Consider the following 56415-nt stretch of genomic DNA (forward strand, 5'->3'; position numbering starts at 1 on the left):
GAAAGGCGATCAAGATTGTTCGCCAGCAACTTGGTTCGTTCGTTGTGTATCAAACTCATATCGCCCCCATCCCGATCAATTCTTATCCCGAAGCTTAAGGGACCGCCACCCGCATCAAACAAAAAGCGCCGGTTTCCCGGCGCTTTTCAATCTCAGTGCTGAGAAAGCAGATCAGGCCGCAAGCGCCTTCGGCTTGATGAGGCCGCGCGCGACCAGCAGTTCAGCAATCTGGATCGTGTTGAGAGCAGCGCCCTTGCGCAGATTGTCCGAGACCACCCACATGGCAAGACCGTTTTCGACGGTGATATCCTCGCGGATGCGGCTGATATAGGTCGCGTCTTCGCCAGCGGATTCATAAGGCGTGATGTAGCCGCCATTCTCGTGCTTGTCGACAACCTGGCAGCCCGGGGCTTCGCGCAGGATTTCGCGCGCTTCTTCCGGCGTGATCGGGTTTTCGAACTCGATATTGACCGCCTCGGAGTGGCCGATGAAGACCGGAACGCGGACAGCGGTTGCCGTCAGCTTGATCTTCGGATCGAGCATCTTCTTGGTTTCGGCCACCATCTTCCATTCTTCCTTGGTGTAGCCGTCTTCCATGAAGACATCGATATGCGGGATCACGTTGAACGCGATGCGCTTGGTGAACTTCTTGGCCGTGACCGGATCGGCTACGAAAACAGCGCGTGACTGTTCAAAAAGCTCATCCATGCCTTCCTTGCCCGCACCCGAAACCGACTGATAGGTCGACACGACAACGCGCCTGATCTTGGCGACATCGTGCAGCGGCTTCAAGGCCACGACGAGCTGGGCGGTCGAGCAGTTCGGATTGGCAATGATGTTCTTCTTGCGGAAGCCTTCGATTGCGTCCGGGTTCACTTCCGGCACGATCAGCGGCACTTCGGCGTCATAACGCCAGGCCGAGGAATTATCGATGACGACACAGCCCTGCTTGCCGATCTTCGGCGACCATTCCTTGGAAATCTCGCCGCCGGCAGACATCAGGCAGATGTCCGTATCGGAGAAATCATACGTGTCGAGCGCCTTGACCTTCAGCGTCCGGTCACCATAGGACACTTCCGTACCCTGGCTGCGGCGCGATGCAAGCGCGACAACTTCGTCAGCCGGAAAGCCGCGTTCCTCGAGGATATTGAGCATTTCGCGCCCGACATTTCCGGTGGCGCCGACAACTGCAACCTTGAAACCCATTTTTCGTCTCCTGTCCCTCTCCGCTTCCAGATTCGGAACCCCGCAGGCCACGCGGGACTTCCGCCCCCGGGCCAGACCCGGGGAGAGGGCGAGCAGGCCAAGGGAATCAGACCGTTTTCGTGGTCGTTTTGGTAATGGCCGTGAGTGTTTTGGAAATCGAAGGCATGCGCGCTGCCCCGGCAAGAATGCCGGCAGTTCCAAGCGAAACTGACGCTACGTTGACGCGATCCACGCGGGTTCTCCTTCGTTCGCCACTGCTTTTACGCGGTTTATCGATGGAGTCAATTCTCCATCCCCGCAAGGAGCGCATTTTTTGGCGCTTTATTGCTTCCCTTCAGTATTTCAAGCCGTCAGTTCTGTCTCATACTAAAGACTACTGCACGAATCCCCTTTTTCGGTTCATCATGCAAGTGTGAGGAGAGCGCCCGGACAGTTGAGAGGAATTGTTCCCGGCGCACCAGGCGAACTTCATTTACCCGGTGAAGAAGTATCGCCCTACATTTGCCCGCAGGGCTCTGTTTGGGAGGACAGATTAATGGCAGTCTCGTCAAGTGCCGAGGTCGGCACGCAGAAAATGACGAGCGAAGAACGCAAGGTAATTTTTGCGTCATCGCTTGGTACCGTCTTCGAATGGTACGATTTCTATCTCTATGGAACGCTTGCAGCCTTCATCGGCGCGGCATTCTTCAACGAATATCCGGAAGCAACCCGAAACATCTTCGTTCTGCTCGCCTTCGCGGCAGGCTTCCTCGTGCGCCCCTTCGGCGCCCTTGTTTTCGGACGCATCGGCGATCTCGTCGGGCGTAAATACACATTCCTTGTGACCATCGTCATCATGGGCGCGTCCACGTTTCTCGTGGGTATCCTGCCCGGCTCGGCCACGCTCGGCATTTTCGCACCGATCATCCTGATCGTCCTTCGCATGCTGCAGGGTCTCGCACTCGGCGGTGAATATGGCGGTGCGGCAACCTATGTTGCGGAACATGCTCCGAACAATCGCCGTGGTTTCTTCACGTCATGGATCCAGACCACGGCAACGCTTGGCCTGTTCCTGTCGCTGCTGGTCATTCTGGGCATCCAGACCATGATGAGCAAGGAAGCCTTCGCCGCCTGGGGCTGGCGCATTCCGTTCCTCGTCTCGATCCTCCTGCTTGGCATTTCCGTCTGGATTCGCATGCAGATGAGCGAGTCGCCCGCATTCAAGCGCATGAAGGAAGAAGGCAAGACTTCGAAGGCACCGCTTTCTGAAGCTTTCGGCCAGTGGAAGAATGCAAAGATCGCGCTCATCGCCCTTTTCGGCCTCACCGCCGGTCAGGCCGTCGTCTGGTATTGCGGTCAGTTCTACGCCCTGTTCTTCCTTCAGAACGTTCTGAAGGTCGAAAACCAGTCGGCCAATATCATGGTCGCCATCGCACTCCTGATCGGCACCGGCGGTTTCGTCTTCTTTGGCTGGCTGTCCGACAAGATCGGTCGCAAGCCAATCATTATGGCGGGCCTGCTTCTGGCCGCCGTAACCTACTTCCCGCTGTTCAAGGCGCTGACCCATGCCGCAAACCCGGCTCTGGCCCAGGCCGAACAGACGATCAAGGCGACCGTTACGGCTGCTCCCGGCGATTGCAACTTCCAGTTCAACGCCACCGGCACGTCGAAGTTCACCACGTCTTGCGATGTCGCGACAAGCTTCCTCGCCAAGAGTTCGGTGCCTTATGAGATCGTGCAGACGGCAGCGGCCGGAACGCCTGCAACCATCACGCTCGGTGACAGCACGATCACGTCTTACGACGCCGTTCAGGCTGGCGCCGATGCTGCGGCCAAGCAGTCGGCTCTGTCTCACGACGTGAACCTTGCCTTGCAGAAGGCTGGCTTCCCGCTCGTTCGCGATCCCGCGAAGGTGCCGGACAGCAAGCTCGACGCATTTGTCGCCGCCAATCCGGAACTTCAGCTGAATGCCGAAGCGATCCGCGGCGGCGAGAAGGCCATGGTTCCGGCTGCCGATCTGGTGAAGCAGAAGCTTCTGACCCAGACTGAGGCGGACGGACTGGGTGTCAGCACGCCACAGGCCGTCTTCACGATCCCGGGCGCCGGCGCATTCAAGATGGTTGCCGACCCCGCAGAGGTCAATTGGGTTCTGACAATCGCTATCCTGACCGTCCTCGTCATCTATGTGACGATGGTGTATGGCCCGATTGCCGCGATCCTCGTCGAGATGTTCCCGACCCGCATCCGCTACACCGGCATGTCGTTGCCATATCATATCGGCAATGGCTGGTTCGGCGGTCTGCTTCCGGCTGGCGTGTTCGCACTCAGCGCGGCCAAGGGCGATATCTACTACGGCCTCTGGTATCCGATCATCATCGCCTCCATCACCTTTGTGATCGGCATGATCTTCGTCAAGGAAACCAAGGGCGTCGACCTGCACAAGCTCGACTGACCATCGTCAACCGCACAAATTGAAACGCCGCCCTCCCGGGGCGGCGTTTTCATGTTCGTATGGTGCCACTATCGGCGGTATTGCGCCTCGATTTCGATCAGCTTCTGCTTGCGCCACAGACCGCCACCGTAGCCCGTCAGCGATCCGTCCGCGCCGATCACGCGATGGCAGGGGATAATGATGGCAATCTGGTTCGCCCCGTTGGCCCGCGCCACCGCGCGCACCGCAAGCGGCTTTTCCATGGCCTGCGCAAGTTCGCTGTAGCTACGCGTGTCCCCTGCCCGGATATTCTGAAGTTCGCGCCAGACATGCTGCGTGAAAGCACTGCCATGCAGAACCAGCGGCAGGTCGAACGTCGGGGAATTGCCCTCGAAAAAGGCATTCAGCTGTCGCTCGACAAGATCATGCGTGTCGAAACGGCCAATCCCCAGATCGCCGCGGCAGGTGGCATATAGTTTCTTGAGCTCAGCGGGCAGCGCCTTGCGATCGACGAATTCGAGAAGATGCAGGTTTCGCGCGTCACAGATGGCTATCATCGTGCCGAGCGGCGTCCTGATCCAATCGGCCCGCAGCAAGCCATCGCCGCGCAATTTTCCGGGCGGCAGTCCGAGAATACGCGCAAAGGCGCCGCGGAAAGCTTCGGGAGATTCAAATCCCGCGTCGATCTGCGCATCGATCACACGCCCGCCATCGGCAAGCGCCTGGAACCCGTGCCGCAGGCGCTCCTGCCGCGCCATTTCGAGAAACGTCATTCCGAAATGGCGGCGGAAACTGCGACGGACGGTCGAAGGATCAAGCCCCAGCCGGGCCACATCCTCTTCGCTCCAGCGTCGCTCCGGTTCGGCTTCAAGCGCGTCGAGAAGCTTCCTGACGGCCGGTTCCGCTTCGGCGGCGGGCTGTAACGGATGGCATCTTTTGCATGGCCTGAATCCATCGGCCATGCATTCGGCAACCGATGCGAAGAAACGGCAGTTTTCCTGTTTCGGTTTGCGCGCCGGACAGGTCAGGCGGCAGAAAATTCCGGTCGAGATAACGCCGACATAGACCCTGCCCTCAAAAGCGGCATCGCGGGCGACAAGTGCATCGTAAAGTTTGTTTTGATCAGGGAGCGTGAACAACATGCCGCTATTCTTATGCAGCGAAGCACGAATTTACAGCCTCAAATCGGGCACTTATTCAAAAAAGAAAAGCCCGCCATGCAGAATGCATGACGGGCCATATATCAAGCGATCCTGTCGCGCTTATGCAGCGGAAAGCTTAGAGAACTTGTCGAGGATTGCGTCGCCCATTTCGACGGTGCCGACCTTGGACTTGCCTTCCGACCAGATGTCGGCAGTGCGCAGGCCATCATTGAGAACCTGTGCAATCGCTGCTTCCAGACGATCCGCTTCGTCGACGAGATTGAACGAATAACGCAGGCACATGGCAAGCGAAGCAATCATCGCAATCGGATTGGCAACGCCCTTGCCGGCGATATCCGGTGCCGAACCGTGAACCGGCTCGTAAAGCGCCTTGCGCTTGCCGGTTTTGGAATCGACCGCACCGAGCGAAGCCGACGGCAGCATGCCCAGCGAGCCGGTCAGCATCGCGGCCACGTCCGACAGCATATCGCCGAACAGGTTGTCCGTAACGATGACGTCGAACTGCTTCGGCCAGCGCACAAGCTGCATGCCGCCAGCATCGGCCAGCATATGCTCCAGTTCCACGTCGGCGTGTTTTTCCTTGTGGCGCGCGGTGACGACCTGATTCCACAGAACGCCGGACTTCATCACGTTGCGCTTTTCCATCGACGTGACCTTGTTGCGGCGCGTGCGCGCCAGCTCGAAGGCGACATCGGCGATGCGTTCGATTTCGTAGGTGTCGTAGACCTGCGTATCGATGCCGCGCTTCTGGCCGTTGCCGAGGTCGATGATTTCCTTAGGCTCGCCGAAATAGACGCCGCCGGTCAACTCGCGCAGGATAAGGATATCGAGACCTTCGATAACTTCCGGCTTCAGCGAGGAAGAATGGGCCAGTGCCGGATAGCAGATGGCCGGGCGAAGATTTGCATAAAGCTGCATCTCCTTGCGCAGACGCAGAAGACCGGCTTCAGGGCGCACTTCATAAGGCACGCTGTCCCACTTCGGACCGCCAACGGCACCGAAAAGCACGGCATCGGCGGCCAGCGCCTTCTCCATATCCGCATCGGAAATCGCCTGGCCATGCGCATCATAGGCGGAACCGCCAACCAGACCTTCTTCCGTCTCGAAACCGAGATTGAGGCCTGAGTTGAGGAAAGCGATGATCTTGCGGACTTCCGCCATCGCCTCTGGGCCGATGCCGTCGCCGGGCAGGAGAAGGAGTTTTCTGGATGCCATAATGCCAAGCCTCTGTTTTATTTCGCATATTCCACAAAACGGAGATCCGCTTTTTTCAAGAATATCGCGTTCAAATTCACGACAACAACAAACAGCAGGAGGCCGTCCGCCATCATCTTTATCAAGTTCCGCGAGGGTTATAGAGCCCCGTTGTCCGACAAGCAATAATGCGCGTGGCTGAAACTAATGAAAAAGATAGGGGCTTGTGTGGAAATTATATAACAGCGGGAAAAGCAGACATGTTCCGCGCGCCAAGCCTCCGGCCAGCACCAGAAAGGCCCGCTATCACTCCGTCAAACTGCGCGCTTCTGACGGGAGCATGATGGGAATGCCGCCCCGGACCGGATATGCAAGCTTTGCCTTGTGCGAGATCAGTTCGCCATGTTCCGCGTCATATTCAAGCGCCCCTTTGGTTATAGGGCATACGAGAAGTTCCAGCAGGCGCACGTCGATATTGCCGGTTTCCGTCTTGTCGTCCATGATCCTATTCCTGAAATCTACTGTAAACGCGATCCGAAATCGTCGTCCTTCACTCGGGCCAGCACCATTTCGGTGATGGCGATCAACGTCGCTGCACGCGTCTTCAAATCCGGGGCTTCCAGAAGCGCCTGTTTTTCAGCCGGGCCGAAAGGCGACATGATGGAGAGCGCATTGACGAGGGTCTCGTTGTTTGCCCGCGCGATGCTATCCCAATCGGCTTCCAGATTGTGCGCCTCGAGATAATCCCGGAACGCACCCAGCAAGGCTTCACGGTCGATCTCCGATGACTCCCGCGACTGCTCCAGGTCGGCAAGGAACGGCATGATCCGGCACTGCCGATAAGGCTGGCGGCAATTGATCTCCTCGCGCACGCGAAAACGGCAGATGCCCTGCAAGGTGATCAGCAAGCGGCCATCGCCGGTTTCGGCAAAAGTGGTGATACGGCCAAGACAACCGACACTGCTCAACTGCGGGCGAAGGCTTTCGTCCAGTTCGTCGGTCGGCTCATCATCCTCGCCGTCGATTTTCGGCTGGATCATGCCGATGATGCGCTTGCCGGCCAGCGCATTCTCGACCATCGCCAGATAGCGCGGTTCGAAAATGTTGAGCGGAAGCTGGCCACCGGGCAGAAGCAGCGCCCCTTTCAACGGGAAAACCGGCACAGTCTCAGGAATATCCGCGCCCGTCCTGTAACGGGCATTGCCCACTTGCATTACAACCTCCCTTTAGGGCTCACGCGACATGCGCCCTAACAGTTGGAATCCGCATGGCGGGCAAAGCGCAATTTGTCCGCCATGCTCCCGACCGCTCGCGGTCAGGAAAACAGAAGCGACGACAGCTTGCGCCGTGCGCCGAGCGTCGCGGGATCGGCATTGCCCCACGCCTCGAAGAACTGGAGCAACTGCTTGCGCGCACCGTCATCGTTCCACTCGCGGCTGGCCTTCATGATGAAAAGCAGCTCATTGGCCGCATCTTCACGCCGCCCCTGCGCGTTACGCACCTGCGCAAGATCGAACCGGGCCTGATAATCATTGGGATCAGCCTGAATTCGCTTTTCGAGTTCAATCGGATCACCGATGAGCTTGACCTGGTCGGCCAGTGCAAGACGTGCTTCCAGCGCCCGGACGGCAGGCGCGTTCTGCTTGTCTGCAGGAATCTGGGCCAGAATTTCCCGCGCCTTTTCCGCGTCGCCGGATTCCAGAAGGCAGGTCGCAAGACCGACAACTGCGTCGACATTATCCGGGACGGCATGAAGGATCGACGAGAATATCTCAGACGCCTGAACGAAATCGCCAGCTTCAACCAGTTCGTTCGCCGCCGCGATTGCCTCGGCAATCGCAGTTTCAGCGTCACTCGGCCCGCCAACCTTGGCGATGAACTCCTTCACCTTCGATTCAGGCACAGCCCCCATGAAACCGTCAACCGGCTGGCCGTTGACGAAAGCGATGACCGCCGGAATGGATTGAATGCCAAGCTGGCCGGCAATCGCCGGATGGTCGTCGATATTCATCTTGACCAGCTTGACGGCGCCGCCAGCCTCGCGGACCGCCTTTTCAATGATCGGGGTCAACTGCTTGCAGGGACCGCACCATGGCGCCCAGAAATCCACCAGCACCGGCTGCTTGCGGGATTCTGCGATTACATCCGCCTGAAAGCCTGCCGTCGTGGTGTCCTTGACGAGATCCGCTCCTCCAGCAGCGGCCTGCGGCGCGCCGAAAGAGACATTCGCCGTCATCTGGCCACCCGCGCCAGCATAAGGATTGTTTTGGCTGCTCATAAGAAATTCCTTCGTATTTTCCGGTCGATGCAACGCTCCGCATGCAAGCCCGCGTCGTTCATTCAGTTCGTATCTTCGAAAGCCAATTTCAAGACGGTCGATTCAGCAGTTGCGCTGTAACTTAGCGCTTCTGTTTCCCACTTCAATCGCCAATCGCCGCGTGGGAAAGCTGCCGTTCCGACCACCAGTCTATACCTAAGCATCAGCCTTGGCACGCTCGGAAACGGCCAGAATGCGCGGTTCGTGTCCCGTGGACTTGAGGAAAGCAACCAGATCATCGCGCTTGATGGAAGTCGTGGCTTCGTTGGTCAGCGGATGCCCGTTGATGACATCATGCTTCATGAGATCGGCATCAAGGATTACCTGCACATTGTGTGCGGTATCGTTGACCGCGCCGAACACGGTGACCGAACCGGGAATCACACCCAGATATTCCATCAGCTTTTCCGGCTTGCCAAACGAAACACGGCTTGCCGCACCGATCAGTTGATGGATCGATTTCAGATCGACCACCGCGTCCTCCTCGACCGTCACGAGAAAGAAATTGTCCTTCTTGTCTTTCAGGAAGAGATTCTTCGTGTGACCGCCCGGAATTTCACCGCGCAGGCTTTGGGAATCGGCAACCGTGAACAAAGGAGGATGTTCAACAGTCTTTACTTCGATACCGAGTTTATCAAGATAGTCGTGTAGCTCGCTCGGCGACAAAGGCATGGTCCCACCCCATTCTGTTCGGCATTGAATATGTTGCACATGTCGCCGCGCTCCTCACGCTTCGGCGACACACCACAGCTTATAGACCATGGATAGAGGCTTAGAAACCACGCAAAACAAATTGGATTGCTTGTCAGAAGCACAGCGGTTTGACTCGCACCAATCCTACAGAGTTCAGCCCCCCGAGCAGGCGCTTACCTCCTGTCTGGGGAAGAAATCACAGCGGAATCCAGGCCCTACACCTCAAAATAACGACATGAATACAGATAGTTAGCCAACGGCTCACAGCCAATTTCGTCGAAAAGACATTTTCATGTAATTTCCCTGTTGCAATCTCGGAAGCGTTAGTTCATATACCGCCTGCCTGACGGAAACGACTGGCGCGAGCGGGTGTAGCTCAGGGGTAGAGCACAACCTTGCCAAGGTTGGGGTCGAGGGTTCGAATCCCTTCGCCCGCTCCAGTTTTCCGATCAGATAGGCAACAAAGTCCCGGCTTCGTCCGGGATTTTTGCTTTTTCAGGCGTGTTTCCATACGATTTCTGCAAGGTCATCTGTTCAGCCAGCGCCAAGCGCCAGCTGAATCCTCGACCTGTGAATAAAGCGAACGTCACGTGACCACGTTTTCTTCGTATGTCCGTTTAACCCCCGGCACACAGAGACAAGCTGGTACGATCAACACGGCAATAAGCATCATCGCTATGAAAGTCGTGTGCAGCGCGTGTTGAAGCGCCAGTCGAAGTTCCTGCTGATCTATGAGCATGTCGGCGCCATTCAGGAGATCCCGCAGTTGGTCTGACGTAATAGCCTGGCCATGATTGGCGTTGGCAAGACCGTATGTCAGCACCGCGCCCAGAATGGCCGCTCCGAGCGTGCTGCCAAGATTGCGCGAAAAGACATTCGATGCAGTGGCACTGCCGCGTTCGGACCAGTTCACGCTGTCCTGCGTCAGGATCAGCGCCCCGATGTTGAGCAGGCCCATTCCGAAACCCATGATCAGCGAACCGGCGCCCGCCATCGTGGCCGAGCTGGACGGGTCAAGCATGACGAGCAACGAGGTTCCGATCGGAATACAAATGCTTCCGACAATCATGATCGGGCGCAATCCGAACCGCGTAAACTGCCGCGAAGCAATCGTCGCCCCGCAAGGCCAGCCCAGCAGCAGCATGGTCAGGGCAAAGCCCGCGACCACCGGAGAACGGTCGAGAACCGTCTGCACATACATCGGCAGAAACGTCGTCAGTCCCATGATCGACATGCTGGCAAGGAAAACCGCCAGATTGGAAAATGCTATCGGGCGCTTCAGCCACAAGCCGGGCGCGACCATGGGTTCCTTTGCGCGCCGTTCCTGCCAGATGAAGGCAACCAACGACAAGCCGAAGAGAACCAATGCCAGAATCGCTTCCGGCGAGACGGCGCTTTCCATGAGGGTAAGCGCAATCATCAGGGATGAAATCGAGACGGCAAAAAGCGCTGCGCCAAGCACATCGACCGATACGGGTTTGGAGCGTTTTTCTTCATGCAGGAAGAGGAGAAAGCCCGACGCCGCCAGCATACCGACCGGCACGTTTATCCAGAACACCCACGCCCAGCTGAGATTGTGAATGATCAGGCTGCCCAGGAGCGGGCCGACAACGGCTGACAGCGCCCACACGCTGGCGAGGTATCCCTGAACCTTGCTGCGCTGTGCGCCCGGAAAAAGGTCGGCGACAACAGTCATGGATGCGGGCTGGATCGCCCCTGCCCCAATGCCCTGCAATAGCCGGAAGACAATCATGGAAGGCATCGACCATGCAAAGCCCGCCAGTATCGACGCGATCAGGAACAGGGCAATGCCGAAAATGAGCACTGGCTTGCGACCGTATATATCGGCCAGTTTTCCAAACACGACGGTCGTCGCGGTCTGGGTCAAGAGGAACGATGAGAAAACCCAGGAATAGAGATTGAGCTGACCCAATTGCGCAGCGATCTGCGGCATTGCGGTCGATACGATTGTAGCCTCGACTGCAATCATGGCCATGCTTGCCATGATCGCGGCAACAACGAGCCCGCGATGAGAATGTTTTTCTGTCATGGATTGCCTTCAGACCGGAACGGTCGTCGTTGAGTGGAAGCCTCCTCGCTCCCAACCCTGTTTCTTAGACCTGCCCGATCACCACCGCAATAGGTTGCCCGCCCCGGTCGGTACACATTATTGCTACCACGTTTCCACCTATCAGCGGTCAGGCGTGCCAGAACAGCTATCGAGCCGTTTGTCCATCACGATGCGGCTTGTTTTAACAGGCAACCTGTCCGACAACGCTTCACACTTTTGAGACTCTTGGAGAATGACCATGACAAACAGCACGACGCCCTATTTCCTTGAAGACACGGACGAGAGCGAGATTTCCTCCGATGTCGCAGGCATCGGCAACTTGCTGGTAACCACGCATATTCCCATCCGGGCAGATGGCACAATGGAAACCGGCGATATAACCGCTCAGAGCGAATGCACGCTCAACAGTCTCAGGATCTCACTGGAAAAGGCAGGCAGCAGCCTGGCAAACGTCATTCATTTGACGATCTACCTGACCGATATCAACGAACGTCCTGCCTTTAACGAGGTTTACCTGCGCTTCTTCAAGAAACCTTTTCCGGTTCGCTGCGCTGTCGGCGTGGCGGGACTGGCCACGCCGGAGATGCGGGTCGAAGTCACGGCTATGGCGGTACGCAATCAGTAGCCGCCGACACACGGCGTAACTCGCCTTATCGGGGCCGCGGGACATGAACGGCCCCGAATTCGCGCTCCCTCAGCGGAATCCTGCACGATAAGCATATAATCATACGCTAATTTCATAATTCGTTTCCGCGAGCGGCCTAGCCGACGCTTGCGTGTTTATGCAATGCTCGTGCGTCAGACCAGTGGAGGGGTCGATAAGATGAGAAAAATCATAACAATAATGGGTATCGCAGGCGCTATTCTGGCAACGGGGTTCGCGGCTCATGCGGGAGAGACGCTGGATCGCGTCATGGAAAAGAAGGCCATGGTTGTCGCAACCAATGCAGGCTGGCCTCCGCAAAGCTTTCTGGACGATTCCAACCAGCTCGTGGGATTCGACGTTGACGTTGCCAATGAGATCGGCAAGCGTCTGGGCGTCGCCGTATCCTTCGAGACACCGGACTGGGCAACCTTGACCGGCGGACGCTGGCAGGGACGCTATGACGTAGGCGTCGGATCGGTCACGCCGACCAAGGCGCGCGCCAATGTCATCGATTTTGCCGGTATTTATTATTACAGCCCATATGTCTATGTCGTGCACAAGGACAGCGAAGCGAAATCGGTCGCTGACCTCAAAGGCAAGGTTATCGGCGTCGAGACAGCCACCACGTCGGAAGATTATGCGCGTCACCAGCTGGAGATCGACGCCCCCGGCCTTCCCCCCATCGAATACAAGCTCGAACCCGGTGAAATTCGCACCTTCGCGGATTCCATGCTGCCGTTCGACGACCTGAGACTGGGAGATGGCGTTCGTATCGATGCGATCGTCGCACCGGAGCAGACGGCCCAGAACGCCATCAAGAACGGCTATCCCGTAAAAATCCTCGAAGGCGACTATGCCTTCCGTGAGCCGCTCGTCGTTATCGCCGAAAAGAACGATCCCGAATGGACCGCCAAGATTGGCGAAATCATCAAGCAGATGAAGACCGACGGCACTCTCGGGACACTCACCGCAAAGTGGTACGGCAAGGACTACAGCGCCGACTGACCTGTCCCTTGCTTCGATATTGAAATGAGCCATCCATGCGGTGGCTCATCCGATACCCCTATTTTGGTGTTACGATGACATATCCCGTCACTTACTACAGCCGTACCAAGGCAGACGACTTCGCACGTCCGACGCTGGAGCGTGAGATAACAGCAGATGTCGCGGTGATTGGCGGCGGACTTGCCGGATTGTCGGCGGCCTTGCAGATGGCGCGCGCCGGCAAGAAAGTAGCTGTTCTGGAAGCCGAAAGCATTGGCTTTGGCGCATCAGGGCGCAATGGCGGATTTGTCAGCCCCGGTTTTGCGACCGGCGGCGATGCGATTGCCGCCCGTGCCGGGAGCAATGTCGCCAGAACGCTTCACGAAATGTCGATCGAAGGCGTCGAGTTCGTTCGCCAGAACATTGCCTCGCTGAATATCGAGGAAGCCCAGCTATCACCCGGCATCATGAGCGTTCGTCGCCATGACGATGGCGACAGCCTGAAACACTACGCCGACGAACTCTACCGCGACTACGGCTACAAGCTCGATTTCCATACAACAGCCGAAACCCGCAACATTTTGAATTCCAGGCGCTATTTCCAGTCTGTCACTGATCCCAATGCCTTTCATATCCATCCCTTGAATTATCTGCGGGCGCTTGGGCGCGAGATAGAGCGGCTTGGCGGACGGATATTCGAGCACAGCCGTGTCGTTCAATTGCTCGACCACGGTGATGGCAAGCTTGTAAAGACGGCTCAGGGACGGGTCAAAGCAGGCGCCGTACTGATAACCACCGGCGGCTACACAGACGGTCTCGTCGGGCAGATCAAGCGGGCCTACCTGCCCATCGCAACCTATGTGATGGTAAGCGAGGAAGCGCCCGAACTGATTGCGTCGGCAATTCGCACCACATCCGCCATCGGTGATAACCGGCGGGCGGGCGACTATTACCGTGTGATCGACGGTGGCCGCAGACTGTTGTGGGGCGGACGCATCACGACAAGAGCAGCGGATACCCCCGGCGTCGTGCGGGAACTGCGCAGCGAAATGGAGGGGACCTACCCTCAGCTCGCTTCGCTGAAGACGGAACTCGCATGGTCGGGCCTTATGTCCTATGCGAGACATCTCATGCCACAGATCGGCAAGCTGGACCGCGCCACATGGTATTGCACGGCATTTGGCGGCCACGGGCTCAATACGACCGCCATCGGCGGCAAGGTCGTCGCCGAAGCCATCTGCGGACAAAGTGACCGGTACAAGCTTTTCGAGAAATTCGGGCTGGTCTGGGCCGGAGGAGCTGCGGGTCTCGCAGCTGCCCAGCTGACCTATTGGAAATTGCAGATGCAGGATTGGCTTGCCGAGCGAAAAGCAGGCTGACAGGGGAGAGAATATGCTCGGGAGGTTTTTTCTGACACGGCCAGAGGCCGCTAAACGGACTGTTCAGGTAGCGTTTTTTGTTATCCTGACAGCGCTCTTCTGTTTCATGAATGTCCGGTTCTCGGGCATAACAAGCTGGCTGGGGATCGACCCCAAAGTCGCGAAGGCGGGTTTCACCAAGGCGACGTTGCTTTCCTCCGTTCTGCTCAGTCTCATAATCTTCGCCAATTGGAGCTTTCTGAGACTTTTTCCGCGTTGGGCACAGATCATCGCCATTTGGACGGAACTGTTCCTGCTGCTGATGATCTTCTTTTATTCATTCAATCTCTCGTTTGAATTCATCGCCAGAAAGATCGGATTTCTCATCAGTCAGGGCGTCGTCACGACGCTTTATATTTCCACCGCCTCCATCTTCTTCGCAACCGTTCTGGCGCTCATCGGCGCCGTGGCCAAACTCTCCAAGAACGGTCTGGTCTACGGTCTGGCGACGTTCTACACATCGCTCTTCCGCGGCCTGCCATTGCTGATGCAGATTTACATTATTTACCTGGGCTTGCCGCAGGTGGGTTATGTCATCGGGCCGATTCCCGCCGGTATTCTGGCGCTGTCCCTGTGCTATGGCGCTTACATGACGGAAATCTTTCGTGCCGGCATCGAAAGCATCCCGCGCGGACAGCAGGAAGGTGCCGCGGCCTTGGGCCTCGGACCATCACAAACAATGTGGCTGGTCATTCTTCCTCAGGCGATGCGCATCATCATTCCGCCAACGGGCAACCAGTTCATCGCCATGCTGAAAGACTCGTCGCTGGTCTCCGTCATCGGCGTATGGGAACTCATGTATCTTGCCCGCACACAAGGCCAGACCGAGTTCCGGCACATCGAAATGCTCATAACCGCATCGATGATCTACTGGGCCCTGTCCGTCGTTCTGGAATATGGCCAGGCGAAACTCGAAGCTCGCTTCAAACGTTCTCTCGTGCGTTGAACGCGTCATCGTAGAGGCGTCGGGCCTGAAGCAACATCAAACGAAAATCGGCGCGGAATTACCGCGCCGATCCATTTTTAGAACCTTTTTTTGACTATCGCCGCCATCTGAGCGACATGCATGACAGGCCTGCATCGATCCGCCCGATTTCGCCTGTCTTGAGGGCAACAACCTTATATCCCTCCTTATCAAGCTTATCGATCGTGCGGGGATAGTCCGCGCCGACGAAAACGACATCGTTGACCCGAAGCGCATTGGCGGCTGCCTCTTCACCTTCCGGCGTCACAATTTCACGCATGCCTCGAAAGAAGCCGGAGCCCGCCAGCCTGTGCGTCGCAAGCACCGTCTCCTCGTCCAGCAGCGAACAGTCGGTCTTGAAGTGCAGTACACCCTTGGGCGTCTCTACAATTTCGGCGGCGTGTCCGAGCGCTGCCAGTGCAGCCCGAAGCCCTTCGGCGCCACTCTTGTCGGTACGCGCCGACAGGCCGATCATCACCACCTTGGGCGTCACCAGCACATCACCGCCATCGGCAAAACCGGGCGAAGGGAGCGACACGACATTCTCAAAGAGCGAACGCAGAACCGGTTCGATTTCAGCCGTCTCACCCATGCGCGATGGTGCGCCAGGACGCAGCAGAACTGCGCCTTCGTGGAACACCAGCGCCGGATCTTCTACAAATATCGAATCCGGAAAATCCTCCATCGGCGGCAGAACCGTCACCTCGACACCAGCGTTTCGCAACGCCTGCACATAGGCTTCGTGTTCTTCCCTGACACCTTCGTAAGTCGGATTACCCCTGTCATCGGCGCGCAAACCATTGACGACGGATCGTCCCGGCGTGCGGACGATAGCTGCATTGAATTGATAAACGGCGGTCATGGAAATCACTCGGGTTTGAGATAGGCTTCAGCAAGCTCGGTCCAGAAGGCCGCGCCGATGGGGATCAGATCATCGTTGAAATCGTAAGACGGGTGGTGGAGCTGGAAATCGTTCTCGCCCTTGCCGCCCCCCACAAAGAAGTAGGTTCCGGGTCGCTCACGGAGCATATAGGCAAAATCCTCGCTGCCCATGAAAGGACGCTCCAGATCGATCACGTTCGTCGCGCCAAACGACTTCACCGCCAGGGAGCGTGCGAAATCAGTTTCCGCGGTATGGTTGATCGTCGCATCATAACTGCGCAGATACTCCACTTCAGCAGTTAGTCCGAAGCTCTCTGCCTGATGCGCTGCAACACGTTTGATGCGTTGCTCGATCTGATCGCGGATGGTGGGCGAAAAAGTGCGAATACCGACGACGATTTCTGCCGTCGACGGAATGATATTGCTGGCCGAACCACCATGGAATGCGGCAACCGTCACAACTGCCGGATCGAGCGCTGGCACGTTACGCGACTTGATGGTCTGCAGGGCCATCACAATCGAAGCCCCCGCTGTTATGGGATCGGCAGTTTTTTCCGGTTCCGAACCGTGACCGCCGTAGCCGTTCACCCTGATAAACGCCTCATCGACCGCAGCCATGATCGGCCCATCGCGGAAGGCAAACTTGCCGAGGGGAATGCCGGGATCGTTGTGAAGGGCAAAAACAGCATCACAAGGAAAACGGTCGAACAATCCTTCGTCTATCATGATCTTGGCGCCGCCGAAATTCTCTTCCGCCGGCTGGAAAATCAGATGAATGGTTCCGTCGAAATTGCGCCGCTCAGCCAGAGCCTTGGCAGCACCGAGCAACATGGTCGTATGGCCATCATGTCCACAGGCATGCATCAGACCCGGGGACTTGCTGGAATAGGGCAGATTTGTCTGCTCATGAATGGGAAGCGCGTCGATATCGGCACGAATGCCGACCGACTTCCGGCCCGATCCATTCGTCAAAGTCCCGATGACCCCGGTTTTCGCAAGTCCTCGCGTGACCTTGTATCCCAGAGCCTCGAGCTGCCGCGCAATGATATCGGAAGTCCGTTTCTCCTCGAGTCCCAGTTCGGGGTGGGCATGAAGGTCGTGCCGCAAGGCTGTCAGCTCTGGAAGGTTGTTGCGAATAGCAGTTGAAAAATCGCGCATTCAAGCACCTCTTGTCGGAATTCGGTTCTCGAGACGCCGGAAGACCAGGACCAGACCCGCGGTCAATATCATGTAGATCAAGGCCAGCAGCAGAAGCGGCTCATAAGTGAGATAGGTTTCCTGGCGCACCCGCGAAACGACGCCGTAGACATCGACGACGGTTATGGTTGCTACCAGCGGCGTCGCTTTCAATTGAAGGACCGTTTCGCCGTTCAGTGTCGGCAGGGCGCGATGGATCGCGCGCGGCAGCCAGATGCGGCGAAACACTTTCCAGGGCGACATGCCGAATGCACGACCGGCCTGCAGCTCACCGGACGGCACACCGGCAAACGCACCGCGCATGACCTCCCCCTCATAGGCCGCGAAAGAGATCGTCAGCGCGGCAAGTCCATACGGCCATGCCTCGCGCAGATAAGGCCAGATAAAGGAGCCGCGAATGCCGGGAATGGAGGGGAACAGCGAACCAAGGCCGTAATAGAGCAGCCAAAGCTGCAGCAGCAATGGTGTTCCCCGGATGACGGTGCAGAACGCCTTCGCTGGCCAGCTCAACCACCATGGGCCAGTCACCTGAAGCAATCCCAGCGGCAGAGCCAGCATAAACCCCAGAATTGCAGACCCGAACAGCATGAACAGAGTTACCACGATGCCGGAACCCAGACGGGGCAGGTATTGCGGCAGCCAGTCCCAGCGGCCAAACACCACCGCCGAGGTGAACAGTGCGATAGCGATGACAATCAGCACAAGGCGGTGCGGTTCGAGCCAGTTTCTGGCGGATGTCCGGTTTTCCAATACTGCTGAAGATGTGCTCATCTCAGTCAATCCGTGCGAAACCACGGCGCGCGCGCCGCTCGACAATGCCGATGAAGACGTTCGAAATCAGGGTAAGCCCGAGGTACAGCACGCCAGCCGCCATGAAGAACAGCAGATAATGCTTGGTCGTGCCCGCTGCCTGTCTCGTCACCAGCGTCAGTTCGCTAAAGCCGACAACCGCCAGAAGTGCTGTATCCTTGGTTGAGATAAGCCACAGATTGGCAAGGCCAGGTATGGCGAAGGGCAGCATGGCCGGTATCGTGATGCGTCTGAGCATCTTGGACGGGGGCATGCCGAATGCGCGGGCCGCCTCGATCTGGCCGGGCGCGATCGCTTTGATCGCACCGCGCAGGACTTCCGTCGAATATGCGCCCTGCACGACACCGATGACGAAAATGCCGGCCGCAAGCCCGCTGATATCGACTTTGCCATGGCCAAACAGAGCAAGCAGCTGGTTCAACAGGTCGGTGCCCGCGTAGTACAGGATAAGGATCAGGACCAGTTCCGGCACGGCGCGGACCACTGTCGTATACACTTCCAGAAGGTCGCGAATGATCGGGCCGCCATAGAGCTTGCCCAGCGCACCGAACATGCCGATCAGCAGACCGAGCGAATAACCGCCAACGGCAATTTGCAGCGTGTGCCAGAAACCCTGCAGAAGCACCCCTCCCCAACCCGGCGGATTGAGAGCAAGCAGGCTCCAGTTGATCAGTGGTGCATCCATGGGCAGTTCCGTTCATGCTGAAATCAGGGAGGCCAGCCGAAGAGATACCGGCTGGCCAGGAAACTCACTGGCCGTAAATGTCGAAATCGAAATATTTTTTGGTGAAGGTATCGTAGGTTCCATTCGCGCGGATGGTCTTGATCGCGGCGTTCAGCTTGTCCTTGAGTTCCGTATCGCCCTTGCGCAATCCGATGCCCACGCCCGGCCCCAGAACTTCAACATCCTTAGCGACGGTTCCCTTTTCCTCGCAGCATGCCTTGCCGTTATCCGTCGCAAGGAACGTCCGCAGAGCCAGCGAGTCCGCCTGCACGGCATCGATGCGCCCGGCGGTGAGGTCGTTGTTGGCTTCGTCCTGCGTCTGATACTCCTTGATCGTGGCACCGGCGGGCGCGAAATGCTTCACCGCGTAAGCCTGATGGATGGTAGAAACCTGCACGCCAATCGTCTTGTCCTTCAACCCCTCCGGCGTCGCGTCGAATTTGAGATCCTTGGTGCCGATGACAATCGTCGGTGTATTATAATATTTGTCCGAGAAATCGATCGTCTTGAGACGTTCAGGCGTCATCGACATTGAGCCGACGATCATGTCGATCTTGCCGGTGGTGAGTGCGGGAATGATGCCATCCCAGGCGACCGGCGTGACCACGCAATCAAGCTTGGCCTCTTTGCAGACTGCATCCGCAAAATCGATTTCCCAGCCGTGCCATTTTCCCGTGGCGTCCGGTTCCGTGAAAGGGGGATAAGGTTCGGCTGCGATACCGAGCTTCACCTGTTCGGCACTTGCCGCCCCCACGCCCGCAAGGGCAAATGCTACACCGACGCACAGACTAGCTAAAAGACACTTCATTGGTACTCCTCCCATTCCCATTTCAGTGTGTTGAACTGATAAATTTCTTCAATCGCTCGGATTTGGGCGCCCCGAAGACCTCTTCGGGAGGTCCCTCTTCCTCAATCCTGCCATCGTGCAGAAAAACGATGTGATTGGCGACCTTGCGGGCGAACTTCATCTCGTGCGTAACCAGGATCATCGTGCGCTTTTCCTTGGCCAGATCACCGATAACAGTGAGAACCTCGCCGACCAGTTCAGGGTCCAGCGCGGATGTCGGCTCGTCGAAAAGCATCACCAATGGCTCTATCGCCAGCGCCCGCGCAATCGCGGCACGCTGCTGCTGGCCACCGGACATGAAAGCCGGATAGACGTCTCGCTTCTCGTAAAGTCCGACGCGCCTTAAAAGCGCTTCGGCCCGCTCTGTCGCTTCGGCCTTGGGCACGCCCAGCACATGCACAGGCGCTTCGATCACATTCTCCAGAACGGTCATGTGCTGCCATAGATTGAAGCTCTGGAAGACCATTCCAAGCCGCGTGCGAATACGCTCGATCTGCCTTCGGTCCGCGGGTATCTGGCCGCCATTGCCGGTGTTTCGCATGGCGATGGTTTCACCGTGGATGGTGACCGCCCCCGATGTCGGCAATTCCAGCATGTTGATGCAGCGAAGAAATGTCGATTTGCCGGAGCCCGATCCGCCAATAATGGCGATAACATCGCCCTCGCGCGCCCTGAGTGAAACGCCTTTAAGCACCTCGAGATCACCGAAACGCTTGTGAAGGTCGACGACGGAGATCGCCTCTTCGCCTTGACTCATGCGGCACAAACCTCCCTTGGCCCGACACCTTTACGGTTTGTCGCAAGCCACCTGGATATTGCTTTATTATCAGCCACTTCGGAGTTCTTTCGACTTCTCGACAAGCGGCCAACCGTTCCCTTGACGTTGACTATACACTTGAATAAGTATTGCGCAAGTGCATAGTCAGACATCGAGGGAGGAGAGGATGACCGCATCGTTTCGACGTGCGCCGGACTTCGATCGTCGCACGGACATGATAGAGGCAACGCTCGACTGCATTGCCGATCTCGGAATACAGGCGACAACGGTTCGTGCAGTTGCGGCGCGTGCAGGCGTGAGCAATGGCCTGATCCGCCATCATTTCGCATCGAAGGCCAATCTCATCGCCGCCGCCTACCAGCGCATGATCGAAATGATGACCCTGCCCGCATTGAGCGTTCTGGAATCGGACGGCGGCACGCCTCACGACCGGCTGACGCGGTTCATCGCAGCCAGCCTTGGCGGAGCCGTGGCCGATCCCCGGATGCTTTCGCTCTGGGCGACTTTCGTGAGCCAGGTTCATCTTGATCCGGATCTGGAGCACGAACATCGCGAAGGGTATCTGGCTTTCCGGCGGGCCACGGAAACCTTGATTGCCGAGGTGTTATCGGCAGAAGGCCGGGAACCGGCCCCGCAATCGTGCCGAAACCTTGCCATCGCGGTCAACGCCCTGATTGACGGCCTTTGGATCGAAGGCTGTCTCAGCGCGGATGAAATCGACGAAACCACGCAAATTGGCATCGGACTAAGCTCAATCGGCGCTCTTCTCGGCATCGAGCTTCCTGACGCGCCACCACTTCCGAGAGAATGACATGCATTACGCCTCCATCACCGATAGACTCTCAGGGCTGGGTTCGGACAAATGGCGGGTCCATGCACGAGGCAGGGAACTGCGCGCGCTTGGCCATCCCGTCATAGAATTTACGATCGGCGAACCTGACGTTGCCCCAGATGCCTCGCTGCTCGAAGCCTGCAATAATGCCATGCGCGCCGGACGCACACGCTATTCCAGCGGTCGCGGCGAACCGGCGGTGCTGGCGGCCCTGGCGGCAAAATATTCAAAGCGCACCGGCCGTGCCATCACGACCAGTAATGTCCTCTATTTTCCCGGAACCCAAACAGCGCTTTATGCCGTTCTGACAGGATTGGTCGAGAGCGGCGACAAGGTTCTCGTCCCCGACCCCTATTACGCGACCTATGAAGGCGTCGTGCGGGCGCCGGGAGCCGATATCGTCCCGGTGCCACTGCGGGCCGAAGATGGCTTTCATCTTCGAGCGGAAATACTGGAAGCGGCAATCACGCCCGGCTGCCGGGCATTGCTTCTCAACAACCCGCACAATCCGACCGGAGCGGTTCTCACAAAACCCGAAATTGCTGCGATCAGCGAAGTCTGCCGCAAGCACGATCTCTGGATCGTGTGCGATGAGGTCTATGAAGAGCTTACTTTCGGCGCCGCATTTGCGTCGCCGCTCGACCTTCCTGAAATGGCTGACCGCACCATCGTGGTCTCCTCCATATCGAAGTCACACGCGGCCCCCGGCTTTCGTGCAGGCTGGGCAGTCGGTTCCGAGGAGTTTTGCCAGAGATTGCTGCCTTTCTCTGAATCCATGCTCTTCGGTGGACAGCCGTTCATTGCCGACATGGCAGCCTATGCGCTGACACATGATCTGCCTACAGCCTCAATCATGCGCGCGCAGTACCAGGCGCGGTCCGAGCTGATCGTAGAGCGTTTGCAAGGCGTTGCGGGGATCAAGCCCCTGATGCCGGAAGCGGGCATGTTCGTGCTGCTGGATATTGGCGGCACTGGCCTCGATGGCGAGGAATTCGCCAGCCGGCTGCTTGAGGAACACTATGTCTCGATGATGCCTGGCACGTCTTTCGGTCAGGTCGCGAAGAATCTGGTCCGCATGAGCGTCACCGTTCCTGAAGTCAGCATAATCGAGGCATGTGACCGCATTGCCCGTTTTGCCCGCAGCCTCAACTACAGAGCGGAAAGTCTGGTTTCATGAGCAGCGAAATAACGGTCGGACAAGCGCTGATCCGCCTTCTGGAAGCTTACGATGTCGATACAGTATTTGGCATTCCGGGCGTGCACACAGCCGAACTTTATCGTGGCCTTGCCGGATCGAGCATCCGGCATGTTACCCCGCGCGACGAACAGGATGCGGGCTTCATGGCAGATGGCTATGCGCGAGTTTCGGGCAAGCCGGGTGTCTGCCTGCTGATTACCGGTCCGGGCCTCACCAATGCGATAACCCCGATGGCCCAGGCCCGAGCCGATTCCATACCGATGCTCGTCATCTCGGGCGTCAACGCGCGCCACACGCTTGGACAATATAAGGGGCACCTGCATGAGCTTCCCGACCAGTCCGCGACCATGCGAACAATCGCCCTGTCGTCAGAGCGACTGGAACAGCCCGGCGATCTTGCAGAAGTGGTTGGCCGTGCCTTCGCCCGGATGAAATCCGGACGTCCGGGCCCTGTCCATATTGAAATCCCGACGGACCTTATGGAAGCTCCGTTTGAAGGAAACTTGCGCAAGTCCCCGGCAACTGCGACCGCTACGGCTGTGGGTTCCAATGTCGGAAAAATCAAAGCCGCCGCAACACTTTGCGCCGAAGCCCGCCGTCCTTTGATCCTCGCAGGCGGAGGCGCCAACCGGACGGGTGATGCGGTTTCCACCCTTTCGCAGATGCTCGACGCCCCGGTGGTGACCACAACGAACGCCCGTGGTTTGCTTGGCCGTCATCCGCTCGTAGTGCAGGCAAGCCCCAGCCTGCCGCCTATCCGCCAGCTGATCGCCGATGCCGATCTCGTCATTGCGATAGGAACCCAGTTCGGTCCGACCGATTACGATATGTATGTGGATGGAGGTTTCGAGCCTCCTGCCAGAATGATCCGCATCGACATCGACCCGGATGCGGAGGCAACCGGCGCCCCGGCTAGCCTGATGATCGTGGGCGATGCCGCCCCAATAACGGCAGAGCTCATCTCTGCTCTGCAGCTTCTTCCTCAGGCACCACGTGAGGACGGAAAGGAGCGCGCAACGGCGGCCAAGGCTGCGGCATACGACTTCCTTTCACCCAAGATGCAGGCTTTGACCGGAGTTCTGGACACCATTCGGGATGCGCTGCCCGGCAGTATCATAGTCGGGGATTCCACGCAGCTCGCCTATGCTGGCAACCTTTTCTTCGAGGCCGATGGCGCACGAAGCTGGTTCAATGCTTCGACCGGGTACGGCGCGCTCGGATTTGGTCCTCCGGCCGCAGTGGGCGCCAGTCTTGCGCAGGCCGACACACCGGTGGTCTGCCTGGTGGGAGACGGCGGTTTCCAGTTCTGCCTCGGCACCCTCGGTACTGCCGCAGACGAAAAAGCGCCGGTGATCTTCGTCGTCTGGAACAATCACGGTTATCAGGAAATCGAAGATTACATGCTTTCTCGGGGTATCGAGCCCGTGGGCGTGCGCCCGACACCTCCCGATTTTCTCAAGCTCGCGCAGGCCTATGGCATCCCGGGGGAACATATCCGTCTGACTAATCAACACAATCAGGATGCGCTTCATCCAGGCGCCCTCGACCTTGCGCAACTCGCCGGTGCGCTTCACCGCGCCCAGGCGGTCGAGGGGCCCGCACTTATAGAAATAACGACGCCATAGGCCGGGACGGTCTGGCAAAGCGACTGGGAGGAACGCTATGCATTTCGGACTGACTGAAGAACAGGAAATGATCGTCTCGACAGTTCGAAGCTTTGTCGAGAACGAGATTTATCCGCATGAAACGACCGTCGAGCGGCTTGGTTACGTGCCGGAGGAAATCGGTGACGAAATCAAGCGGAAGACCATCGAACTTGGCTTCTATGCCAGCAATTTCCCGGAATCGGCGGGTGGCCCCGGACTTTCCCATCTGGAGTTCGCGCTGGTGGAGCGCGAGCTGGGACGCGGGTCGATGGCGCTCACCCATTTTTTCGGACGCCCGCAAAATATCCTGATGGCCTGCAAGGGTGAGCAGATCGAGCGCTATCTCCTGCCAGCGGTGCGCGGCGAAAGGATGGATGCACTTGCCATGACAGAACCTGACGCCGGCTCCGACATTCGGGGCATGAAAGCCAATGCGCGCCGCGATGGTGACGACTGGGTACTGAACGGCACCAAGCATTTCATTTCCGGCGCCGAGCACGCCGACTTCGTCATTGTCTTCATGGCGACGGGCGAGGAACAGTCCTCCGCCGGAACGAAGAAGAAAATCACGACCTTTCTGGTGGATCGTGGAACACCGGGCTTCACCATCCGCGAGGGTTACAAATCCGTCAGCCATCGCGGCTACAAGAACATGATCCTTGAATTCGACGACTGCCGTCTTCCCGATGCGCAGGTGCTCGGAGAGGTGGATGGTGGCTTTGCGGTCATGAATGAGTGGCTTTACGCTACCCGCATAACAGTTGCGACAATGGCGGTGGGGCGCGCGCGCCGCGTATTCGACATGATGGTCGACTACGCCGCCCAGCGTAAGCAATTTGGCCAGCCCATCGGTCGCTTTCAGGGCGTCGGCTTCCAGCTTGCCGATTCCGTCACCGAAATCGATGCCGCCGACTGGCTGACGCTGGCAGCGGCCTGGCGTCTCGATCAGGGATTGCCCGCAAACCGCGAGATCGCCTCGGCGAAAGTCTACGCATCGGAAATGCTGGCTCGCGTCACCGATCGGGCCATTCAGGTGCATGGAGGCATGGGCCTGATGGACGACCTCCCGCTGGAACGCTTCTGGCGTGATGCGCGTGTCGAGCGGATATGGGACGGCACAAGCGAAATCCAGCGCCATATCATCGCCCGCGACCTCCTTCGCCCGCTCGGAGCCTGACCGTGAGCAAAAAGAACCTGTCTCGTGTCTTGCGTCCCCGTTCCATAGCCATCTTTGGCGGAGGATGGTCTACGGCTGTGCTCAGGCAATGCCGCAAAATGGGCTTTGAGGGAGAACTCTGGCCTGTCCACCCCACCCGCGATACTATCGACGATATTCCCTGCTATCGATCTGTCGCCGACCTTCCCGGCGCACCGGATGTAAGCTTCATCGGCGTCAACCGCGACGGAACAATCGAAATTGTTCGCCAGCTCTCGGCGCGAGGAAGTGGCGGCGCGGTGTGCTTTGCATCTGGCTTCAACGAAGTATCCGACGGCGCCGAACGCAATCAGGCCCTGCTGGCGGCGGCAGGCGAAATGCCGATCCTCGGCCCCAACTGCTACGGCTTCATCAACTACCTTGATGGAGCCTTGCTGTGGCCCGATCAGCATGGCGGCAAGAGGGTGGAAAGCGGCGCCGCCATCGTCGTGCAATCGTCCAATATAGCTATCAATCTTACGATGCAGCGTCGGGGTCTTCCCATAGCCTATGTGCTGACAGCCGGAAATCAGGCACAGACCGGTCTTTCCGAATTGGCGGAAGCCGCGCTCGAAGACCCGCGGGTTACCGTTCTAGGTTTGCATATAGAAGGCTTCGACAATATTTCACGGTTGGAACGTGTTTTCGCCAGAGCACGTGAGATGAGAAAACCGGTTGTCGCCATCAAGGTCGGAACTTCCGCCGCGGCACAGGCGATGACCCTCTCACACACGGCATCGCTAGCTGGAGCCGACACGCTTGCCGACGCTTTCTTTGCGCGATGTGGCGTCCTGCGTGTTGGAACGCTCGACGAATTTGTCGAAACGCTGAAGCTGCTTCATGTGCTTGGCCCCTCACCGGACAACAGCCTCGGCTCTATGAGCTGTTCGGGCGGCGAAGCTTCACTCGTCGGCGATCTTGCAAGCGCCGCTGGTCTCGATCTCAGACCGTTGGCGCCGGACGAGGCAAACAGGCTTCGCGCCACCCTGCCCGAGATGGTTACCATCTCGAACCCCCTCGACTATCACACCTTTACATGGGGAAACGGGCCGTCGCTGACTGAGACCTATCGCGCTATGCTCGATGGCAATTTCGGTCTGACCATACTGGTGCTCGACTTCCCCCGTGGGGACCGTTGTGTTGACAATGGTTGCGAAACATCGCTCGAAGCGGCGATAGCGGCGCACGAAGCTGGAGGCGGTCGCTTTGCGCTGGTTGCCAGTTTGCCGGAGAATATGACGGAAGCCCACGCCGAACGTCTGATAGCAGCTGGAATAGCCCCGATGATGGGGCTTGCAACTGCGCTTGCGGCAGCAGCCAATGCTGCCTGGATTGGCGAAATCTGGTCGAAACCGCAATCTCCAATGCTGGCTGACCAAGCGCCGGCGTCGCCATCTGCAGCCACCGCATTGGACGAGTGGTCATCGAAATCCGCCTTGCGCGAAATCGGCCTCATCACCCCGACGGGCGGCGTAGTATCGACTATCGACGATGCTGTCGCCCTTGCCGAAAAGCTGGGTTACCCCGTCGTCCTCAAGGGGGTGGGTGAGAACTTGCTTCACAAAACGGAAATGGCGGCGGTGTGCCTCAATCTGGCGAATGCCGAAGCAGTACGCGCTGCCGCCCTTTCGCTTGCCCCTTTGAAATGCGATTTTCTGGTCGAGAAAATGGTTCAGGGTGGTGTGGCTGAACTGATTATCGGCATCGCGCGCGACCCGCAATTCGGGCTTTATCTGACCATTGGCGCAGGTGGCGTGATGGTTGAGCTTTGGAACGATACACGGTCGCTGCTCTTACCTGCGAGCCGCGATGAAATCCGCGAGGCGCTTCTTACCCTGCGCTCCGCCCCCCTTCTCACCGGCTTTCGCGGCAGGCCAAAAGCCAATATCGAAGCCGCCGTCGAGGCCGCGTGGCTGGTTGGCAACTATGCGCTCGAACAGGCAGGGAAACTTGAGGAACTCGACATCAACCCGCTCATTGTCACAGCGGACAATGCAATCGCCGTCGATGCCCTGATACGCAACAGGAGAGCTTGATGACTGACGAGGTAAAGGCCGTTCGCAACGGTCAGATATTGGAGATCACGCTCGACCGGCCAAAGGCCAATGCCATCGACCAGCCAACCAGCCGAAAGCTGGGCGATGCCTTCGCCATGTTTCGCGACGACCCGGATCTGCGCGTTGCTATTTTCACAGGTGGGGGCGAGAAGTTTTTTTCCGCCGGCTGGGATCTGAACGAAGCGGCTTCGACCGGCGGAGATGGCTATATCGCCGACTATGGTCAGGGCGGAATCTATGGCTTTTCCGAATTGCCCGGATTGGAGAAGCCCATCATCTGCGCGGTCAACGGTTATGCCATCGGCGCGGGTTTCGAAATTCTCCTTACTGCCGATTTCATCATTGCCGCCGACCACGCGCAATTCTGGCTGCCGGAAACTTCGCTCGGGGTTCTGCCGGATATCGGCTCATTCGTTCTGCCCAAGCTCCTGCCCAAGGTTATAGCGAACGAAGTTCTTTATGGAGGGCGGCGCTTTAGCGCGCAGGACTGCCTCCGCTGGGGTTTGGTCAATGACGTGGTGCCGCAGGCGGAGCTGATGAGCGCAGCCCGTGCGCTCGCTGCCCGTATCCTGCGCTCCGCACCGCTTTCTGTTGCCGCAGCCAAACAGACAGCGCGTATGGCCGAACATATGGGTCTGGCCGAAAGTTACGCCGCCATGCGGGCCGGTAATTTCCCGCTGTTCAAATTGCTGATCGAAAGCGAAGACGCACTGGAAGGACCGCGCGCAGCGGTCGAAAAGCGCGATCCCGTATGGAAAGGCAGATGAAATGAGCGCACATGCCGAAGACGCCATAACAACCCGCCGGGACGGGGCTATTCTGGAAGTTACGCTGGATCGGCCCAAGGCCAACGCCATCGACTTGCCGACATCGCGCGCGATGGGTCAAACTTTTGCAGCCTTCCGCGATGACCCGGAATTGCGTATCGCCATCCTCAAGACCGCTGGCGACCGTTTCTTTTCTGCCGGTTGGGATTTGAAAGCCGCGGCAGAAGGCGCGCCTATCGATGGTGACTACGGAATTGGCGGTTTCGGCGGCATCCAGGAACTGCGAGACCTGAACAAACCTGTCATCGCCTGTGTCAGCGGCATGGCCGCGGGCGGCGGCTTCGAACTGGCGCTGTCCTGTGACCTGATCTATGCCTCGGAGCATTCAACCTTTTCGCTTCCCGAAATTCGCTCCGGAACCATTGCAGACGCGGCAAGTATCCGGCTTCCGAAACGCATTCCATACCACATAGCCATGGAACTTTTGCTGACTGGCCGCTGGATCGACGCTCACGAAGCTCATCGCTGGGGTTTCGTCAACGAGGTCCTGCCTCAGGAGAAGCTCGAAGAACGTGTCTGGGAAATTGCCCGTCTGCTCGCCTCCGGTCCTCCACTCGTTTACGCCGCGATCAAGGAGACAGTCCGGCGCGCGGAAAGCGAGGACTTCCAAACCATGATGAACCTCATCATGCGGCGCAAGTTGGCGACGGTCGACATTCTGTATGGATCGGAGGATAATTTGGAAGGCGCCAGAGCTTTCGCCGAAAAGCGCGATCCTGTCTGGAAGGGAAAATAGCGACTGTTGTATCAAGGAGCAGACGCGCTGCCGGTGGCAGATACCATCCGCCAGACCGGCTTTTTATCGCAGGCTGCCGATCAGAAAGTCCGGCAGCTTTTTTCTGCGTTCAATATGTCCCGCAATTATTGATTGCGGAGTTTCTCCAGCTTCTCCGAAACCAGGTCCTCAGCGACCAGTTTGGCGAATTCATCACCATCCTGCGGTTCGGAATGCTTGAACACGTACCAGCCGCCGGTGGGTTCCTTCCTCTGGTAGATCATCTGGCCATCGATCATGTGCTCGAAACACGTCCTGTCGCTGGATGTGCCGTTTGGAGCATGCCAGTCGGCCTCAAGGCACATCCGTCCGGTGTCGGCCACGGTCCAATGTCCCAGTGCCCAGGAAGCACGGGCACCCGAGCCTGCCCATCCCTTGAATATCCGCTCCTTGTCCTGCATGTAAGCGGCGCCATCGCACCATTTCCAGCTCTTGTCGCGGTAGAGTTCATGAAGTTCCACTGCGGTCATTGGCCGTGCATTCTCCGGCAAACGCAGGCTGACCCGCGCTTCGCCATTTTCCGGAGCGCTACAGGTTAATTCGTCAGCCACGGCTGAGGACCACGCCATCATCACGCCCACCGACGCGGCCATGATTGCCATGCAGGTCTTTCCGATACGTGATGTAAAATGTTGGAATTCGTTGGTCTTTAACATCGTTTTCGCCCTCTACGTGAAACTTTACATCTCTTGAATTAACGACAGGCCAGAGTTGGTGCGATTTACAGCCTTCTCCCGAGCAACCCTCAAGAAGCCTCCCGCACTATCGTTCTTTACCGGCGATTAGCCTTCAGCCGCGCCACTTCTGCGCCCACCCGGTCACCTTTGACCAGTTTGCGTATCTCATCGTCTTTCCGAACTGGATTGTGCGCAAAGACATACCATTTTCCGCCAAGAGCGGGTTTCTGGTAGACCACGCCATTTTTCTCGCGGTGCAGGAAGCAGGTGACTGCGCCGCTGCTGTCGCCTTGGCTACTCCAGAGCGCGCGCAAGCAGAGCTTTCCGCCATCGGTCACGTACCAATAGCCTGTTGCATGGGTTGTGGCCGCGCCTTTGCCGGACCAAGCGGAGAATTGTTTCTGTTCGCCAGAAAGGATCCAGCTGCGGGCTTTCTTGCTTGAAAAGAATCCGCCGCCGGTTTTCCATTTCCAGGTGCGGCCGGCATAGAGCTTTTCAAGCGCAGGGCCTTTCATCGGTGAGGCGGCGGCCGCAAGTTGGGTGACGGTATTATCCGTCGCTGGCTTTGGCGCTGCACTGGCGTTGCCTGCCAGCGAGAGCGCTAACATCGCAGCGCTCGCAATGACGAAATGCTTCAATAGCATTTTCTTCTTCCTGTTGATCGAGCAGTTCCGGCAAGCTGGCTTGGCGGAACTGCAAGAATGCAAAGAAAGGAGCGGCGGCGTTTTCACAAATAACAAGCCGCTCCGGTTGAATTACCCGGGTCAATCGAGCGGATGGTTTGCGACGCGCCAGTCCGGGCGTCCGACACCACGCGGCCATGGGTAGACTTCACGGTCGTTAAAGTAGATGACGGCGGTCAGGGCCGGAAACTCGGCGTGGGGCTTGTTGGCTTCCGCCGCCCAATCCCGTACGTAGCTGTCACTGCCTTCATAACCGAGCTCGGCAATGGCAACTGGTTTGCCAAAACCTGCCACACGATCATATCCCGGCTTGGTGCGCTCGACGAATGTCGTATCTCGCCCTACAACCAGCTTGTCATAGGGTTGGTAGCCGAACACCGACAGACCGATGATATCGAGATATTCGTCACCCGGATAATAGGCTTCCAACTGGGCATCTCCCCGCGGTGACCACATATATCGCGCGTTTGGAAGATGCTTCCGGCAAATGCTGATAACATGCCTGTATGCCTTGCTCAAAAGATTCGATTCAGTCCGATTGATCATTGGCGCATCGCACTCCTCCACTCAGGTCGTAATTGGACCGAAGTGGACGGCCATGTTGCACAAAATGAGCCGGGCATGATGGAAGTTCGTTCGCTCGGCCGACTGTTTCGCCGGCGTCATCTTCTCACTGCTCATGCCATGCTGGCAGATCCTGCGGGTAGCCAGAAAATTGCAGACATCGGACTGGCGATTGGCATCAAATCCTCGGCCAATTTCAGCCGCACCTTTACACCGTATTTCGGTTATAGCCCTAGCAGCGTATACAGGAAAAATTCTATTGTAGATCAAATTCCTCCTGCTGAGCGAGGAGTTATAAAAGATTACCATCAACATACATTTGAAGGCTTGTTGAGGCCCCTCGGTCTCTTCTGATCATGAAGCATTATCTGAACTTGCCCACATGTACACACCTATGACGAGTCGTGCCCCACGCAAAGTTAGCTTAACGGACTTTGGTTTCTCAACACAGCATCGGCGAACTTCAGGATGCCAGCGTTCGGGCTACGGTGGTTCTCGCCACCGAGATCGAATTCCGTGACCTTAATCGTCTCGCGTAGAATGTCGAGCCGCCGTGGATCGATGTCATCTCGATAATCAAAGATGCGTTGCTCAGGATCGGCGAGACAGAAAACGTTTGTGACGCCCAACAGCGCCCGTACGATCCCCCACTGATTGTCGTCCGTGTCCTGGAATTCATCGACGATTATCATCGGAAAGCGGTCGGCAATCAGCTCGCGCAACGCGGCGCAGCGTTCGAGCAACTCGACAGTTCCGGCAGCGAAAAGATCGAAACAATGAAGGCCAGACTCGGCCGCCTGCCGTTGGCGCTCCAAGTTCCAATCGCCGTCGAAAGATGACTTCTGAAGCCTCTCATCGCCGGGGTAGAGGAAGCGCACGGGTTTGCCGCTCAGTAAGCGACCGTGCGCTTTTTCCATGCAGAAGGCGTGATAGGTTTGCACCGTCACCGCGCGTCGTTCCGCTGGCGACAGGATTTCCTTGCAACGCCGAGAACCTGGCGGATCGCCGCGCGCGAACAACTCAGGAAAAGGATTTCCTGACCGGATTTCAACTCGGCGAACCGCTTCTGCGCTTTGAACAAGGCGATGGTGGTTGTTCCGGAACCCGGACCGCCTAACACCAGAAGGTGCCCGTCGTGCGCGATGATTGCCTTACGCTTGTCGCACAGATCGACCTTCATTCGAGCAGGTCCACGAAGTCATCTGGCGGCGGTGGCGGTACAGCAATGTCTTCCGGAACCGCGCTCAGCGCCTTGTGGATCGTCTCCAAAATCTCACGGACTGTCGCCGGCAGTTCGTTGGCGTCCTGGCATTGTGCGATCAGCATGGCGGCGTAGCCATAAGCGTCGCCCTTGCGCGCCTTCAGCACCTTGCCGGCCAGCGTGAGAACATCGGCGTCTCCGGCCGCCGGATCATAGGCGCCGACTGGCGGATAGTCCGAACGGCTCTTTACCTCATCAAGAAACCGACGGACCACCTGGATGGGCATCTGTTTCAGCAGGACGTTTTCAATGCCCTTCTCCGGCTATCCCCAGAACTGGGTGTAGCCCTTCAGCTTCTCCGTGGCGTCTGCGGTCAGCGCGGCATTCGGCTTATCGTAGAACCCTAAAGACAGCTTACCGAGCGCAGAGAACACCGGCCCATGTCGGGGCACTGCCCCATCGCCGCCCGCATTGAAGATGCTGGACTTCCCCTTCAAAGGTGAAGGGCTTCTGTTAGATAAGACTGACAGGAGACTTAAAATTGAAGCGGCGAGAATTTACAGAAGAGTTCAAACGCGAAGCCGTTCGTATTTTAACGACGAGTGGTCTAAGCATTTCATCGGTCGCCAAGGACCTTGGCATTGGCAAGTCAACACTTGACCGTTGGCGGCGTAATATTGCTGAGAAAGATTTGCTTTCTGGCCCCATGAGGACATGAACTAGGAGCTTGCCCGTCTTCGAAAAGAATGAGCTTCTACGACAGGAACGAGAATTATTAAAAAAAGCGACGGCCTTTTTCGCGCGGGAGACAAGTCGATGAAGTTTGCGTTCATCGACACGGAGAAGGCCCATATGTCTCTGTCACGGCTATGTGCTTTCGCAGGTGTCAGCATCAGCGGCTATTATGTATGGAAGCGTCGTTTACCCAGTCGTCGCCAGCTTGATGACATGATTATCCTGGCTCACATTCGTAACCAGTTTGTACTATCACGCGAACCTTACGGCAGCCCTCGCATGCATGTTGAGCTGAACGAAGAGGGCATTCGGGCAGGTCGTCCCCGCACAGCGCGACTGATGCGTCAAAATGGTTTGAAAGCCCGACAAAAGACGCGTTTCAAGCGCACGACGGACAGCAATCATGGCGAGCCTGTCGCTCCCAATCTTCTGGATCAGGACTTCACTTGTGACGGACCGGATCAGAAATGGGGTGTCGATATCAGTTACATATGGACGGTAGAAGGCTGGCTGTACTTGGCAATCGTTGTCGATCTCTATTCTCGTCGCATCATCGGCTGGGAAGCGCGCGATCGGATGAAAAAGGATCTGGCTATCTGTGCTTTGAAGAAGGCTATTGCAATCCGGCAACCAAAACCGGGACTGATCCAACATTCGGACAGGAGAAGCCAATACGCCAGCCCGCTGGCCCGTATCGGCCGAGGGTCAAGGTCTCGGGTCGACCGTGCATACGGTAGTCATAGCCGAACACGACGGCGCCCGACGGGTTCACGACGACATACATACCGTCACGGTCAGTGACCTTGTATAATTTGTCCTTTGGCTTCAGTGCTTTGATTGCCGCATCGGTAAGCATCGGCCCCTCCTAGATCGTTCAAAAAACGCCAGAGAGCCCCTGAAAATACCGTCAGGCCAAAATCGACCAATCCTGTCGCCGAATTTTCCTTTATTCTCAATGGAATAAGGGGCAAAAAAATACCGTCACAAGCTCTCTAAGCCATGACGGTATATGCAATTCCGCGATGTCACAAGACACCCATACCGTCAACTCCGCCGTCGATAGCGAGGCTGGCTCGGCGATTGACGGCGAAAGACGGCGGAAAGAAAAGTGTTTATTTTGAGTGCGTTATAGAGGGAGATAGGCGGCTATTGGCGGCGTCTGGGTAGGCGCGAATTATTCCCACTCTAATATTTTTCCCACCACAAGTGACTGATTTTGCTACAGAAAATATTTATTCCCGACCTCAGTGCCGAGGCGTGGGCCGTCAAAATCTTACGGCATTGATTTTAAAGGGAAATTACCTTGAAAATTTTTTTGCGTGGGTTCGGTATCTATCGAGGTCGATTGCCTATGGATACCCGTTTTCGGCGTCTCGGATCGAGCTCACTGCGAACCGAGAAAGTACCGTCACGAACTCATAGCACAGTACGCTCTGGGAGGCGATCAGCTACAGTAGTGTCATCCAAGCACCATTCCTACATCCGGCGACCAGACAACGATGTCACGCGGCCGCCCTCGGAAAGGCTGTCCCAAGAGCGCCAAGCCGTCGCGGAAAAGAGCGTAATGGTAAGGCTCGTCTGCGTCGACCACAGCAGCGCGATCTCCAGTGGATAGCGCAAACCCTGTTGGTTCGACGATTGGAAGCCTCATCGTCTCTGGCGGCCCCACTCCTCGGTCACGGATCGAATTGCTCAGGGCGTTCAGGAATTCGGTCCCCGCTTTCTCCTCGATCGCGAACCAGCCGAAATCAGAACAAGCATGACTCGGCGGCGATAACCGGGCGCGCCGAGCAAAGCGCCACCAACCAGGATGATCGAAGAAATCTTCGATCCACCATGGAGGGCCGTCTGGTCGCGAAAGCCACAGCGTCGCCGCCAGATAGCTCCGACTTGCATAGTCAAATCGAAGGAGCGGAACATCGGTTCGCTCCGGAGGAGCGGAATCTGGCGAGCGGATCCAGTCGATCCAATCTGTCACGTCCGGTGCGCCCATCAACAGAAAGTTCGAGCGATGCGTCGCCAACGCCATCGACGCAGGCGTCCCCTCGGGTGACTCGTCCACCTGTGCGGCGCCAGCGGATGCGGCCGGTTTTCGCGGCTTCGAGATCCGCGTCTCTGATACGGCCAGGAAGCTCCCAGCAGTCGTCGGCTTTGACCCGAATGCAATCGAATAGCCGTGGATTATTTTTCCGAACGGCGACGGCTTCGCGACAAAGGGCTTTACCTGCTTGATGTACTTTTTCTTCGCAGCATTCGCTATCTTGGCAGCGCTCGCATCTTTGGCGAAGGAGCCGTGCGCTTCGGCGAGCACGACGCCGTGGCCTGATGCATTGCCACCTTCGTAGATGAAGTCCGCATGGGGATCGAGCGACGACGAGAGGCACGCCGCGTTCGCTCGCCATGCATAGCCGAGAGCGTCCATATAGAGGTGGGCAATGCCAGCGCCGACCTTGGCCGCAAACTGAGACCCGGCAGTATCCGCGAGAAATTTGAAATGAGATTCGAGCGCAAATGCCGATCCGTCCTGGAGCAGCGTCTGCAATTCGATCAGAGCGCTTTGCTGCAAGCCATCGAGTAGGACGACAGGCGCATCATCCCAGGTCGTCGCCGTCCTCGCGATCGCAGCCGCCAAAGCCATCGGATTGAACGACAGACTCAACTGGGCCGGAGGCGCCACGAAATGCGGAGAGACCGGGCTTGGCACGTGGCCGTGCTTTGTGTGCTTCGTCAAACCAATCAGCTTGGTTGACGTGCCCAGCCCAGAGGTCGACACCGGCCCGCTCACTCCTTCAACCCCGCTGCCCGCGCGACCAAATCGACAAGTTTCCAACCTTGGTCCGCGGCGGGTCCTAACAGCGTCGTTGCTTCGGATTTGCGCAGCGCAAGACCAAGCAACTCCCGTGGCCTGGTCACACCCACGAAGACGTTCGTCGCGGCGGTTAGTCCTACGCCCGTAAATGGTTGGTCAGTAACGCCAAAGGCACGGGGAAGGACCGTGGTCAGATCAATGCAGTGCTCGTCTGCTCCGCTGCCTTTCCATACCTCGCTCTCGACGACCAGAATTCCGTCGACACTCTTGCCCTTGACCGAGTGGATCGATCCCAGCCGCAGTGTGAGCTCTTCGAACTGCACCTGTTTCGTGGAGCGGCGTTCGGGGTCGGCGGGATCGGCCTTTTGCTCGGCGACGAAACCGCAAAAGTCCGCGATTTCGGCTTCAGCGCCCTGAGGATGCGGACTGAAGAGCGGCAACAACTGTTCCATCAACACCAACCATGCCGCCTGGTCCCACGCTGCATCGCCGGCAAGCACATGATCCCGCAGTAATCGGCGCACAGCCCGTGGCAACGCGAGGTCGCGATGCGATAGTGCCGCCCACACATTGCGCGCGGTAATCGGACGATCGTTCGCCGCTCTCCACCCATGGGTGCGCGCCAAACCGGAAATGCCGACCGCGAGCATCTCGCTGACCTCGGCGGGAGGGCGTGCTGCGGCATGGTGTACCGCGGCCTTCTGAAGCTGCCGACAAAGAAGGTTGGCCTTCCCCCGAGAACCACCTTCGCTGCGATATGCCGGATGATAGTCAACAAGACTTTTCGGCTGCCACGCCCCCTTCTTGCCAGCCAGATTGTGACGCGAGGCCACTGCCCAGACGTCGCGCGTGCTGCAATCCTCGCCCCACAGCGCGCGCGCTTCTTCGGCGAAGGCTCCGAGAACCCTGCCGATCGTACTCTCGTCGAACAGGAACATCACCCGCGACGCCGGCCGTATGCCCAAGCCCACAATTGTCTGAGCCTGGCGCGCGGTCAGCCGGCTTGCAAAACCGGCGATCTCCTCGCCGAACCTGCGGCTCGTATCAAGAGGGATACAATCAGGCCCCGGTGTCCAATAAGCCGGGGCTGTTCCATCGTCATCATAGAGCGTTTGATTGCTGTCCCCGAGGCGTTGGAACGCCGTCCCGTCCTGCTTGAAGATGTGCTCCAGCAGTCGGAGCTGTTCGCCATGTGTGTCCTGCGCCTCATCAAGAATGACGAGCGGGAAGCGATCACGGAGCCGCTCGGCGAGAGCAGGGTTTTCACGGAGCGCACGCCATGCGAGCGCGGTCATATCGGCGTAGCGATAGAGGCCGCTCCTGACCATCGAGGCCTTGAGGGATTCGAGCGCTTTCCCGCAATCGGTGTGGGCGCCCCATTGTCCTTTGCGGCAGCGCACCGCGAGTGCCCGTGGCTCTGCATCTGTGTCCGCGAAACCCGGATCCAAATCGAGGAGCGCAATCCACTCTTCGAGCCTACGCTTCAGCTTGAGCTTCTTGTTCTTGGCCAGACCGTCGAGTACGCCCCAATTCGGATAACGTCGCAGCGCCTCGGCCGCGAAGGCGTCGTCGTCAATCTGCCGCACGCTCCAACCCAGGCCCCGGAGATAGGGCAAGGCAAGATATTGGTTGATGAAAGCCGTGACCGTGCCGGTGAAATGGGGATAGGACGTCAGCCGCGCCGCTGTCGGGTGGCGGGCAATCAGGTCTTCGACCTCCGTCCGTGCGGCATTGGTATGCGAGATCACGCAGACGCCCCGCCTCCGGGTCAGCCAGTTACGCGAAAGCAGCGCGAGCTTGGCCGCCAACAGCGTCGTCTTACCATTACCGGGCGCCGCCTGAACGTCACATGAGGTGGCCTTCGCCAGAAAGTCGGTCTGGCTCGGGTCGGTGAAATCGCAGCCGCCCAGCTCGTCGCCAAGTTCGGCAAGCAGTTCTGGCGTAAGCGTCAGGATCTCGAACATGACGTTACCCCTCCACCGCCGCCGCGCCTTCCATCCCGGCAGCCCCGATCTCTTGGTCTTCGGCATCGGGCTCAGGAGCAATCGCCGGCGCGCCAGGGACATAGCCGCCCGTCACGTAATCGATCGCCCGCACCAGATAAGGAGGAAGCCAGTCGCGCATCTGCTCCGGTGTATCCGCGCGCTTTCGAAGTATAGCAGCGAGTTGCTCGGCGACCTCGGCCTTGGAGGCTTCCTTGTCATGGACGGGTTGGTAGATCTTGACGGCGATCTCGGTCGCTGAGTGTCCAGCCTCTTTCCAGCCCGCGTAGGTTTCACTGGCCTTCTTCACGGTCTTCGCTAGCCACTCGGGCTTACGGCTGCGGGTCTTGGCGAGCAGGACAGCTTGGTGAACGCTTTCGGCAAGCTCGGGCCGGAGCGCGAGATCGAATTCGAGCGTCCAACTGTCAGCGATGAAGGCGTCGACGGGGTCCCCGGCGTCGCGCCGCAGCGTTTTCATCCGCGCTGCGATCTCGTCCTGGCTCAACTCGTTCTCAGTCTTGCGGTCGCCAACAAGGTCTTTCGCTTCAGGCGGCGGGATGTCCCTGTCGGGGATCAGCGCTACGGGCACCGGGATCGCGTTCCCGGCCTTACGCTGCAGAATCCGGCTGTAGCGAAACAGACCACGGTGGCCGACATTGACGATCGACACGCCGTGACGGCTGAGCGGACGGTCGAGCTTCTCGGCGATTGCCGGCAGCAACAGGTGCTCACCGTCGCCCTCGACGACAATCAGCGCGCGGGCGAAGAACAGGTTGGCCTTGGTCGCGTCGAGGAACCGACGAAGGAATTCATAATCGTCCACTTCGAGCCGGGTATGGGCCGCGCCCAGCGGAAAGGCGCGGTGGCCGACGATCATCGTCATGGTCTCGAGCTCGGCGCCGGCTGCGAGCTGAGGGCTATGGGTGGTGAGTAGCACCTGGACCTGCTGATGGGTCTCGCCCTTGTCGGGTTTCGGCTTGGCAGCGCGGGCCGCGAGCACTTCCATGAAGAGCGTCTGGTGTTGCGGATGTAGATGCGCCTCGGGCTCCTCGATCAGAAGAAATGGCACCTGATCGGGATGGGACTGGAGCAACAACAGCTCTGCCGCCATGAATAGCAGATTGTTGTAGCCCAGGCCGCGTTGGATGCGCTCGGTGCCTCCCTTGGCATTCAGGTAGAGTTCGAACCGCTCAAGAATCTGATCAAACGAACCGCCAGCGCCGAGGTCCAGCGTCGCGACGAGGCGATCGTCCACGAATGACAGCTTGTCGAGGAAATCCATGTTGACGCTGCTGGCGACGCCGCCAACCGCGGCGTTGTTTCGGACTGCCACGTCAGCCGCCGCGAGCGTGTCATGGAGCGTTGCATCGCCGCCCTGCGCAGCGGGTTTGCTTTGCGGCCCCATCATGGGCATCGCGCCGAGGATGCGCGACAGGCGCGACCGCCGCCCTGCTCGCATCTCGCGCTCGGCGTCGCGCAGAGGCTTGAGATAGGTGGCCTTCAGATACTCGCGCAGTTCTCCGTCGAGCGGCAGGCCTTCGCCTTCGGCGCCAGCGCGGTGCTGGCTGGAGATGATGCTGCCACCGCCAGGAGAAATGCGCCGAGCGCCCCGCATACAGACGTGGAGACGGAGCTTCCCCTTTTCGTTGGTGCACCATTCGAGGAACCGAGCCTCTTCATCCGCGCTGAGATCGTCGAAGGTGCAGCGAACGATGAAGTCGCAACCCCGAGCACCATCGCCGTCGACGTGAAAATCGTGCTCATCCGGCCGGATATAGTCGTCGCCACGCGTCCAAAGTACGTAGCGAGCAGCGTCGATAATCGCACTCTTTCCGGCGTCGTTCGGTCCCACGAGAATATTGAGACCAGGCGAGAGCTTAAGCTGCAGCGGGGCGGTCGGATCGAAGCACCGGAAGCCGCTCGCATAGATTTCGGAAATGTACACCGTCGCCTCCCAGCTCGTTTTTTCTTATCCTGCCGCGCTGTTGGCTCGCGCGGTGATGTCTGCACAGCGCTCCATAAGCGTCTCGAAAGTCTCGGCTTCATCGAGAAGAAGCCCGTCGTCGACCATGCGCCCCCGCGCCAGCTTTCGCCATAAGCTCCGCCTCGAAAAAAAGGCGCTCAGCGTTATCAAATGTCTTTTCGGCGCCGCAGACGAGAACCGCCAAGGGCACGTTATCGCTTTGCGCGATCTTCTCTCCACTGTTTTCCCGCCTGATGTCGTTCATTGTTGTTCCAGCATATTGTAAACTGAATTACTTCAGCGACCGCAGGCGCTATACAGCACTTCGCGACAGACTTGCTCGATGATCGGTTGGGGTATTAATCAGATCAGGGCGCATTCTCGATCTGGCGGGCAACCCACTGGGTATGTTCACGAGAGAATGCTCGTTCGGCTTCATTCACGAAGTCAGAAAACTTCTCTTCGCTATCGATCGTGCTAAGCCGCGTCTGCAAGATGCCGATCTCGTGGGCGGTGAGACTGTAGGCAGAAGCGAGTTCGTTGAACTTCTTCAGTTGGATCCAACCTATGGCGGAAGACGCGACCACCAGCAAAGGTTCAGTCGGCCAAATCATCCATGGTGGGTCATGGCGGATTCGGAGAAGAGCTAACGCGATTGCGGCCCCTTGAACGAGGACGCATATGCCTATCCATAAGCGAAAACGTCGCCTATTCCAGGTAACCTTTGCTACATACCATTCGCGTTGGTCCGCAATCCGGTCAGTATTATATCGTTGAATACGCTCTACCAGAGGCAGAGCACGAACCGCATTCATTTCGTTGGTGATCTGATCGCCGGTTACCGGCCGGCGACTTATTGAGTCGCGGACGTGGCTGTTGGCATCCAGAATCGCCCTCAAAAATTCCGAGAATTTTTCGGCGACTGTTGAAAGTTTAGGGGCATCTTCGAATGGCTCGGCTCGCATCATGTAACGCCAGGTTGACGTCTTGATCGACTCCGCCAACGCTCGGCACCCGTACCACTCTTTCTCAGGCTTTTGGACCGCCATATATAGCAGCAGGCCCGTCGAGGCAGCCAGAACGAGAGCGTAAGCGATATACAGATCAGCAGACACTCCAAACCAGATAGAGATCGTTGCTGCGACCGTGAGCAAAAGGTACTGCAACCGAATAAGCCTTAGATAGCTCGACTGGGCATCGGCGGCGGAACCGTCAGCCGAACGGTATAAGGCGGGGAAACTATCAGGCGTCATATTGACAGATCTCCGGACTATTTCAGTTCAGCGGCCAATTTATTCCATTGGACGACCTTAATGCCGTGCTTCGCAACCCAAGACGGATTTTGCCGTGGCGCGCCACCTTTAGGGTGAACGGCTACCACCTTTTTTCCAAGAGCGAGGCTGGTCTCTACTTCCCAGGTCACCCACCGGCTTTGCGCGGTATTGTCGGAAATGTAGACGACACAAACCGATGAACGCGATATCCGCTCGCTAATCTTTTGTTTGATGTATTCCGCGCGCTCGCTGTCATAGGGCTCGCGAACGGAGTGATCGTTGAACTCGATATCACTGTTCTCGTTCTTTGCATGCGCGCGCAGAAGATTAACCTCGTTCATATCTTCTGTTGCGAAACTGATGAAGACATTTCGTTTTCCGCCCTGAAGTGCCGCTTTGGCTTTCTCCTCCAGGGACCGAATGTCGCCTAACCTACTCCAGCTCCCGCTGCTCCCACCACCCATGTCAGACCCCTTCGAGCTTGAATTCGTTACATGCGATGCACGCTCCGCAAGGTGTTTCATCGCCCAAATGGCACGAATAGGTGCCTTCGATACCTTTCAACCTCGCGAGCTCGATAACTTCCTGCTTGTGGAAGGAGGACAGCGGCGCAAGCACCCTTATCTCCCGGCCCATGCTGCGTGCGATCATTGCCTCCGCCTCCCGCAAGAAGGCCGATGTCTGATCAGGGAAAAGGCTTGTTTCCTCATGGAGCAGCCCGATCGATATAGCATCAGCGTCGCGCTGAAAGGCATAGGCTGCTGCTACAAGCAGAAAGAGGAGATTTCGACCAGGAGTGAAGGCATCCTCTAGCACTCGCTGGTTCGGGTCCGTCAACCCAGATTTGATAAGGCGGCCATAGCCGGACAAGTCTGCCACTTCCAAATCTGGCAACTGCAATTTGGCCATCGCTGACCTGCAGGCGGCGAGCTCTCGATCCCGGGATCGTTGCCCATAGTCGACAAAAAGTGGGAACTGGTGGACTCCTTCCTCTTTAGCGAGGTAGGCGACCAACGTGGAATCGAGACCACCGGAAACGAGAGGGACAATGCTCATGCTAACGCGCGCTCCGTATCTCGAGGCCCCGCAACCCGCATGACTATCCAGATCGCCCAATCCAGAAGGCCCACGGCAAAGCCGAGCCGGTTTGCGTGTGAAATCAATTTCACTTCTTGCGTGTGATAGTCCGAAAGCTTCGAAATGGTTCTCTCTGCGCCTGTGTAGAGCCCAATTGCCGTCATGTAGTTCAATACGTGACGATCCAGAACCGCGAGATCGTAGCTGATACCTGAGTTTCGCAGGAACATACTGGCTTGTTTTGGCCCGATACCCGCCACATTCGACACAAGCCACGAGCGGGCAGATCCCGCATTTCCAAAGGCATGCAAAAGTGAGCACAGGTTCTCACTCTCTTGAGAGACCGATGTGCGCGCGGAGGCCAACTGCATCGATTTCGATTTAGGAAAGCGATAATGTCGAAGGCTACCGTCCACCAATACTGGTTGACGGAGCACCCCTAGGATTTCATCAAAGAGTTCGGCATGGGGGACCGATGGATTCAGGAGAAGCTGCCTTTTGTCCAAAGCATCGGCGATCGCTACGGCGAGCCCATACGGCACCTGACTGCTGAGCAGGCAGCATGCGAGCTCCCACCAAAGACTTCGCTCGTCAAGTGCGCCCTGAGAGCGCTTGGCTCTTTCCTCAATCTCGGGGCATATCGCGGCAACGGCATGTTCCAGCTTGGCTGCATCGTTTCTCATCTGAACAAATCCGGCATTTGATCCCTAAGTTGCTTTGAATTTGATTGCCCCAAAAGACCGACGGCAAATGCTTCTAATCGATTTGTTGAAGCGGCAGCCTGCAAATCGTGGGTGAATTCCTGATAGTAATCGAGATTATGAAACGCGACTTTACCAGCGTAGTCGATATTGTCGTCGGCGAGCGCAGAAACAGTTATTGACGAAGCCGCCATCTGCGCTTGGTATGCAAAAAAATCGAAATGCTGGTAGTGATTTAACCTGTGTTGCTGCCGATCAACGGCAACCCGGCACCACTCTAATCCATCGAAGCTGTCGGCTCCAGCTGCTGTCAAGATTGCAATACTCCATGGATTTCCGGTACCCAAGAGATGAATCGGTTGATAAAAAGACAGCCGATCAAGCTCGTTTCGGACACGTCTCATGGTCTGTGCACGCTGAATCAACCCTCGGCCCAACTCCCGCTCCGCCAGTGCAATCATCGGTGGCTGGAGCTGGTCGGCTACATCCCGCACCACTTCAGGAAGAGTCTTAAGATCGTACCCATTTGAGGGAGTGGCGGGGGCATGAACGATTGGAAGGACGGGGGCTTTGGTGAACTTCCTGTCTCTTTCGACTGCAGCGATGACTTGCCCGACCGCGCGCTTTCGGTCCCTCGACGGGTCCATCTCATCAAAGCAATATACCCAATCGTGTGGGATCCCTTGCAACGCCAGTTCGAAATCCTCGGGCTTCCATCCGTCGTCGTCGCGTCGCGTCGCTTCATAATTGCCCGAGTCGACAAGGACAAAACCTCCTTGGGAACGAATACGCTTCAGCTCCTGCTGGATGCCTCGTGGGCGGCGGGGTGGAAACAGATCGTAGGCGGAGACGAGGATCGTCGATGTGCCGAAGAGACGGAGGGCCTTCAGAGCCTCAAGAGGAACGAGCTGTGTCTCGTGTGACGACACGGACAGGAACAAGCTCGGGAGGGGGACCTTACCCCCTGCAATGGCTGATGGGCGGGTTGGTGCCGTCCTCGGCGGGACAACAGTCGAAATCTTCCGCATCAGGTGTTGGATACCAGGATGATCGTCTTCTCCGGCCCAGCCCAGCAGATCAACCGCACTGTACCCATTAAAGCCGTACGGTGCATTTGTCGGGCTGATCTTTGCGGGAATAATCGGAATATTATATTGCTCAGCTAAGCGAAGCTCGTCCTTTACATTGCTCTTGTCCTTCGCCGTCGGGGACCAGAGCGGAACAATGCATTTTGTATTCTGGATTTCACGTTCGATCACGGTAGAGAAGTCGCCAACGATTTTATCGTCCCACCAAACATCCCATCGCGTTGAAAGAGTTTGAACTAACCTCTCAGCCTGTCGGACATCTTCTCGTGAATATACTATGTAGATGTCTGACATACGCAATTACTCCCCCCAGAGTAGTAAATCAGAATTCTCACAGTTCACGCGTCGCCGCAACCATTTAGCCGCGGTAAAATGCACGAGGCCAGGCAGATCGGTACAAAGACGAGGCGAAGTCAGAAATAATAATGGCCCCCAAATTTGATAGCTCAGCGACATCAGGTCGGCGCTCTTCGTCTAATATAACAATACCTCCATAAGGCTGCGTTTCACAGAGCCGTCGAATTTCCGATGTGCTCAATCCATCGGCTACTACAAGTGAAGGTACATTTTTGGATAATGGTTCTGGGATCTGATCGAGCTGAGGCGAGAGCGCATCGATACCAAGCTCTTTCAGGCGGAAGCGAGCCTCCTCAAGTGTATACCGCCTCCCAATTGTCGATGTTGAGCCATGTAGGATAAGCCGGCTTGGCGAGTCCCCTGTTACGGGCTCGCGGCTTTTTAGAGATTCAATCCGTATCGGAAGGGTCCTTGTCTCACAGTAAGCGGAAACCGATCGAGACGCGAGGTCCGCTGCTTCAGGTGCGGAAGCGCCAGCTTCGCCCCAATGATGCGCAAACACGGCGCTGAAGACGTCTCCAGTTCCGATTTTGAACACCTGAGATGAATAATACGCGGGAACGGTGATAGGTTCGGCATTGCGCTCGTAGACAGTGACACCACGCACTCCTCTTTTTACGACTATCACGGTCACCTGGCTGTCATTCGACATGGCGTTCCCAGCGGCAGTCGCCAAGTCGGGACAACCCGTATAACGGCAGAGCTCCAACTCATTCATGACCAGGGCAAGTCGCTTCGCTGTCGAGCCGTTTGCTCCAAATGGCTCAGGATGAACAGCTGTTTGAGGATCGTAAATTGCTTTGGCGGCACGCACTAAAGCAGATCCTTCGAGGAAGCCAAATCTCAGGACCACCTCTCCCGAAACGTGTATCGGAGGCTCCTGGGGGATTGTCTCCGGTCGGGGCTCGATGTGCGGCTGAGAAAGTGGATGGAAGTATGCAAATGCGATCGCAATATCGGAACGGGTACGGGACAGCTTCACGCCGAGGGCCGACAGCTCGTCCGCACCCGCGTTGCTCCCGTCTCGTGCATAGGTGTGGAGAGTGCTTCCTGGCGACATAGCGCTGACGGCTGCCGCCGCGCGGCCACCCGATCCAAACTGGGCGTTCCATGTCGGCGTTTCACACAATTCTCGATACAGTCCACCCGCGATGTGCATATTTAGTTATCCACGTGTGACATCTAGTGTCCGATGATTGTCTGAATCCGGGCAAGTAGCGCCGCCGACAACTCGGCTCGGCCTTGGTCATTGTTGAGGTAGCGAACATATCGGAGATGGCGCAGATCGAACGGGATATCGTGATCGCTTTGCGCAATGAGGATGACCTCTCGACCTAAGGTGTGAGCAATACCAGCTTCGTAAAATACATTCGGATTGCGCCCTGAGCAGTCGCAGATCACGATGCGCGAACGATCAATCAGAGAGACGACGTCCTGAATAATTGACGCATTCTCCCAGATGTCATCCGCTCGTCGGCAACGAAGCCCGACGCCCTGAGCAGCGGTGCGGATAGCATCAAACACAGGATTGAACGCCGCATCAAAGGGCATCATGGCGGACGCAAGATGAGGGTCCAAATTCTCATGCTCGGCCAATGGGAAGACCGTAGGCCGCTGTCGCCGAGGGCGTACTCGCCGAAGCAGAAAGCGATATAAGTCGACCTCTTTCACAGCCCAGTGGTTGCGAGAGAATTCGAACTCTCTGGGCATGTCGAGTTCAGCCCGGCTATCATAGATTTGCGAGTTTCTAAGAGGAGGAACGTCGGCGTCAAAACCTACCTCAAGCGAAACGTCGCCCCCAACGATGCGTGCCCGGTTTATTTGCCCTACGTACGCGACCTCATCGCCGGTCCCCTCTTCACAGAAGAGGCAAGGCAGAGCCGTAAGCTTTTCCAAGATCGGCGCATTGTTCGCTCGGAATTGCTCGATGATATGTGCTTCCGTATATTCGAACATCCGGCCGACAGGGACAGCGACTCTCCCCGATGGCCAATCGGCATTAAACATCAGTAGGTTAAAAATCGACGTCCCCTCCGCGTTGAATTGTAGGCGCAGCTACGATACTGATTCGCGTCGTAGTTTCTTGCTCCCACCGCCCTTTCTGTACGGTTCAAACGTTGGAATTCATCTGGCCAGTATTTTCTATCGTATAATATTGACCCAGTTTGAACGGTACTGATTTGTCTTTCATCATACTATAACGATATCCTAGACGGGTGCGACGGCTGAAAGTATCCCCATAGTGTCAGAGGCTCGCGCAAGATTCTAACGGAGATTGCGGCGTTGGACAGGACGCTGGATCGTGTGATTGTGGAGGAACCCGATGAGAGAAATGGGGTGAGTCTGCGACTGGTGCCTCGGAAAATCCACAGCAACCTGCGCATCCATCTGCTGCGCCCGCAACCGCCAGCCGCGAGCGTGACAATGACGACGCAAGGTTGATCAAAGCAGACGTATGTCCGCAAGCCGGGCAGGAGATAGGGCATGCTCACACTTGAAATCTTCGATGACGGCGGTGTTCTCCGTCATGGCGATGACTATGATCGGATCGTCGAGGAACTGGATGACGCGCTTGAGCAGCGCGACGGCGGGACGCTCGCGCCTGCAAAGTGCGTGAAGACGCTGAAGGCGCTGGTCGAGCGTCACCCCCACTTCATCGACGGCCATGCCCATCTGGGCTATGCGCTCATGGAGGAAGGCAAGCCCAAGCTTGCACTCCAAGCCTGCCTTCAGGGTCTGGAAGTGGGTGAGCGCGCGATCCCCGCCAGCTACGCCGGTTCGATCGAATGGGGCTTCCTCGAAAATCGCCCCTTTCTGCGCGCGGCGCATGGCGTTGTCCTTTCGCTGCTCCGGCTTGGCCAACGCAAGGATGCTCTGCGGCTGATGGAGAGGATGCTTGCCTGGAATCCGAACGACAATCAGGGCATCCGCTACCTGATTGGTCCGGAATATCTGCGTGCTGGCGAAACGGCGAAGGCCGAGCGCGTTTTCACCGACGAAGCTGTGCACTACCCGCCCTATCACTACGAGCATGCCCTGCTGTATCTGAAAGCCGGTGATCCCGTCTCTGCCGCGACCAAGCTGCGCCGTGGTTTCGTCGCGAACGGCTATATCGCAGAGATGTTGTCAGGGAACCCGGAGCCGGCGGCGCTTGCGATTTGGCACGGCTCGAACCTCGCCAAACCGGAGACGGCTCACAGCTATCTGGATCAGTGCGGCGACCTTTGGCAGCGAACGCCAGGTGCGGTCGCCTTTGTGCGTTGGCTGCACACGCATCCCAAAGTCCTTGCCGAAAGGGCCGCGGTCCTCGAATGCCAGGAGGCGCTGTTGTGGGAGCACGACTTTGAAAAACGGCAAGCGTTGGGCTTGAAGGAGGAGGCAGCACGCGCACGGATAGATGACGTTCTTTCGGCGGAGATCGTTCGGAAGAAGCCCGACCGTCACGGGCGCCTGATCGAACCATGGCGATATCAACGCGCGCGTTTTTGAAGCCTTGAGTACGGTGCCCCAGGTTTATGGTTTTTTGATTCGTCCCCTGACTATTGAAGCAGCGCAGCCTAGCGCATGAGGCGAGCGGCCTCTCTAACACTCATATTTGATGCATAATACGTTATTATTCGTCAAATATGACTTAAAGTTCGTGCGCCGTTTCCATCTCATCGCCCACGAAAGCGGCCTCGTAGTCACGCGCCAGCGCGCCAGAGACGCCAACCTGCCTAAAGGCTTCCCGCCATCCGTCCGAAATGCGCTGCGCCATTGTTCGGATGATCTCCCGTGCTTGGGCCTCGGGAATCTCGAAAAACTCGCAGGCTTCGAGTGCGAGGTTGATCGACCGATCATGGGCGCCACCCTCAAGGATCGCCGTCTCGAGATGCGGGTTGCGATCCGGGGCCGGGTTCACGTCGAATACTGGCGACAAGCGCCACTGACCCGCTCCCACATAAAGGAAGCCGTGGTTCTTCAGGTGGTCATCCTTGTTGGACACGAGGATCGTGAAGATCAGGCGCCGGTAGAGTTCGCGGAAATCGTCGGAAGGATCGGGTGAATAAGCCCGCATGAAATCGACGATCTCGGTATAGGAACCCAGCTCCGCCCCTGTCTTGCCGAGCGCAGTGCGCGCGGAGATGTAGGGAATCCGTGCGGACCCACGTCGGTCGAACCGCTGGATCAGAGCAACCGGGAACGGCGTGTCAGCCAGTTCCAGCCGTGCCTCGGGGGTGCGGATACCGCAGGCTGCCGCCAGGCGGAGGGTTGCGACCTCGACGCGCTCGATCGGCTGCTGATCGTGGACGGAGGTGAACTTCGCCAGCCACAGCGCGTCGCCGTCCCTGACATTGGCTTTTGGGCGAGCGCCGCCGGAGCCGCCCGCCCCGGCCAGCGCCTGCATCTCCTCGGGCGAGATTTCCTTGCCTTGCTCATAGGCGCGCGCGATCGCCGTGATGGTTTCAAGATCGACCAGACGGGGAACGGCGTCGGCCGCCTTGCCGCGAATGACTTCGCCCTTGTCATCCAGAAAGCGCAGCGCGCCTTGACGGCAGGCATCGTCGGAAAGCGTCAGATACTCGAATTCGTTGAGACCATTGCCATAGGCGCGTTCGAGCAGCCTGCGCCCCCAACTGTCCGGCGCCGCATCGGCGAAAACGCCCGCCAAGGCGTCGCGCATGTTGCCGGGCTGCCCCGAAGTGTGGAATGGGCCGGTCTCCAGAAGAAAGTCAGGCTGTATGGCGAAGGCGCGCGGGTTTTCCATCCATTCGGGACTATAAGTGAAGGTCGAGAATTGCCGTGGCCCGGCATGGGTGAAACGCAACTGGCCCACCGATGCGCGGGCTTCGCCAAGCGCAACATGGGCGACGAAATCGGCCATCAGAAGGAGGCTCCGTCAGGGTCCACAACGTCCTGCCGATTCTGCGTCTCCTCCGTCTGAGCCTTCTGCTTTTTCAGCCTTGCCGCGAAGGAGCGGCCCCTACGCGGTCCGTGCTCCGCTGCCAGCGCCAGCCCCAGATCGTCCTTGCGGATATCGACCAGGTCAGCGAGCCGCTCCAGAAGGCCGAGCACAACGAGAACGTCGGCAAGCGTTCCGATCGCAACGCCCGGATCACCCCGTTCAAGGCGGGCGATGGAACTTGGCGAGGTTCCCGCACGCACGGCGAGATCCGCCACGGCAATGCCACGCCGCAGACGCGCGTGGCGGATATCCTGGCCCAGCCGTTCCAGTGCTGGTTTTGTCTTGGGGGAGCCCATATCAATCATCCATATTTGATGGAATGAAGCAAACAAACGTTCATATATGACAAATTAAGCTATCAGTCAAGATTTCTAGCCAGTGCCCCCGACAGCGCGAGCGTTTCGGTTCGATATTAGTGACCAGAGGTGGGAGGCCTTCCCCTGCGTCCGAGCCTTGGGTCTCGGCCGACCCCTTCGAGCGGGGAGATCCCCGCAACGCCCCCAGAGTGAGAGAGCGGACCGGTTTCCGTGACGGGTGAATAGCTGGGAGAGAGGCTCCCGCGCCCGTCGTGGAGATAGGTCCCATGAACATGCAAGCACTCGATGCGCGCCGTGACACGAGCGGCGGTTACAAGGTGGATGTCAGCCGTGGCGAGCGGATCGGCCGCGTCTCGTCCGAATGGTTCTCGCGTCCAGTTGATGAGCGCTACCTTTCACTGTCGGAACTGGCCAGGTCCGTGCGCGACCGCACCGAACGCAGCCGCACCCGCGTGGTGGAAAGCGCGCTCGTCCATGTCGAGGCCAATCGCGACGATCCGGAGCGGCTGGCCTTCATGCTCCCCGGCGCCAACGCTCCCGTCTCGCCGACGCACTGGTCTTTCGGCCAGCTCGCCAGCATGGTCGGCGCGCCCGCCGCCTATTTGCGGCAGCTCCCCGCCGCGCTTGCCGGCATCAATCTGCAATATGGCCTGAGCTCCAACCGGGCCGAGCAGATCAAAACGTTCGAAACCGACGATGGGCGCGTCGAGCTGCGCGCCGTCACCGGCCCGGACTATGGCCGCATCTTCGATCACGAACTGGTCGAGGCGGTACAGCGCATCGCTGGCAACGGCACAGGCGACACACGTTGGAAGGTGCCGGGCGTGCTGGACTGGTCGACCGGCGTCTACAATCCTCGCGTCGACATCACCAAAGATACGACGACGCTCTACGCTTCGGATCGCGACGTCTTCCTCTTTCTCGTCGACGATCTGAATCCGATCGAAGCCGGCCGCCTGCCGGACGGATCGCCCGATCTGTTCTTCCGCGGCTTCTACTGCTGGAACTCGGAAGTTGGCGCCAAGACCCTTGGCATGGCGAGCTTCTATCTGCGCGCGGTCTGCCAGAATCGCAATTTGTGGGGCGTGGAGGATTTCGAGGAAATCACCATCCGCCACAGCAAATATGCCGCCAACCGCTTTGCGCATGAGGCGGCGCCGGCGTTGCTGAACTTCGCGAACTCCTCGCCCATGCCCTTCGTCAACGGCATCAAGGCCGCTCGCGAACGGATTGTCGCCAGGACCTACGAGGACCGCACCGATTTCCTGCGCCGTCGCGGTTTCTCCAAGGTCGAGACCGGCAAGATCATCGACACGGTGCTGGCCGAGGAAGGTCGCCCGCCCGAAAGCATCTTCGATTTCGTGCAGGGCATTACCGCCGTCGCGCGTGACAAGCCGCATCAGGATGCCCGCCTCGATATGGAGGGCAAAGCGAAGAAGCTGCTCGATCGGGCCGCCTGAATTACTCAAAGCCGGAAATGCAGATGTCCGTGTTTCCGGCTTGCTATCTGGTTGATCCAATATGTCAAAAACAGGCCTACGCGGTGGAGACACCCTCTCGCTCCAGAACCGCTCGCACCTCTTCAAAAGCTGCGGCTATATTGTTGCGAGGAAATCTGATCTGACCAAGCCCCTGAATGTTCGAGAACTCCGCACATCCCTCCTCCAACAGGATTATGGCTTTGGTGAAGCCGAGACGACCCTGAAAAAGCCCTACCTCATGAATGACATTCATCCGGGCACGCTCGGACCCGTCTTTCATTTCATCTTCAGCGGTCAGTACGACCAAGGCACACGCCGCGCCGTCCAACATCTCTGACAGGCGCGCGATATTTGTGACGCCAGCCACGGGAACGCGGTTAAATTCCTCATAAGGCAGCCCCAGTCGACCCACCACGAAATCTTTCAACTCTCGCCACAAAGGAGATCGGCCGTGGCCAATGAATACATTGGTTCCTATCCGCTCTTCTCTACGACTTTTCTTACTGCGGCGACCCAAATGAGAACCCGCCTTTCTAGCAATTTTACTTAGCTCGCCACATTCATCGGCAGGAATTTGTAGGGCCGCAATTTTTGCAATAACTTCTTGGTGAGGTGCGAGGTGCAGGCCGCCGCTAATCGCATTACTGTCGCGCGACCAAATTTGACCGCTTGGTAGCATGGCGCGACCTAAAACATCTGCGGTTGGCAGAGATATTTTCTCCGCCTCATCTTTTAGCCTTCGGAGAAACTCGTCACTTTCTTCATCCAAAGCGACCGTCAATTCTGAAATAATTTCATCGCGGATATCTTCAATTTTTTCACGTATTGCCGCGCTATCACGGATGGCTAGTGTAATATCCGGATTACCTGCTCGCCGCTCGATCTCCTCCTTCACGGCCCCACTTGGGTATTCCTGCCAATCGCCAACAGATCCCATGCTGGTAAAACTCATGTCCATTAGCCCCCATTCCGGACTAAACTGCGCTCCTGGTGGCCGAGACGACAAATTAGAATAATAGACATAGGCATGATAACCCATGTTGGAACCACTCCAGGATTCTTGAAGACGCACCGCCTCATCCATTATTTTTTTGAGTTGAGGGTGGTGCACCTGCTTAAATGCCTCAGATAATTTTTGTAAGTCTTCAGCATATCCTAATAAGCTCAATGGATTTCTCCCAGGCAACAAATGGCATTGATTCGATTTTCTTGATTATTGTAGGGCTTCTGTCCCTTTCTGTATCCACATCTTCGGTAGGCGCTGCCCTCCAAGAGTGAGAGAGCGGCGTTTCGCTTCGTGACGGGTTGGAGGTCGAGAGAGAGGCTCCCGGCCGCCCGTCGCGGAGCAAATCCCGATGGCTACTGCCGTTCAGAAGATCACCCTGTCGTCCTCGCGCGACATCCCCTTCAACAAGCTGGTGCTCAGCCAGTCCAACGTCCGCCACGTTAAGGCCGGTATCTCGATCGAGGACCTGGCGGCCTCGATCGCCCGTCGCGGCCTGATCCAGAGCATCAGCGTCTTCCCGGTCATCGATGCCGAGAGCAACGAGACCGGCATGTTCGAGGTGCCGGCCGGCGGCCGCCGCTTCCGCGCGCTCGAGATGCTGGTGAAGCAGAAGCGCCTCGCCAAGACTACACCGGTGCCCTGTGTCGTGCGCGAGCGTGATGGCGCGATCCTCGCCGAAGAGATCTCGCTCGCCGAGAATATCGAGCGCGCGCCGCTCCACCCTCTCGATCAATTCCGGGCCTTTCAGGACATGCGCGCCAAAGGCATGACCGAGGAAGAGATCGCCGCCGCCTTCTTCGTGTCGGCCCAGGTCGTGAAGCAGCGGCTCCGGCTTGCCTCTGTCTCGTCGGCGCTGCTCGACATCTATGCCGAGGACGGCATGACACTGGAGCAGCTCATGGCCTTCACGGTTTCCGGCGACCATGACCGCCAGCAGCAGGTCTGGGATGCCGTGAAGGATTCCTGGTCGAAGGAGCCCTATCAGATCCGCCGGATGCTGACCGAGACCACGGTCCGGGCCTCCGACAAGCGCGCCGTTTTCGTAGGCCTCGACGCCTATGAGGTGGCCGGCGGCATCATCATGCGCGACCTGTTCCAGTCCGACGATGGCGGCTGGCTGCAGGACGTGACGCTGCTCGACCGGCTGGTCGCCGAGAAGCTGAAGGCCGAAGCCGACACGGTTGCAGCCGAAGGCTGGAAGTGGATCGAGGTCGCCGTCAGCTTTCCGTATGGCGCGACCCATGGCCTGCGGGCGCTGGAAGGCGAGCCGCTCGACCTGACCACCGATGAACAGGCGACGATGGCAGCCCTGAACGCTGAATATCAGAAGCTCGAAGCCGAGTATGAAGGCGCTGACGACCTGCCGGAAGAGGTCGATCAGCGTCTCGGCGAGATCGAGACAGCCCTTGCGGCCTTCGATGAGCGTCCCATCCGCTTCGAGCCCGCCGACATCGCCCGCGCCGGCGTCTTCGTCAGCGTCGGCCATGACGGCCGGCTCGACATCGAACGCGGCTATGTCCGCCCCGAGGACGAGGCGCCCGAACCGGTGCACGACATCGAGGACGGCGAGACCGGCGAGGTTCAGCATGATCCGGCTGATCCACGTGTGCAGCGCGCCGTCATCACCATCGGCGGCGAACCGGCGGACAGCGAGGACGAGGAGGAAGAGGCGATCAGGCCGCTGCCCGACCGTCTGGTCACCGAGTTGACCGCGCAACGGACGCTGGCGCTGCGCAACGCGCTGGCTGAGCATCCGCATGTCGCCATGACCGCGTTGCTGCACAAGCTGGTCTCGGACACCTTCCAGCATCGCATGTGCAAGGGCGCGCTGGAGGCGAGCGTCAATCACATCTTCTTCCCCGTGCAGGACGAGGGGCTGAATGACAGCCCATCGGCTCGTGCGGTGCAGGAGCGTAACGAGGCCTGGGCAGGCGACATCCCCGCCGAAGACCAGGCGCTGTGGGACTGGCTGGCCGGGCTCGACGATACCAGCCGCATGGCGCTGCTCGCCCATTGCGTCAGCTATGGCGTCAACGCCCTCTACGAGAAGCCCAACCCCTATGGCGGCAACGGCGCCTCTCAGCACACGCTGGACATGCGGCTCGCTCAGGCTGACCGGCTGGCGCGCGCGACCGGTCTCGATATGGTCGAGGTCGGCTGGCGGCCCACGGTCGGCAACTATCTCGGCCGGGTCACCAAGCCGCGCATCCTCGAAGCGGTACGCGAGGGTGCGGGCGAGCAGGCCGCGCAGCTCATCGACCATCTGAAGAAGGGTGACATGGCACGGGAAGCCGAGCGCCTGCTGGCCGACACCGGTTGGCTCCCGGAGCCCCTGCGCCTGGCAGCCGAGGCCGAAACCGCCACGCCCGGCGTCGACGCGGGTGCTGAGGATTACGGGGCTGACCTGCCGGCCTTCTTCACCGAGGGCGACGAGGATGAAGACGTCACCGCGGACGAGGACGACGAAGTCCACGCCATCGCGGCCGAATGATCACAGGAGGCGGGGTGGCTCCAGCCGCTCCGCCCCATTCCCCTCTCATCGAGCCCGGCCATCGCGCCGGGCTCCTTTCGTTTCAGGAGCCTGGCATGGCCGGCTACTTCACTCATTTCTCGTGCCTGCTCGATGTCGGCACGCCTCAGAACGCCGCTCGTGCGCTCGATCTCTACAACGTCCTGTCGGAGGAAGGCGTCTCGGAGGAACCGCCTTCAGACGGGTTCCTGCTCTCGATCCAGCCCGTACATGGCAGCACGAACCTCTGGATGCGCGATGACGTCACCGGCGATCCCGAGCGGCTGATACAGTTCTTCAAACGGTGCGCTGTGGAATTCGGTCTCACCGGCCGCTGGGGCTTCCAATACGCCAACACCTGCTCGAAACCTCGGCTCGATGGTTTCGGCGGCGGCGCGCATGTCCTCGATCTCGCCACGGGCGAGACCGTCGACTGGACTTACACCGATGGTTGGCTTGCCGAGCTTCTCTCTGGCGATGGAGAACGGACATGAGCATCCCCGACCATGCTAGATGCAATTTCCAGACGCTGCTGCGCGCGGCGGCGGATGACAATCTCGCGCTCATGGAATGCCTCGACGCCGAGACCGGCGCCCAGCGCTATGTCATCTGCGCCGTTGGGCGCGATAGCGGAGATTATGTCTTCACCCCCTTCGGCCATCTCGCCGACGACAATCCCTATGACGCCTATCTGCCGCCCGATCCTGACGATCCGGGCGGTTTCGTGCGGCCCGAAGCGCCATCATAGTTGTGATAGCCAGCCCTCTTCCCCCGATCGTCAAAGCGCCCCGCCTCGCGGCCCGGCGCTTTTTTGATGCCCGCCTTCGAGAGTGAGAGGTCCGCCGGGACGGAATGAGTCCGGGCGGTTCGAGAGAGAGCGCCGGCCGGGCTTGTCCGTTCACGCTCTCCCGAGGATCTCCCGATGACTGTCTTTTTATCCGTGGCCGCTCCGGCCGCGCCCGTCGCCCGTGGGCCTGCCATCCTGTCGGCAGCCCAGAACCTGCTCCTCCATCTCGAACGCGGTGAGCGCATCGATACGCCGCTGCTGCGTGCGGTGATGGAAACTGCGTTCTGCGCTTCCGATTCCGCTGGCGCATGGGATTGGAAGGTCGCCTACGAAGCCTGCGAGGTCGCCGCCGTCCTGTTCCTGCGGAAATTCGGACGCGCACTTTTCCGCAAATCCGTATCTCCGGCGGCACGGCTTTCCATGCTGGCGAAAGTCGCGGGGCTTTTGCCCACCCATACTCGCCGATCCGAGGAATCTCAGGAGCTTCAGCAATTCTCGACACCAGTGCCGCTTGGCCTCGCTGTGTTGACGGCGGCGGCGATCACGCCGGACGACATCGTGCTGGAGCCTTCAGCTGGCACTGGCCTGCTCGCCATTCTCGCATCGATGGTCGGCGGATCGCTGATCCTCAACGAATTGGCCGACCTTCGCGCCGATCTCCTCGCCTCTCTCTTCCCGGCAATCACCGTCACCCGGTTCGACGCCGCACAGATCGACGATCATCTCGACCCGGCAGCCGTTCCCTCCGTCGTGCTGATGAACCCACCATTCTCGGCGATGGCCAATGTCCCCGGCCGCGTCGTAGACGCCGGCTTTCGCCACATCGCCTCGGCCCTGAACCGGCTTGCGCCCGGTGGCCGGCTCGTGGCGATCACCGGAGCCGCTGTCGGGCCGGACACGCCTAATTGGCGCGGTGCGTTCGAGCGCCTGCAGAAACGGAGCACTGTCGTCTTCTCCGCGGCAATTGCCGGCTCGGTCTATGCCAAGCACGGAACCACCTTCGCGACGCGGCTGACCGTCATCGACAAGCTGCCGGCTGGCGAACCGGTTAGCTTTCCGACATCGCCCGGCATGGCGCCCGATGTCGCTACGTTGCTCGGCTGGATCAAGCGCGACATGCCGGCCCGCCTGCCCGTCACTTTGCCGGAGATCCTTGCGCCGAGCTTGGCAGCGTCCCCGAAATCTGTGCGCGGCTACCTCGCCCGCACGGCATCCTCGCATCCGGGAACACCGATCGCCACCGATCCCGATGGGGTCGCACTCGCCTATGAGACCGTGGACTGGGCGCCGGCAGAGGGCGCGCGCCTGACCGAAGCGATCTATGAAGAATACGGATTGCAATCGATCCGCATTCCCGGCTCTCAGGCTCACCCAACGAGGCTCGTCCAGTCCGCCGCCATGGCGAGCATCGCACCGCCCAAGCCG

The 56415-nt window shown here is 58.3% G+C and carries 54 protein-coding genes, 1 tRNA gene and 3 pseudogenes (2 of these 58 running past the window's edge); 21 read left to right on the forward strand and 37 right to left on the reverse strand.

The genetic code is table 11. From position 1 onward, the window contains the following. The 3 genes from ABWW28_RS00745 to ABWW28_RS00755 form a co-directional block, all read right to left on the reverse strand. Positions 1–59: the start of a hypothetical protein gene (locus ABWW28_RS00745; protein ID WP_230349924.1), read on the reverse strand. 157 nt of this gene lie to the left of the window's left edge; 59 of the gene's 216 nt are visible here — the first part of the coding sequence; the start codon lies at positions 57–59; its stop codon lies off the left edge, out of view. 112 nt (positions 60–171) lie between these two features. Beyond that, positions 172–1206 carry an aspartate-semialdehyde dehydrogenase gene (locus ABWW28_RS00750; protein ID WP_112669382.1) on the reverse strand — a complete coding sequence of 345 codons (1035 nt, stop codon included), beginning with the start codon at positions 1204–1206 and terminating at the stop codon, positions 172–174. 106 nt (positions 1207–1312) lie between these two features. After that, the gene (locus tag ABWW28_RS00755) at positions 1313–1438 is read right to left on the reverse strand and encodes a hypothetical protein (protein ID WP_006472225.1); all 126 of its coding nucleotides are present in this window, start codon (positions 1436–1438) and stop codon (positions 1313–1315) included. Between the two features lie 303 nt (positions 1439–1741). On the opposite strand from ABWW28_RS00755, the gene ABWW28_RS00760 reads away from it, so the two are divergent. Continuing rightward, on the forward strand, positions 1742–3637 hold the full coding sequence (locus ABWW28_RS00760) for an MFS transporter (RefSeq protein ID WP_021588130.1): 1896 nt from the start codon (positions 1742–1744) through the stop codon (positions 3635–3637). Between the two features lie 68 nt (positions 3638–3705). On the opposite strand, the gene ABWW28_RS00765 is transcribed toward ABWW28_RS00760, so the two are convergent. The 6 genes from ABWW28_RS00765 to ABWW28_RS00790 form a co-directional block, all read right to left on the reverse strand. Continuing rightward, complete coding sequence (locus ABWW28_RS00765) at positions 3706–4758, reverse strand: bifunctional transcriptional activator/DNA repair enzyme AdaA (RefSeq protein WP_176587960.1); 1053 nt, start codon at positions 4756–4758, stop codon at positions 3706–3708. A 120-nt stretch (positions 4759–4878) separates the two neighbouring features. Continuing rightward, on the reverse strand, positions 4879–5994 hold the full coding sequence (leuB, locus tag ABWW28_RS00770) for a 3-isopropylmalate dehydrogenase (RefSeq protein WP_021588132.1): 1116 nt from the start codon (positions 5992–5994) through the stop codon (positions 4879–4881). Between the two features lie 285 nt (positions 5995–6279). Then, positions 6280–6474 carry a Trm112 family protein gene (locus tag ABWW28_RS00775; protein WP_006468553.1) on the reverse strand — a complete coding sequence of 65 codons (195 nt, stop codon included), beginning with the start codon at positions 6472–6474 and terminating at the stop codon, positions 6280–6282. Between the two features lie 17 nt (positions 6475–6491). Further along, entirely contained in the window at positions 6492–7187 is a 696-nt protein-coding gene (locus tag ABWW28_RS00780) for an LON peptidase substrate-binding domain-containing protein (RefSeq protein ID WP_006468552.1), read from the reverse strand. 101 nt (positions 7188–7288) lie between these two features. Continuing rightward, positions 7289–8251, reverse strand: coding sequence for a thioredoxin (gene trxA, locus ABWW28_RS00785; RefSeq protein WP_021588134.1), 963 nt, complete (start codon positions 8249–8251; stop codon positions 7289–7291). A 195-nt stretch (positions 8252–8446) separates the two neighbouring features. Continuing rightward, complete coding sequence (locus tag ABWW28_RS00790) at positions 8447–8962, reverse strand: prolyl-tRNA synthetase associated domain-containing protein (protein WP_021588135.1); 516 nt, start codon at positions 8960–8962, stop codon at positions 8447–8449. A 386-nt stretch (positions 8963–9348) separates the two neighbouring features. Here ABWW28_RS00790 and ABWW28_RS00795 point away from each other — a divergent pair. Then, positions 9349–9423, forward strand: a tRNA-Gly gene (locus tag ABWW28_RS00795). Positions 9424–9569: 146 nt separating this feature from the next. Here the strand turns inward: ABWW28_RS00795 and ABWW28_RS00800 are convergent. Continuing rightward, positions 9570–11033: an MDR family MFS transporter gene (locus tag ABWW28_RS00800; RefSeq protein ID WP_021588136.1), complete on the reverse strand. Its 1464-nt coding sequence runs from the start codon at positions 11031–11033 to the stop codon at positions 9570–9572. A gap of 259 nt (positions 11034–11292) precedes the next feature. On the opposite strand from ABWW28_RS00800, the gene ABWW28_RS00805 reads away from it, so the two are divergent. The 4 genes from ABWW28_RS00805 to ABWW28_RS00820 all read left to right on the forward strand — a co-directional run bounded on the left by ABWW28_RS00805 (position 11293) and on the right by ABWW28_RS00820 (position 15048). After that, complete coding sequence (locus tag ABWW28_RS00805) at positions 11293–11679, forward strand: RidA family protein (RefSeq protein WP_021588137.1); 387 nt, start codon at positions 11293–11295, stop codon at positions 11677–11679. A 198-nt stretch (positions 11680–11877) separates the two neighbouring features. Then, the gene (locus tag ABWW28_RS00810; protein ID WP_025092069.1) at positions 11878–12705 is read left to right on the forward strand and encodes a transporter substrate-binding domain-containing protein; all 828 of its coding nucleotides are present in this window, start codon (positions 11878–11880) and stop codon (positions 12703–12705) included. A gap of 74 nt (positions 12706–12779) precedes the next feature. After that, entirely contained in the window at positions 12780–14063 is a 1284-nt protein-coding gene (locus ABWW28_RS00815) for an NAD(P)/FAD-dependent oxidoreductase (RefSeq protein WP_176588033.1), read from the forward strand. 13 nt (positions 14064–14076) lie between these two features. Further along, positions 14077–15048: an amino acid ABC transporter permease gene (locus ABWW28_RS00820; protein WP_183515119.1), complete on the forward strand. Its 972-nt coding sequence runs from the start codon at positions 14077–14079 to the stop codon at positions 15046–15048. A gap of 94 nt (positions 15049–15142) precedes the next feature. On the opposite strand, the gene ABWW28_RS00825 is transcribed toward ABWW28_RS00820, so the two are convergent. The 6 genes from ABWW28_RS00825 to ABWW28_RS00850 form a co-directional block, all read right to left on the reverse strand. Continuing rightward, the gene (locus ABWW28_RS00825) at positions 15143–15928 is read right to left on the reverse strand and encodes an arginine deiminase family protein (protein WP_025092071.1); all 786 of its coding nucleotides are present in this window, start codon (positions 15926–15928) and stop codon (positions 15143–15145) included. 5 nt (positions 15929–15933) lie between these two features. Further along, entirely contained in the window at positions 15934–17106 is a 1173-nt protein-coding gene (locus ABWW28_RS00830) for a M20 aminoacylase family protein (protein WP_021588142.1), read from the reverse strand. Then, positions 17107–17916 (reverse strand): ABC transporter permease, encoded by an 810-nt coding sequence (locus ABWW28_RS00835; protein ID WP_051556979.1) that lies wholly within the window; start codon positions 17914–17916, stop codon positions 17107–17109. A gap of 1 nt (position 17917) precedes the next feature. Then, positions 17918–18640: an ABC transporter permease gene (locus tag ABWW28_RS00840; RefSeq protein ID WP_021588144.1), complete on the reverse strand. Its 723-nt coding sequence runs from the start codon at positions 18638–18640 to the stop codon at positions 17918–17920. A 64-nt stretch (positions 18641–18704) separates the two neighbouring features. Continuing rightward, positions 18705–19487 (reverse strand): transporter substrate-binding domain-containing protein, encoded by a 783-nt coding sequence (locus ABWW28_RS00845; RefSeq protein WP_021588145.1) that lies wholly within the window; start codon positions 19485–19487, stop codon positions 18705–18707. Positions 19488–19509: 22 nt separating this feature from the next. Then, positions 19510–20283, reverse strand: coding sequence for an ABC transporter ATP-binding protein (locus tag ABWW28_RS00850; protein WP_021588146.1), 774 nt, complete (start codon positions 20281–20283; stop codon positions 19510–19512). A 187-nt stretch (positions 20284–20470) separates the two neighbouring features. On the opposite strand from ABWW28_RS00850, the gene ABWW28_RS00855 reads away from it, so the two are divergent. Genes ABWW28_RS00855 through ABWW28_RS00885 form a run of 7 tightly spaced genes read left to right on the forward strand, consistent with a single transcriptional unit; the run spans position 20471 to position 28795 of the window. After that, positions 20471–21115, forward strand: coding sequence for a TetR family transcriptional regulator C-terminal domain-containing protein (locus ABWW28_RS00855; protein ID WP_021588147.1), 645 nt, complete (start codon positions 20471–20473; stop codon positions 21113–21115). A gap of 1 nt (position 21116) precedes the next feature. Beyond that, positions 21117–22313, forward strand: a complete 1197-nt coding sequence (locus ABWW28_RS00860; RefSeq protein WP_021588148.1) for a pyridoxal phosphate-dependent aminotransferase — start codon at positions 21117–21119, stop codon at positions 22311–22313. Beyond that, complete coding sequence (locus ABWW28_RS00865) at positions 22310–23959, forward strand: 5-guanidino-2-oxopentanoate decarboxylase (RefSeq protein ID WP_021588149.1); 1650 nt, start codon at positions 22310–22312, stop codon at positions 23957–23959. Before ABWW28_RS00860 ends, ABWW28_RS00865 begins: the two co-directional genes overlap by 4 nt. A gap of 37 nt (positions 23960–23996) precedes the next feature. Next, on the forward strand, positions 23997–25157 hold the full coding sequence (locus ABWW28_RS00870; RefSeq protein ID WP_006468536.1) for an acyl-CoA dehydrogenase family protein: 1161 nt from the start codon (positions 23997–23999) through the stop codon (positions 25155–25157). Further along, positions 25154–27211, forward strand: a complete 2058-nt coding sequence (locus tag ABWW28_RS00875) for an acetate--CoA ligase family protein (protein ID WP_025092074.1) — start codon at positions 25154–25156, stop codon at positions 27209–27211. The genes ABWW28_RS00870 and ABWW28_RS00875 overlap by 4 nt, the downstream gene beginning before the upstream one ends. Beyond that, positions 27211–27999, forward strand: coding sequence for an enoyl-CoA hydratase-related protein (locus ABWW28_RS00880; protein ID WP_006472212.1), 789 nt, complete (start codon positions 27211–27213; stop codon positions 27997–27999). Before ABWW28_RS00875 ends, ABWW28_RS00880 begins: the two co-directional genes overlap by 1 nt. 1 nt (position 28000) lies before the next feature. Beyond that, a complete protein-coding gene (locus ABWW28_RS00885; RefSeq protein ID WP_021588151.1) occupies positions 28001–28795 on the forward strand; it encodes a carnitinyl-CoA dehydratase in 795 nt (264 codons plus the stop codon). 125 nt (positions 28796–28920) lie between these two features. Here the strand turns inward: ABWW28_RS00885 and ABWW28_RS00890 are convergent, their stop codons facing one another. The 3 genes and pseudogenes from ABWW28_RS00890 to ABWW28_RS00900 form a co-directional block, all read right to left on the reverse strand. Beyond that, on the reverse strand, positions 28921–29436 hold the full coding sequence (locus ABWW28_RS00890) for a DUF995 domain-containing protein (RefSeq protein WP_006472769.1): 516 nt from the start codon (positions 29434–29436) through the stop codon (positions 28921–28923). A 170-nt stretch (positions 29437–29606) separates the two neighbouring features. Further along, positions 29607–30155 carry a DUF995 domain-containing protein gene (locus tag ABWW28_RS00895; RefSeq protein WP_006468532.1) on the reverse strand — a complete coding sequence of 183 codons (549 nt, stop codon included), beginning with the start codon at positions 30153–30155 and terminating at the stop codon, positions 29607–29609. Positions 30156–30275: 120 nt separating this feature from the next. Beyond that, positions 30276–30707, reverse strand: a pseudogene (locus tag ABWW28_RS00900) (glycosyl hydrolase); the annotation flags it as partial. A 108-nt stretch (positions 30708–30815) separates the two neighbouring features. Between ABWW28_RS00900 and ABWW28_RS00905 the strand changes: the two are divergent. Next, entirely contained in the window at positions 30816–31112 is a 297-nt protein-coding gene (locus ABWW28_RS00905; RefSeq protein ID WP_235693803.1) for a helix-turn-helix domain-containing protein, read from the forward strand. A 65-nt stretch (positions 31113–31177) separates the two neighbouring features. Here the strand turns inward: ABWW28_RS00905 and ABWW28_RS00910 are convergent, their stop codons facing one another. The 3 genes from ABWW28_RS00910 to ABWW28_RS00920 are packed head-to-tail and all read right to left on the reverse strand — an operon-like array spanning position 31178 to position 32246. Continuing rightward, the gene (locus ABWW28_RS00910) at positions 31178–31705 is read right to left on the reverse strand and encodes a UvrD-helicase domain-containing protein (RefSeq protein ID WP_021588154.1); all 528 of its coding nucleotides are present in this window, start codon (positions 31703–31705) and stop codon (positions 31178–31180) included. Next, positions 31702–31938: a DEAD/DEAH box helicase family protein gene (locus tag ABWW28_RS00915; RefSeq protein ID WP_021588155.1), complete on the reverse strand. Its 237-nt coding sequence runs from the start codon at positions 31936–31938 to the stop codon at positions 31702–31704. The genes ABWW28_RS00910 and ABWW28_RS00915 overlap by 4 nt, the downstream gene beginning before the upstream one ends. Continuing rightward, complete coding sequence (locus tag ABWW28_RS00920) at positions 31935–32246, reverse strand: hypothetical protein (protein ID WP_247886200.1); 312 nt, start codon at positions 32244–32246, stop codon at positions 31935–31937. Before ABWW28_RS00920 ends, ABWW28_RS00915 begins: the two co-directional genes overlap by 4 nt. A 236-nt stretch (positions 32247–32482) precedes the next feature. Between ABWW28_RS00920 and ABWW28_RS00925 the strand changes: the two are divergent. Next, positions 32483–33375 (forward strand): annotated as a pseudogene (locus ABWW28_RS00925) (IS3 family transposase); the annotation flags it as partial. On the opposite strand, the pseudogene ABWW28_RS00930 reads toward ABWW28_RS00925, so the two are convergent. From ABWW28_RS00930 to ABWW28_RS00985, 12 genes and pseudogenes are all read right to left on the reverse strand, one after another. Continuing rightward, positions 33374–33550, reverse strand: a pseudogene (locus tag ABWW28_RS00930) (Arm DNA-binding domain-containing protein); the annotation flags it as partial. The pseudogenes ABWW28_RS00925 and ABWW28_RS00930 sit on opposite strands and share 2 nt — an antisense overlap. 603 nt (positions 33551–34153) lie before the next feature. Continuing rightward, positions 34154–35479, reverse strand: a complete 1326-nt coding sequence (locus tag ABWW28_RS00935) for a hypothetical protein (RefSeq protein ID WP_353389827.1) — start codon at positions 35477–35479, stop codon at positions 34154–34156. Further along, positions 35476–37467 (reverse strand): UvrD-helicase domain-containing protein, encoded by a 1992-nt coding sequence (locus ABWW28_RS00940; RefSeq protein WP_353389830.1) that lies wholly within the window; start codon positions 37465–37467, stop codon positions 35476–35478. Before ABWW28_RS00940 ends, ABWW28_RS00935 begins: the two co-directional genes overlap by 4 nt. A gap of 4 nt (positions 37468–37471) precedes the next feature. Next, positions 37472–39430 (reverse strand): ATP-dependent nuclease, encoded by a 1959-nt coding sequence (locus ABWW28_RS00945; protein ID WP_353389833.1) that lies wholly within the window; start codon positions 39428–39430, stop codon positions 37472–37474. A gap of 97 nt (positions 39431–39527) precedes the next feature. Continuing rightward, positions 39528–39713: a hypothetical protein gene (locus ABWW28_RS00950; protein WP_353390316.1), complete on the reverse strand. Its 186-nt coding sequence runs from the start codon at positions 39711–39713 to the stop codon at positions 39528–39530. A 103-nt stretch (positions 39714–39816) separates the two neighbouring features. Beyond that, entirely contained in the window at positions 39817–40701 is an 885-nt protein-coding gene (locus ABWW28_RS00955; RefSeq protein ID WP_353389835.1) for a DUF4231 domain-containing protein, read from the reverse strand. A gap of 17 nt (positions 40702–40718) precedes the next feature. Further along, the gene (locus ABWW28_RS00960) at positions 40719–41186 is read right to left on the reverse strand and encodes a TIR domain-containing protein (protein WP_353389837.1); all 468 of its coding nucleotides are present in this window, start codon (positions 41184–41186) and stop codon (positions 40719–40721) included. A gap of 1 nt (position 41187) precedes the next feature. Next, a complete protein-coding gene (locus tag ABWW28_RS00965; RefSeq protein ID WP_353389840.1) occupies positions 41188–41778 on the reverse strand; it encodes a 7-cyano-7-deazaguanine synthase in 591 nt (196 codons plus the stop codon). Continuing rightward, positions 41775–42482: an 8-oxoguanine DNA glycosylase gene (locus ABWW28_RS00970; protein ID WP_353389843.1), complete on the reverse strand. Its 708-nt coding sequence runs from the start codon at positions 42480–42482 to the stop codon at positions 41775–41777. Before ABWW28_RS00970 ends, ABWW28_RS00965 begins: the two co-directional genes overlap by 4 nt. After that, on the reverse strand, positions 42479–43882 hold the full coding sequence (locus ABWW28_RS00975; RefSeq protein WP_353389846.1) for a toll/interleukin-1 receptor domain-containing protein: 1404 nt from the start codon (positions 43880–43882) through the stop codon (positions 42479–42481). Before ABWW28_RS00975 ends, ABWW28_RS00970 begins: the two co-directional genes overlap by 4 nt. A 64-nt stretch (positions 43883–43946) precedes the next feature. Then, entirely contained in the window at positions 43947–45104 is a 1158-nt protein-coding gene (locus tag ABWW28_RS00980) for a PfkB family carbohydrate kinase (protein ID WP_353389849.1), read from the reverse strand. A 23-nt stretch (positions 45105–45127) separates the two neighbouring features. Next, positions 45128–45901: a hypothetical protein gene (locus tag ABWW28_RS00985; protein WP_353389852.1), complete on the reverse strand. Its 774-nt coding sequence runs from the start codon at positions 45899–45901 to the stop codon at positions 45128–45130. Between the two features lie 528 nt (positions 45902–46429). Here ABWW28_RS00985 and ABWW28_RS00990 point away from each other — a divergent pair. Then, the gene (locus tag ABWW28_RS00990; RefSeq protein ID WP_353389854.1) at positions 46430–47434 is read left to right on the forward strand and encodes a tetratricopeptide repeat protein; all 1005 of its coding nucleotides are present in this window, start codon (positions 46430–46432) and stop codon (positions 47432–47434) included. A 142-nt stretch (positions 47435–47576) separates the two neighbouring features. On the opposite strand, the gene ABWW28_RS00995 is transcribed toward ABWW28_RS00990, so the two are convergent. Both ABWW28_RS00995 and ABWW28_RS01000 read right to left on the reverse strand, forming a co-directional pair. After that, positions 47577–48809 (reverse strand): type II toxin-antitoxin system HipA family toxin, encoded by a 1233-nt coding sequence (locus tag ABWW28_RS00995; protein WP_353389857.1) that lies wholly within the window; start codon positions 48807–48809, stop codon positions 47577–47579. Continuing rightward, on the reverse strand, positions 48809–49186 hold the full coding sequence (locus ABWW28_RS01000; RefSeq protein ID WP_353389859.1) for a helix-turn-helix domain-containing protein: 378 nt from the start codon (positions 49184–49186) through the stop codon (positions 48809–48811). Before ABWW28_RS01000 ends, ABWW28_RS00995 begins: the two co-directional genes overlap by 1 nt. Positions 49187–49473: 287 nt before the next feature. Here ABWW28_RS01000 and ABWW28_RS01005 point away from each other — a divergent pair, with 287 nt between their 5' ends. Next, positions 49474–50667, forward strand: a complete 1194-nt coding sequence (locus ABWW28_RS01005) for a DUF932 domain-containing protein (protein WP_353389862.1) — start codon at positions 49474–49476, stop codon at positions 50665–50667. A 76-nt stretch (positions 50668–50743) separates the two neighbouring features. Here the strand turns inward: ABWW28_RS01005 and ABWW28_RS01010 are convergent, their stop codons facing one another. Beyond that, positions 50744–51856, reverse strand: coding sequence for a TIR domain-containing protein (locus tag ABWW28_RS01010; RefSeq protein ID WP_353389864.1), 1113 nt, complete (start codon positions 51854–51856; stop codon positions 50744–50746). Positions 51857–52043: 187 nt separating this feature from the next. On the opposite strand from ABWW28_RS01010, the gene ABWW28_RS01015 reads away from it, so the two are divergent. From ABWW28_RS01015 to ABWW28_RS01030, 4 genes are all read left to right on the forward strand, one after another. Next, the gene (locus ABWW28_RS01015; RefSeq protein ID WP_353389867.1) at positions 52044–54185 is read left to right on the forward strand and encodes a ParB/RepB/Spo0J family partition protein; all 2142 of its coding nucleotides are present in this window, start codon (positions 52044–52046) and stop codon (positions 54183–54185) included. Positions 54186–54280: 95 nt separating this feature from the next. Then, on the forward strand, positions 54281–54697 hold the full coding sequence (locus ABWW28_RS01020) for a hypothetical protein (protein ID WP_353389870.1): 417 nt from the start codon (positions 54281–54283) through the stop codon (positions 54695–54697). Then, complete coding sequence (locus ABWW28_RS01025) at positions 54694–54951, forward strand: DUF6117 family protein (protein WP_353389872.1); 258 nt, start codon at positions 54694–54696, stop codon at positions 54949–54951. Before ABWW28_RS01020 ends, ABWW28_RS01025 begins: the two co-directional genes overlap by 4 nt. 174 nt (positions 54952–55125) lie before the next feature. Continuing rightward, positions 55126–56415, forward strand: partial view of a strawberry notch-like NTP hydrolase domain-containing protein gene (locus tag ABWW28_RS01030; protein WP_353389875.1) — the start only. The gene runs 3018 nt beyond the window's last position; only the first 1290 of its 4308 coding nucleotides appear in the window; it begins with the start codon at positions 55126–55128; its stop codon lies beyond the right edge, outside the window.

This window comes from Brucella sp. NBRC 14130, assembly GCF_040371715.1.
Lineage (GTDB): Bacteria > Pseudomonadota > Alphaproteobacteria > Rhizobiales > Rhizobiaceae > Brucella > Brucella intermedia.

What these genes read in the sequence shown, in the direction of transcription:
- ABWW28_RS00750 (WP_112669382.1), bottom strand. Translation starts at nt 1,206, where the DNA reads ATGGGTTTCAAGGTTGCAGTTGTCGGCGCCACCGGAAATGTCGGGCGC.
- ABWW28_RS00760 (WP_021588130.1), top strand. Translation starts at nt 1,742, where the DNA reads ATGGCAGTCTCGTCAAGTGCCGAGGTCGGCACGCAGAAAATGACGAGC.
- ABWW28_RS00765 (WP_176587960.1), bottom strand. Translation starts at nt 4,758, where the DNA reads ATGTTGTTCACGCTCCCTGATCAAAACAAACTTTACGATGCACTTGTC.
- leuB (WP_021588132.1), bottom strand. Translation starts at nt 5,994, where the DNA reads ATGGCATCCAGAAAACTCCTTCTCCTGCCCGGCGACGGCATCGGCCCA.
- ABWW28_RS00775 (WP_006468553.1), bottom strand. Translation starts at nt 6,474, where the DNA reads ATGGACGACAAGACGGAAACCGGCAATATCGACGTGCGCCTGCTGGAA.
- ABWW28_RS00780 (WP_006468552.1), bottom strand. Translation starts at nt 7,187, where the DNA reads ATGCAAGTGGGCAATGCCCGTTACAGGACGGGCGCGGATATTCCTGAG.
- trxA (WP_021588134.1), bottom strand. Translation starts at nt 8,251, where the DNA reads ATGAGCAGCCAAAACAATCCTTATGCTGGCGCGGGTGGCCAGATGACG.
- ABWW28_RS00790 (WP_021588135.1), bottom strand. Translation starts at nt 8,962, where the DNA reads ATGCCTTTGTCGCCGAGCGAGCTACACGACTATCTTGATAAACTCGGT.
- ABWW28_RS00800 (WP_021588136.1), bottom strand. Translation starts at nt 11,033, where the DNA reads ATGACAGAAAAACATTCTCATCGCGGGCTCGTTGTTGCCGCGATCATG.
- ABWW28_RS00805 (WP_021588137.1), top strand. Translation starts at nt 11,293, where the DNA reads ATGACAAACAGCACGACGCCCTATTTCCTTGAAGACACGGACGAGAGC.
- ABWW28_RS00810 (WP_025092069.1), top strand. Translation starts at nt 11,878, where the DNA reads ATGAGAAAAATCATAACAATAATGGGTATCGCAGGCGCTATTCTGGCA.
- ABWW28_RS00815 (WP_176588033.1), top strand. Translation starts at nt 12,780, where the DNA reads ATGACATATCCCGTCACTTACTACAGCCGTACCAAGGCAGACGACTTC.
- ABWW28_RS00820 (WP_183515119.1), top strand. Translation starts at nt 14,077, where the DNA reads ATGCTCGGGAGGTTTTTTCTGACACGGCCAGAGGCCGCTAAACGGACT.
- ABWW28_RS00825 (WP_025092071.1), bottom strand. Translation starts at nt 15,928, where the DNA reads ATGACCGCCGTTTATCAATTCAATGCAGCTATCGTCCGCACGCCGGGA.
- ABWW28_RS00830 (WP_021588142.1), bottom strand. Translation starts at nt 17,106, where the DNA reads ATGCGCGATTTTTCAACTGCTATTCGCAACAACCTTCCAGAGCTGACA.
- ABWW28_RS00835 (WP_051556979.1), bottom strand. Translation starts at nt 17,916, where the DNA reads ATGAGCACATCTTCAGCAGTATTGGAAAACCGGACATCCGCCAGAAAC.
- ABWW28_RS00840 (WP_021588144.1), bottom strand. Translation starts at nt 18,640, where the DNA reads ATGGATGCACCACTGATCAACTGGAGCCTGCTTGCTCTCAATCCGCCG.
- ABWW28_RS00845 (WP_021588145.1), bottom strand. Translation starts at nt 19,487, where the DNA reads ATGAAGTGTCTTTTAGCTAGTCTGTGCGTCGGTGTAGCATTTGCCCTT.
- ABWW28_RS00850 (WP_021588146.1), bottom strand. Translation starts at nt 20,283, where the DNA reads ATGAGTCAAGGCGAAGAGGCGATCTCCGTCGTCGACCTTCACAAGCGT.
- ABWW28_RS00855 (WP_021588147.1), top strand. Translation starts at nt 20,471, where the DNA reads ATGACCGCATCGTTTCGACGTGCGCCGGACTTCGATCGTCGCACGGAC.
- ABWW28_RS00860 (WP_021588148.1), top strand. Translation starts at nt 21,117, where the DNA reads ATGCATTACGCCTCCATCACCGATAGACTCTCAGGGCTGGGTTCGGAC.
- ABWW28_RS00865 (WP_021588149.1), top strand. Translation starts at nt 22,310, where the DNA reads ATGAGCAGCGAAATAACGGTCGGACAAGCGCTGATCCGCCTTCTGGAA.
- ABWW28_RS00870 (WP_006468536.1), top strand. Translation starts at nt 23,997, where the DNA reads ATGCATTTCGGACTGACTGAAGAACAGGAAATGATCGTCTCGACAGTT.
- ABWW28_RS00880 (WP_006472212.1), top strand. Translation starts at nt 27,211, where the DNA reads ATGACTGACGAGGTAAAGGCCGTTCGCAACGGTCAGATATTGGAGATC.
- ABWW28_RS00885 (WP_021588151.1), top strand. Translation starts at nt 28,001, where the DNA reads ATGAGCGCACATGCCGAAGACGCCATAACAACCCGCCGGGACGGGGCT.
- ABWW28_RS00890 (WP_006472769.1), bottom strand. Translation starts at nt 29,436, where the DNA reads ATGGCAATCATGGCCGCGTCGGTGGGCGTGATGATGGCGTGGTCCTCA.
- ABWW28_RS00895 (WP_006468532.1), bottom strand. Translation starts at nt 30,155, where the DNA reads ATGCTATTGAAGCATTTCGTCATTGCGAGCGCTGCGATGTTAGCGCTC.
- ABWW28_RS00905 (WP_235693803.1), top strand. Translation starts at nt 30,816, where the DNA reads ATGATGGAAGTTCGTTCGCTCGGCCGACTGTTTCGCCGGCGTCATCTT.
- ABWW28_RS00915 (WP_021588155.1), bottom strand. Translation starts at nt 31,938, where the DNA reads ATGAAGGTCGATCTGTGCGACAAGCGTAAGGCAATCATCGCGCACGAC.
- ABWW28_RS00920 (WP_247886200.1), bottom strand. Translation starts at nt 32,246, where the DNA reads ATGCCCATCCAGGTGGTCCGTCGGTTTCTTGATGAGGTAAAGAGCCGT.
- ABWW28_RS00940 (WP_353389830.1), bottom strand. Translation starts at nt 37,467, where the DNA reads ATGTTCGAGATCCTGACGCTTACGCCAGAACTGCTTGCCGAACTTGGC.
- ABWW28_RS00950 (WP_353390316.1), bottom strand. Translation starts at nt 39,713, where the DNA reads ATGAACGACATCAGGCGGGAAAACAGTGGAGAGAAGATCGCGCAAAGC.
- ABWW28_RS00955 (WP_353389835.1), bottom strand. Translation starts at nt 40,701, where the DNA reads ATGACGCCTGATAGTTTCCCCGCCTTATACCGTTCGGCTGACGGTTCC.
- ABWW28_RS00960 (WP_353389837.1), bottom strand. Translation starts at nt 41,186, where the DNA reads ATGGGTGGTGGGAGCAGCGGGAGCTGGAGTAGGTTAGGCGACATTCGG.
- ABWW28_RS00965 (WP_353389840.1), bottom strand. Translation starts at nt 41,778, where the DNA reads ATGAGCATTGTCCCTCTCGTTTCCGGTGGTCTCGATTCCACGTTGGTC.
- ABWW28_RS00970 (WP_353389843.1), bottom strand. Translation starts at nt 42,482, where the DNA reads ATGAGAAACGATGCAGCCAAGCTGGAACATGCCGTTGCCGCGATATGC.
- ABWW28_RS00975 (WP_353389846.1), bottom strand. Translation starts at nt 43,882, where the DNA reads ATGTCAGACATCTACATAGTATATTCACGAGAAGATGTCCGACAGGCT.
- ABWW28_RS00980 (WP_353389849.1), bottom strand. Translation starts at nt 45,104, where the DNA reads ATGCACATCGCGGGTGGACTGTATCGAGAATTGTGTGAAACGCCGACA.
- ABWW28_RS00985 (WP_353389852.1), bottom strand. Translation starts at nt 45,901, where the DNA reads ATGTTCGAATATACGGAAGCACATATCATCGAGCAATTCCGAGCGAAC.
- ABWW28_RS00990 (WP_353389854.1), top strand. Translation starts at nt 46,430, where the DNA reads ATGCTCACACTTGAAATCTTCGATGACGGCGGTGTTCTCCGTCATGGC.
- ABWW28_RS00995 (WP_353389857.1), bottom strand. Translation starts at nt 48,809, where the DNA reads ATGGCCGATTTCGTCGCCCATGTTGCGCTTGGCGAAGCCCGCGCATCG.
- ABWW28_RS01000 (WP_353389859.1), bottom strand. Translation starts at nt 49,186, where the DNA reads ATGGGCTCCCCCAAGACAAAACCAGCACTGGAACGGCTGGGCCAGGAT.
- ABWW28_RS01005 (WP_353389862.1), top strand. Translation starts at nt 49,474, where the DNA reads ATGAACATGCAAGCACTCGATGCGCGCCGTGACACGAGCGGCGGTTAC.
- ABWW28_RS01015 (WP_353389867.1), top strand. Translation starts at nt 52,044, where the DNA reads ATGGCTACTGCCGTTCAGAAGATCACCCTGTCGTCCTCGCGCGACATC.
- ABWW28_RS01020 (WP_353389870.1), top strand. Translation starts at nt 54,281, where the DNA reads ATGGCCGGCTACTTCACTCATTTCTCGTGCCTGCTCGATGTCGGCACG.
- ABWW28_RS01025 (WP_353389872.1), top strand. Translation starts at nt 54,694, where the DNA reads ATGAGCATCCCCGACCATGCTAGATGCAATTTCCAGACGCTGCTGCGC.